This is a genomic window from Roseovarius sp. TE539, assembly GCF_003298505.1.
GTDB lineage: Bacteria > Pseudomonadota > Alphaproteobacteria > Rhodobacterales > Rhodobacteraceae > Roseovarius.
Genome location: NZ_QNGB01000004.1, coordinates 112,471 through 160,000, shown reverse-complemented (window position 1 = coordinate 160,000; position 47,530 = coordinate 112,471). Strand labels below are relative to the sequence as shown.

The window sequence follows — 47,530 nt, the reverse complement described above, 5'->3', positions numbered from 1 at the left end:
CATTGCCCATCGTTCGACGCAGCGCAGGCGATAGATGCGCTCTTCCACGGTCATCTTCTTCATGATGTCCTCAAAGGCGTAATCGCCCGGGCGCTCGACCATCCCGTCGATTTTCACCGTCCAGGGGCTCGTGGTCAGCATGTGTGCGTACCGGGCAGGGTCGCCCTTGTCGGTGCCGAACTCGTAGTAATTGTTGTAGGTCGTGATCTCTTCCCAGGTGTTGGGCTCAAGCGCTTCAGCCCACGCAGGGCGCCCTGTTGCGGCGGTCAGCGCCATGCCCGCCGCGGCCCCCGCCACGACCTGTCGCCTGTCCAGAAAGACCGGCTCGGGGGTTATGTCGCTTTCCCTCAGATCGTTTCTCCACCTCAAGGCCATGTCCACACTCCGATTGTCGTCATCCTGTCTGCGGATGGTAACCTAGAGTGCGGGCAGCGCCGGAACAGAACAACCCGCCTCGCGCCCGCCTCACGAAGGTGTGGCCGGGTTGTAACTCGGCCTGATCTTGTTCATCGGCACGGATGTTCCGTCACCCTGCACGATCCGGACATGCCGCCGGCGCATCAGGCGCGGTTCGGCCACACCCACGGAATGGGCGATCGTCTCCACCTCCCTGATCACCGACCTGGCATAATGGGCGACCTTTTCGAACTTGTCCTCGACCACCAAGCCCGCCTGAAGGCGCGGATCGTGGGTGGTCACGCCGGTGGGGCAGGTGTTCCGGTTGCACTTGAGTGCCTGTATGCACCCAAGAGAAAACATGAAGCCCCGTGCCGACGTTACGAAATCCGCTCCGGCGCATATCGCCCACGCCACGTCACCGGGATTGACCAGCTTGCCGCTTGCAACGATCCGGATACGCTCCTTGAGGCCATGACGGTCGCGCATGTCCACCATCCTTGGCAGCGCCTCGCGCAGGGGCAGCCCCACAAGATCCATCAGGGGCATGGGCGCAGCGCCGGTGCCACCGTCCCCACCGTCGATGGTGATGAAATCCGGGGCGCTCTCTTCGCCGCGTTCGCGGATCAACTCGAAGAATTCAGCCCAGGCATCCGACGATCCGATCACTGTCTTGAAGCCGGTGGGCTTGCCGGTCACCTCCCGGATATGTGCCATGAAGTCCAGCAATTCACCGTAATCGTTCACTTCCCTGTGGCGGTTGGGCGAGATACTGTCGCAACCACGGGGGATGCCGCGAATCCGCGCCACTTCATCGTCCACCTTGGCGCCGGGCAGGATTCCGCCCTTGCCGGGTTTCGCGCCCTGTGCAAGCTTCAGTTCGAACATCCTGACATGGGGGTTCGCGGCCATCTCCCGCAGCTTTTCATCATCGAGCCTGCCTTCGGCGTCACGGACCCCGTATTTCGCCGTTCCTATCTGGTAGACGATGTCGCATCCCCCCTTGAGGTGATAAGGGCTCAGCCCCCCCTCGCCGGTATTGAGCCATATACCCGCCTTGGCCGCGCCTCGGCTCAGCGCCTCTACGGCAGGCCGCGAAATCGCGCCATAGCTCATGCCCGACACATTGAAGATCGACTTCGCCTTGTATGGTATCGCCGCATGCGGGCCGATCTGCATCGGCGCAGTGGCAGCAAACTGGTCGTCAAGCGGAGGAAAGGCCGCCGGCACGAATATCGGCGTGCCCGGAACGCCCAGATTGCGCGTGGATCCAAAGGCGATCGTATTGCCCTTGCCGCGCGCCGCATGCGCCACCCAGTCACGCTGAGCGCGGTTGAACGGCATCTCCTCGCGGTCCATGGCAAAGAAATACTGCCGGAAGAATTCACCCAGCTTGGTGAAAAGGCCGCGGAATCGCCCGATCACCGGATAATTGCGCCGGATCGCGTCCGCGGACTGCGACTTGTCCAGGACAAAGAGCGCCAGTGCCGCAACCGCCGCCAGCCCAAGGACCAGGACAAAAGCCAGCGCAAGGATCTGCAGGGCGTTCATGGCGTAACTCATCAGACACTCCTTGATAGTGGCCGGACAGGCCTTCAAGGCACAGACTGCCCCCTCCAGACGACCGCCGCAAGCCGACGACGCCCGGGGATGAGGCCGCCTCCGGGTTCACATCATCGTGACTGGAAATGTGCCACCGGCCGGGCTTAGCCCCACGCCCTTTTTCGTCAAATCCTTTTTTCGCCTGCGCCTACTGAACCGGCACGAGCCCCACGGCGTAACCCGAGACACATGCCCAGAAGGGCATTTCGACACTGAAAAGAGTCAATATCCTAGAAACGGAGATTCAAAATGTTTCGCAGAACTTACCTGGGCCTTGCTGCCGCCACGCTGATGACCGGCCTGTCCGGCCCGGCAGCAGCCGACAACCATGACATGGACATCGTGGATATCGCAGCGGGCAACGAAAATTTCTCCACCCTCGTGGCCGCTGTCAAGGCCGCGGACCTCGTGGAAACACTCAAGAGCGACGGACCGTTCACGGTATTCGCCCCCACCGACGATGCATTCGCGGCGTTGCCCAAAGGAACGGTTGCCTCGTTGCTCGAACCGGCGAACAAGGATCAGCTGACGTCGATTCTCACCTATCACGTCGTGCCCGGCAAGGTCATGTCCGGGGATCTCTCCGACGGGATGATGGCGGAAACCGTGCAGGGCGGGTCCGTTACCATCGGCACGATGGCCGGCGTGACGGTCGATGGCGCGAACGTGGTACAGGCCGACATCGAGGCATCCAACGGTGTGATCCACGTGATCGACGCCGTGATCATGCCCGAGTGAGGGCACAGGGATCATCCGCAAAAGGGCCGGGGCGTTCACGCCCCGGCCCGTCTCATTTGTAGACGTGGCGAAGAAACACTTCAGTGAACGACCGCGTCCTCCGGCGGCTGCCGGTTTGAACTGCCCACCCGGTCACCGATGATAAGCCCGTCCGCACCGGCACTCACAGGCACGGTCGCACCGTCCATCAGATCACCCGAAAGAAGCATTTCGGCCAGCGGATCCTGAAGACTGCGCTGGATCACGCGCTTGAGCGGCCTTGCCCCGAACACCGGGTCATAGCCTTCGTCGGCCAGCCACTTGCGCGCCGCCTCGTCAAGTTCCAGCGTGATCTTGCGGCTTGCCAGGCGCTTCGACAAACGCCTGAGCTGGATATCAACGATCCCTGTCATGTCCTCGCGCTGGAGACGGTCGAAGATGATCGTCTCGTCAAGACGGTTGAGGAACTCGGGCCGGAAATGCGACCGCACCGCATCCATCACGTCGCGCTTGGCCTCGCTGGCATCGGCGCCCTCGGGCAACTGGCTCAGCGCCTGGCTGCCGAGGTTGGAGGTAAGCACGATAAGCGTCTGTTTGAAATCCACAGTGCGCCCGTGCCCATCGGTCAAAACACCGTCGTCAAGCACCTGCAACAGCACGTTGAAGACCTCCGGATGCGCCTTTTCGACCTCGTCGAACAGGACCACCTGATAGGGCCGGCGCCGCACCGCCTCCGTCAGGACACCGCCCTCGTCGTAGCCGACGTAACCCGGCGGCGCCCCGATCAGCCGCGCGACCGAGTGTTTCTCCATGAATTCGCTCATGTCGATCCGCACCATCGCGCTGTCATCATCGAACAGGAATTCGGCCACTGCCTTGGTCAACTCGGTCTTGCCCACGCCGGTGGGGCCGAGAAACAGGAACGACCCCAGCGGGCGATTCTCGTCGTTGAGCCCCGCACGCGCCCGACGCACGGCATTGGCCACCGCGGTGACGGCCTTGTGCTGCCCGATGACCCGGCGGTGCAGGTTATCCTCCATGCCCAACAGCTTTTCGCGCTCGCCTTCCAGCATCTTCGCGGTGGGAATACCGGTCCAGCGCTCCACGACCTGAGCGATCTGCTCGGGGCGCACGGCCTCCTCGACCATCACGCCGCCTTCCTCCTCGGCCACCTCGGCCTCGGAAAGCTGTTTCTCGAGCTGCGGAATCACACCGTAGGAAAGCTCCCCGGCGCGGGCCAGGTCACCCTCGCGCTTGGCGTGGTCAAGCTCGATCCGCGCCCGGTCCAGCTGCTCCTTGAGATCGCGGGCCGACGCCAGCTTGTCCCGCTCGGCCTGCCATTGCGCGGTCATCTCGGCGCTGCGCTCCTGCAACTCGGAAAGCTCCTTCTCGAGCTTCTCAAGCCGGTCCTTGGAAGCCGCGTCATCCTCCTTGCGCAGGGCTTCGGCCTCGATCTGCTTCTGGAGGATATCACGGTCCAGCGCGTCCAGTTCCTCGGGCTTGCTGTCCACTTCCATGCGCAGGCGCGATGCCGCCTCGTCCATCAGGTCGATGGCCTTGTCGGGCAGGAAGCGGTCAGTGATGTAACGGTGGCTGAGTGTCGCCGCCGTGACCAGCGCAGAGTCGGAAATGCGCACCCCGTGGTGAAGCTCGTATTTCTCCTTGATACCGCGCAGGATACTCACGGTGTCCTCGACCGTCGGTTCCTCGATCGTGAGCGGCTGGAAACGGCGGGCAAGCGCCGCGTCCTTCTCGACATGCTTGCGATACTCGTCCAGCGTCGTCGCACCGATACAATGCAATTCGCCGCGCGCCAGCGCCGGCTTGATCAGGTTGGCGGCATCCATCGCGCCATCGGTCTTGCCCGCGCCCACCAGCACGTGCATCTCGTCGATGAAGAGGATGATCTCGCCGGCGGCGGCGGTAACCTCGTTGAGAACACCCTTGAGCCGCTCCTCGAACTCGCCGCGGTACTTCGCCCCGGCAATGAGCGCGCCCATGTCGAGTGCCAAGAGCCGCTTGTCGGCCAGGCTCTCGGGCACATCACCATTGACGATGCGCAGGGCCAGGCCCTCCGCAATCGCGGTCTTGCCGACACCGGGTTCACCGATCAGGACGGGGTTGTTCTTGGTCCGGCGGGAAAGCACCTGCATGGCGCGGCGGATCTCGTCGTCGCGCCCGATGATCGGGTCGATCTTGCCTTCCTCGGCCGCCTTGGTCAGGTCATGGGCGTATTTCTCCAGGGCCTCGTAACTATCTTCTGCCGAGGCGCTGTCGGCGGTGCGGCCCTTGCGCAGGTCGTTGATCGCCTCGTTGAGCGACTGCGCCGACACGTTGCCGGCCTCCAGCGCCTCGCGCGCGGGGCTTTTCACCATTGCCAACGCGGTCAGGATGCGTTCCACGGGCACGAAGCTGTCACCGGCCTTCTTGGCCAGCTTCTCCGCCTCGGACAAGACCTTTCCTGTCTGCTGATCCATGTAGGTCTGTCCGGCATCCCCCGAAACCTTGGGGATCTTGCCAAGGCTAAGGTCCAGCGCCTGCACGACGCGCTCGGGCGTGCCACCTGCCTTGCGGATCAGGTTTGCGGCCAGTCCCTCGCCATCGTCCATCAATGCTTTCAGAATGTGTTCGGGTGCCAGTTTCTGATGGCTCTCCCGCATGGCGATCGTCTGTGCCGACTGTATGAAACCGCGCGACCGCTCGGTGAACTTCTCGAAGTCCATCCCGTATCTCCTTTTTTTCAAGCGTTACCCCGCTGGCGCACCCTGCTCAGGCATGCCCCGGTCGGGAACCTCAAGTGACAAATGGGCAACACCCGACTGCCGTTCAAGGCCCGCCAGAGAAATTTCGGCGGCCACCCGAACGCGGCACCCGATTCAACGCCCGCAAACAGCTTGACGGGCAAAGGGTCAACCGCAACAAGAACGCGAAACCCGAAGGCAGGAGCCATACAAGATGTCCGATGACCGCCTTATTGTCGCCCTCGACCTGCCGAACGCACTGGAAGGGCTGCAGCTGACGGCAAGGCTGGGTGATGCCGTCTCGTTCTACAAGATCGGGCTGGGGATGCTCACCGGGGGGGGATTGGCGCTGGCCAACGAGCTCAAGCAAGAGCACGGAAAACGCGTATTTCTTGACATGAAGCTCTTCGACATATCCGCAACGGTGGAAGCGGCAGTGCGCGGGCTGGCCGGTTTCGATCTCGACTTTCTTACCGTGCATGGCGATCCACATGTGGTACGCGCCGCCCGCGAAGGTGCCTCGGGCAGCAATACCCGCATTCTCGCCGTCACCATCCTGACCTCCCTCGACCGCGCCGATCTGGATGCGGGGCTCATGCGCGAGGGGGACATCCCCGATCTGGTTGCCGAACGCGCCGCCCGTGCATTCGAAGCCGGGGCCGACGGTGTCATCGCCTCTCCACGGGAAGCAGCGATGATCCGCGCCCTTCCCGAGGCCGAAGGTCGCGTCATCGTCACCCCCGGCGTGCGGCCCGAGGGCAGCGACGCCGGCGATCAGAAACGGATCGCGACCCCGGCCCGGGCCCTCGCGTCAGGGGCCGATCATATCGTCGTCGGTCGCCCGGTCCGGGACGCCACGGATCCCGCCGCCGCCGCCCGCGCGATCCTTGCCGGGATCGTCTGAAAAGGGTGGAGTTGAAGATTCTTCGAAAGCCGTGGACACGATTGCACGGAGTGACCAAGACGGCTTGCGCCCGCGATCAGACCAGATTGCACCGCGGATAAGTCCACCCTAGACTGCCCGGATGGCGATTTCCGTTGAAACCTTCTTTCTTGCCCCGGGCGCCGAGGGCACACTACAATCGCAAATCCAGCAGATGATTGCCGAAGGCATCCTTTCGGGGAGGTTCCGCAAAGGCGAAAAACTTCCCTCGTCACGCCGGCTGGCCGCGCATCTGGGTGTGAGCCGCATCACCGTCACCCTCGCCTATACCGAGCTCCTGGCCAGTGATTACCTCGAATCCCGGAACAGGTCCGGATACTATGTCTCTGAAAACGCTCCGGAACCACCCGACTTTCCACCACGCCACCCGCGCCGGGACATGATCGACTGGTCTCGCGCCCTGGGACAGCGTTTTACCGGGGGGGCGACCCTCGACAAGCCGCAAGACTGGTATTCCTACCGCTATCCCTTCATCTACGGGCAAACCGATCCGCGCCTTTTCGATCATGCCAACTGGCGCCAATGCGCATTGCAGGCCCTGGGTCAGAAGGATTTTCAGGCGCTGACCACGGATTATCACGATCAGGACGACCCGCGGCTGGTGGAATTCATCCTGCGACACACCCTGCCGCGCCGCGGCATCCTTGCCGAACCCTCCGAAATTCTTGTCACGATGGGAGCGCAGAATGCGCTTTGGCTGACCGCCCAGGTTCTTTTGACCCAGCGGCGCACGGCCGCGATCGAGGATCCCTGCTTTCCCGCGCTGCGTGACATACTCACGCAATCGCGTTGCCACGTGGCCCCGGTGCCGGTGGACCGGGACGGCCTGCCGCCCGAGGCATTGCCCGCGCAGGCCGATGTGATCTTCACCACACCCAGCCACCAGTGCCCGACCAATGCGACCATGCCGCTCGCCCGCCGTCAGGCCCTGCTGACGCGCGCCCGCGAGATCGACGCATTGATTGTCGAGGATGATTACGAGTTCGAGATGGCCTTTCTCTCGACGCCGTCGCCAGCCCTGAAATCACTCGATCAGGACGGGCGTGTCATCTACGCCGGCAGCTTCTCCAAGTCTATCTTTCCCGGACTCAGGCTTGGATATCTCGTCGGTCCCAAACCATTCATCCGCGAGGCAAGGGCCTTGCGCGCCAGTGTTCTGCGTCACCCGCCCGGCCATGTACAGCGCACGGCCGCCTATTTCCTGAGTCTCGGCCACTACGACAGCCTGATCCGTCGCATGGGCACGGTCTTCGCGCGGCGCCGCAATGTGATGGAGATGGCGCTGGCCGCGCAAGGACTTACCGTTGCGGGGCGCGGGGCGCACGGCGGTTCATCCATCTGGATGCGCGCCCCCGAAGGCGTCGATACCAGGGCGCTGGAATCCGTTTTGCGTGCCAAAAGCGTGCTGATCGAACCCGGACACCCATTCTTTCATGGCGACGCGCCACCGAAGAGCTACTACCGCCTCGCCTACTCTTCGATCGCGAGCGCCCGCATTCCGGAAGGGGTGACGTTGATCGCCAGGTCAATTGCCGCACAGGGCAGTCTGGTACCATCCGGCCAGTGAAACTGGCCCTATCCCGGGCGCGCCCGCCCACGTAGTTTCCACCCGTCGGCCCGGCGCCTATCGCCCCGGCCTTTCCGCAGGAGCATTCCCATGAAGATGACCACCGAAGAAGCCTTTGTCAAAACCTTGCAAATGCATGGAATCCAACATGCTTTCGGAATCATAGGATCGGCCATGATGCCGATCTCGGACATCTTCGAACCCGCCGGCATCACTTTCTGGGACTGTGCGCATGAAGGATCCGGTGGAATGATGGCCGACGGGTTTACACGTGCCTCCGGCAAGATGTCGATGATGATCGCCCAGAACGGCCCCGGCATCACCAATTTCGTAACCGCGGTGAAGACCGCCTACTGGAATCACACGCCTCTGCTGCTGGTCACGCCGCAGGCCGCCAACAAGACCATCGGCCAGGGTGGATTCCAGGAAGTGGAACAAATGAAACTCTTCGAGGACATGGTCGCCTATCAGGAAGAGGTCCGCGATCCGACACGTATCGCCGAAGTTCTCAACCGCGTGATCCTTCAGGCACATCGAGCCTCCGCGCCCGCACAGATCAACATACCACGCGATTTCTGGACCCGGGTCATTGACATCGAGTTGCCGCAGATCGTCGCGTTCGAACGCCCGTCCGGCGGCGAGGAGGCTCTCGACCGCGCCGCCGATCTGTTGAGCAACGCAAAATTCCCGGTGATCCTGAATGGCGCCGGCGTGGTGCTTTCAGAGGGCATAGATGCCTCGCGCGCACTTGCCGAACGTCTCGATGCGCCCGTCTGCGTGGGATATCAGCACAATGACGCCTTTCCCGGCTCGCATCCGCTTTTCGCCGGCCCATTGGGCTATAACGGATCAAAGGCAGGGATGGAATTGATTGCGGACGCCGATGTGGTCCTGTGCCTGGGCACGCGGCTCAACCCGTTCTCGACCCTCCCGGGGTATGGCATGGACTATTGGCCAGCAGACGCAAAGATCATCCAGGTCGATATAAACGCCGATCGGATTGGCCTGACCAAGGCTGTCAGTGTCGGTATCGTTGGTGACGCTCGCAAAGTCGCGTCCGCGCTCCAGGAAAAGCTCTCGGACAATGCGGGCGATGAGGGCCGTGAAGCCCGAAAGGCCAGGATTGCACAGACGAAATCCGCCTGGGCCCAGGAGCTCTCTTCGATGGACCACGAAGAGGACGATCCCGGCACGACCTGGAACCAACGGGCGCGGGCAGCCAGGCCCGACTGGATGAGCCCCCGGATGGCATGGCGCGCGATTCAGAGCGCCCTGCCGAAAGAGGCGATCATTTCTTCCGACATCGGCAACAACTGCGCCATAGGCAACGCCTATCCTTCCTTCGAAGCGGGCCGCAAATATCTTGCCCCCGGTCTTTTCGGTCCTTGCGGTTACGGCCTGCCGGCTATCGTCGGGGCAAAGATCGGATGCCCGGACGTGCCGGTTGTCGGCTTCGCGGGCGACGGTGCCTTTGGCATCGCGGTCACCGAACTTACGGCGATCGGCCGGCCCGAATGGCCCGCTGTCACGCATATCGTTTTCCGCAACTACCAATGGGGCGCGGAAAAGCGTAACTCGACCCTCTGGTTCGATGACAATTTCGTCGGCACCGAACTGGCCGAGAGCGTGTCCTATGCCGGGATCGCGCGGGCCTGCGGCCTCCAGGGTGTCGTGGCGCGCACGATGGAAGATCTCACGGCAGCCCTCCGTCAGGCGATCACCGACCAGATGGAACACGGGAAAACCACGCTGATCGAGGCCATGATCAATCAGGAACTTGGCGAACCATTCCGCCGCGACGCCATGAAGAAACCGGTTCAGGTGGCCGGAATCAACTCTGCCGACATGCGTGCGCAACCCCTTTGAAAGGCGCGTGAACCCATCGCCGGCCGACAGGCGCTGCGGGGGGTGCGGGCAACCCTGCACCACAGCATGCGTGGCCATCAGGAATTCCAGTGCCGTAAGGGAAAAAACTCTGCGAATTCGGATTTTCCGGGACAATTGTTCGGCAAACCCGAAGCATTCAGAAAAGTGTCGCGAGGCCGGAAAATTCTGCCTAACGTGAGCGCCGAAAGCATGAAGGATCACGATGACTCGCCATCAGCCCGAACTCGACACGTCCCCGCAAGTCTCGGACGAGGTGCGCAAGACGACGTGCTACATGTGCGCCTGCCGCTGCGGCATAGACGTGCACATGAAGGAGGGCAAGGTCGCCTATATCGAGGGCAACCGCGACCATCCTGTGAATCGGGGCGTACTCTGCGCCAAGGGCTCGGCGGGAATCATGCAGCACAACGCACCGTCGCGCCTGCGCGCGCCGCTCAAGCGTGTGGGCCCCCGCGGATCAGGCGAGTTCCAGGAGATCGGCTGGGATGAGGCACTGGAGATCGCGACCGGCTGGCTCGCCCCGATCCGAAAGGAGGCCCCGGAGAAACTGGCCTTCTTTACCGGGAGGGACCAGTCCCAGAGCTTCACCAGCTTCTGGGCACAGAATTTCGGCACGCCGAATTACGCCGCTCATGGCGGTTTCTGTTCGGTCAACATGGCAGCGGCGGGCATCTACACGATCGGCGGGGCGTTCTGGGAGTTCGGACAACCCGACTGGGAACGCACGAAGCTGTTCATGATCTTCGGCGTCGCAGAGGACCACGACAGCAACCCGATCAAGATGGGGCTCGGCCGCCTCAAGGAACGCGGCGTGCCCGTGATCGGTGTCAACCCGATCCGCACCGGTTACAACGCGATCGCCGATGACTGGATCGGGATCACCCCCGGAACGGACGGGCTGTTCATCCTGTCGCTCGTCCATGAACTGTTGAGGGCGGGCCGGATCGATCTCGACTACCTCTCGCGTTATACCAACGCGCCGGTTCTGGTGAATGGCGACACGTCGTCGTCCGAACACGGGTTGCTGCTTCGGGACGAGCATGGAAAATCCCTGGTGATCGACCGTACCACCGGCAGGCCGACCCCCTTTGATCAGCCCGGGGTACGCCCCGACCTGCATGCCACCTATCGCCATGCAGGCGTGACACACAGGCCGGTGTTGCACCTGCTGGCCGAACGTTACCTTGATCCGCAATACGCGCCCGAGGCGGTCGCCGAAAAATGCGGCATAAAAGCAGACAAGATCCGCCGTATCGCCGCCGAACTGGCGCGTGTCGCTTTCGAAGAGGAAATCACGCTTGACCGTGAATGGACCGATTTCCGCGGCGAAACCCACAGCACCATGACGGGCCGCCCGGTCAGTTTCCATGCCATGCGCGGAATCTCCGCCCATTCCAACGGATTCCAGACCTGCAGGGCCCTGCACATGCTCCAGATCCTGCTCGGCTCGGTCGAGGTGCCCGGCGGCTTCCGCTTCAAGCCCCCTTATCCCAAACCGGTTCACGCTCATCCGACCCCCCATTGCCATTCCCGGCCCGACTGCCCCCTTGACGGCCCCCACCTGGGTTTTCCGCGCGGGCCGGAAGACCTCGCGCTCAAGGAAGACGGCAGTCCGGCACGCATCGACAAGGCGTTCACCTGGGAAAACCCGATGTCGGCGCACGGGCTGATGCACATGGTCATCTCCAATGCCCATGCGGGTGATCCCTACAAGATCGACACGCTTTTCATGTACATGGCCAACATGTCGTGGAATTCCTCCATGAACACGCGCGGCGTGATGGAGATGCTGACCGACACCGATGAGAATGGCGGGTATGTCATCCCGCGGATTATCTATTCGGATGCCTACAGTTCGGAAATGGTGGCCTATGCCGACCTGGTGCTGCCGGACACCACATACCTGGAACGGCATGACTGCATCTCGCTTCTGGATCGCCCGATTTCCGAGGCCGATGCGGCGGCAGACGCGATTCGCTGGCCTGTTGTGGAGCCGGAGCGCCCCGGTCACCACGGCGTGCGCGGATTTCAGTCGGTGCTTTGCGATCTGGGCGCCCGCCTGGGCTTGCCCGGCTTCGTCAACGAAGACGGCACTGCCACCTACGAAGATTACGCCGATTACATCACCAACCACCAACGCAAACCGGGCATCGGCCCGCTTGCCGGCTGGCGCACCGGAAAGGCTGGGCTTACACACGGGCGCGGCGCCCCCAACGCGGCACAGCTGAAAACCTACATCGAGAATGGCGGCTTCTTCGTCTCGCACATTCCCGAAAACGCGGCCTACATGAAACCCTGGAACATGGCCTATCAGGACTGGGCGGTGGGGCTCGGGCTGTTCGAGGCCCCTCAACCCTATATCTTCGATCTCTACGCCGAACCCTTGCGCCGTTTCCAGCTCGCCGCTGAAGGCCACGGCGCGCGCCAGCCGCCCGATCATCTGCGCGACCGGATAAAAACCTCGCTGGATCCGCTGCCGATCTGGTATCCGCCACTCGAGGACAACGCCACCGATACCGGGGAATATCCCGTCCACGCCCTGACCCAGCGACCGATGGCCATGTACCATTCCTGGGGCACGCAAAATGCCTGGCTGCGACAGATCCACGGGGCAAACCCGCTCTATCTGCCCACCAGGATCTGGGAGAAGCATGGTTTCGCCGAAGGGGATTGGGCCCGCGTGACCTCGCCACATGGCGAAATCACGGTGCCGGTCGCGCACATGGCGGCCCTGAATGAAAACACCGTCTGGACATGGAACGCCATTGGCAAGCGCAAGGGCGCCTGGGCTCTCGCCCGGGATGCGCCCGAAGCCACCAAGGGGTTCCTGCTCAACCACCTCATCCATGAACTGCTGCCCGAACGTGGCGACGGCCTTCGCTGGTCCAACTCGGACCCCGTCACCGGTCAGGCCGCCTGGTTCGACCTTCGGGTCAAGCTCGAGAAATCATCACCACCTGGCGAGGCAAGGCCCGGCTTCGCCCCGGTCACCTCGCCCGTCGGCACGGGCCCGGAACATCTTGCTTGGAAGGTAGGCGAATGACCCAGTTTCTTCTGGCCGAAAATATCCCGGGGGAGGCCCGGATGCAATCCGGGCCGGGGGCAGCGCCCCGTCCGGCACTGATCCCGGGGTGACGCCATGACCACGCTGCCCGAAACGACCGACCGCAAGCTCGGCCTTGTCATCGACCTCGACACCTGCGTCGGCTGCCATGCCTGTGTCGTTGCCTGCAAGGGCTGGAATACCGAAGCCTATGGTGCGCCGCTTTCCGATCAGGATCCGTATGGCGCCGAGCCCTCCGGCACCTTTCTCAACCGCGTGCACAGCTACGAGGTGCAACCCGAGGACGGCGCGGCGCAGCTTGTCCATTTCCCGAAGTCCTGCCTGCATTGCGAGGACGCCCCCTGCGTCACGGTATGCCCGACCGGAGCCAGCTACAAACGCGCCGAAGACGGCATCGTGCTGGTCGATGAAAGCGCCTGCATCGGCTGCGGCCTCTGTGCGTGGGCCTGTCCTTATGGCGCCCGCGAAATGGACGCCGCCGAGGGGGTGATGAAGAAATGTACCCTCTGCGTGGACAGGATCTACAACGAAAATCTCCCCGAACAGGACCGGGTGCCCGCCTGCGTGCGCACCTGCCCCGCGGGCGCGCGCCATTTCGGAGATCTGGGTGATCCCGAAAGCGATGTCAGCCGTCTCGTCGCGGCCCGCGGCGGCATGGATCTGATGCCTGAACAGGGCACCAGGCCGGTCAACAAGTACCTTCCACCGCGCCCCCGCGACAAGCTTGATCAGATGGAACAGTCCGCTCCCCGCCTCGATCCGGTGATCGAGGAGCCGGGCGGCTTTCTCGGCTGGCTTGACCGCGCGCTGGAGAAGCTCTGATGCATCCTGCACCTTCGGTCATCGCCTTCACCACGCTTTCGGGGATCGGTTTCGGCCTGCTCGCCTGGCTCGGGCTCGGCCTGCCTCCGGTCACCGGGGGCACCGCCTTCGCCTTCTTTACGATCGCCTACCTGCTCGCGGCCGGTGGATTGGTGGCCTCGACCTTCCATCTCGGTCATCCCGAGCGGGCGCTGCTGGCCTTCACGCAGTGGCGCACCAGCTGGCTCTCGCGTGAGGCCTGGGCCTCGGTCGCCGCTCTTCTCGTGATGGCCGTCTGCGGCGCCGGCGCGGTGTTTTTCGACACCCGCATTCCGGCCCTTGGCTGGATCGGTTCGGCGCTCTGCATGCTCACCGTCTGGGCCACCTCGATGATCTACGCGCAGCTTGCCACGGTACCGCGCTGGAACACGCCGCTCACACCGGTGCTGTTTCTGTCGCTGGCGGCGGCCGGCGGGGCGCTTCTGGCCGGTCAGCCGGATTTCGCGCTGGTGCTGTTGCCACTCTCGGGCGTGGTGCAGGTGGTCTGGTGGGTCCGCGGTGACCGGGCGCTGGCCGACAGCAGAACCGACATGGCCAGTGCCACCGGCCTGGGAGGAACCGGCCGAGTGCGCGCCTTCGAGCCGCCTCACACGAGTCCGAATTACCTGATGCGCGAAATGGTTTTCCGCATCGGGCGCAAGCACGCGCTGAAACTGCGTGCGCTTGCGCTGCTGCTTGGATACGTGCTGCCGTGTCTGCTTCTGCTCATCCCGTTCTCCCATGTCTTCGCGGCCCTTGCCGTGGGGTCGCATCTGGGCGGAGTCGCCGCGTCGCGCTGGCTTTTCTTTGCCGAGGCCGAACATGTGGTGGGCCTGTATTACGGCAAGAGCTGACGCCGCGCTCGTCCGGCCTGAGGGCGGGATCACCAGACGGGTACGAAATGGTATTCCCAACGCGACTCCGCGGCTTCACCCTCAGCCCCAGCCGTCGGTCCAGTCATCCACCGCCGGCTGGATTCGGTTCTCGCGAAACCGGATCCAGCGCACACGCACCGCCCAGTAGACCGCGGCAAGCAGCGTGAGAACAAGAATGTTGAACCACGGAATAATCCGTGCATCCGGCCCTTCCACCTGCCACAGGGACACGGCATTGGGATAGATCGAGATGAATTCGTTGCGCCAACCGTAGTGACGGATCATGACCCATTGCGCATTCGCAGCCGATTTTTTCGAGATCAGGTCCGACGCCTCGGCCTGAAGGTTCGAGGTGTCGAACTTGAAATAGGGTGGCCAGCCCCAGCCGGTATCCTCGTTGCGATAGATCATAGGCGCGCCATCTGCCTGGAATGTCTGAATGAAGAACACGTCGCGGTTGGGTTGGCCGGGATCATCTCCGGTCAAGGCATTCGACCAGAACAGCGCGTTCTCGCCCGGATCGACCCGCTTTTCATAGGTATCCGTTATGCGAACGACGTCGTGCTGCGGCAGTGTGTAATGCAGGAACGCCAGGACCAGAAGCCAGAAGAGACCCCGCAAAACCCATTTGACGTAAATCATGCCCGCCCCTTTCAGAGGAAATTCGAAATGTAGATGACGGCGACCATCACGGCCACCGGAATGACATAGACCAGCACGACCAGCCTGCGTCGCACCTGCCCGTCCTGCCGCTCCAGCCCTTGACGGACATATGTTTCCATATCGCCGATACCACCACTGTCGCGCCATTCCTTTCTCAGACGTCCGGCACGCACCGACCGGGACCAGAGAAAGGCAATGACATAAACAGCCGTCAGGAAGGCGAAACCGAAGATCACGATCCGAACAAATGCTGCCATCCGTATCTCCCTTGCCCATCATCCGCCAGGGATGGCATCAAGATGGCGGACACCTTGACGACCCTGCCCCGCCGCCGCGCCAATTGTCCAGTGCAGCGGTTGCCGCGGCTTGCAAAACTCGCACCGGCGGGTAACATCCAACATGTCCGAGATTACGGCCTCCGGGCATCATCCTGGCCGGTGCGGAATGTATGGCCGCCATTTTCAGCACCCGGGCACATCACGATCCGGCCTGCGAAACGGAGAAGCCTTCATGCGTACAATTTTCATCTTGCCGGCCCTGATTGCCGGGCTCGTCTTGCCAGCCGGCGCCGACGAGGTCACCGATACGCTGCAAAGCGCACTCGATGCCTACGAAGACGGCGACATGCAATACGCGATTGAGGAGCTGGATTATGCCAAGCAGCTCATGATGGCCATGAAGACCGACGCCCTGGTGGAATTCCTGCCCCCAGCCCCCGAAGGATGGTCACGCAGCGTCAACAGGGAAATGAACGCCGGGCTCGCGATGATGGGCGGCGGTGTCGGTGCCGAGGCCGAATACACCAAAGACGGCACCAGTTTCACCATTACCCTGATGGCCGACAACCCGATGGTCGGGGCGATGGCCGGCATGATCGGCAATGCCGCGATGCTGGGCGCCAAAGTCGAACGCGTGGGCCGCGAGAAATTCATGGTCAAGGATGGCGAGGTGACCGGCCTTGTCGACAATCGTATCATGGTCAAGGGTGCGGGCGACACTACCGACCTGATCCTCGAGGTCCTCGGCACCATGGATTTCCGCAAGCTGGGCCGTTTCGGAAGCTGACGCCCGGCCCTCGAATCCGGCAAGCACGGCCTTGGAAACCGCTCTTCCTCACTGCGTTGAGGCTTGCCGTACGCGGCATGGGCACGCAAAACGCCAAATGGAACGTGCCCGCGCCGCAAAGGCTTTCTTGCGCCGGCGCTTCACTTCACCCGACGATGTTGAAGTCCGGGCCATATGGATAACCGGTGATATTCTCGCTGCCGTCTTCCGTGATCAGCAGAATGTCGTGTTCGCGGTATCCGCCCGCTCCCGGCTGACCTTGGGGGATGGTCAGCATCGGCTCCATCGAGATCACCATGCCCGGTTGCAGTACGGTGTCGATATCCTCGCGCAGTTCCAGCCCCGCCTCACGGCCGTAATAGTGGCTTAGAATACCGAAGGAATGCCCATATCCGAATGTCCTGTATTGCAACAGATCCCGTTCGGCGAGGAAATCGTTGATGGCACATGTGACGCCCGCACAACTCGCCCCGGGTTTCAGCAGCGACATGCCGAATTCATGCGCACCGACGTTCGCGGTCCAGATGGATCGGCTGGCCTGATCCACGTCACCGACGAACATGGTGCGCTCAAGGGCCGTGTAATAGCCTGAGATCATCGGAAAGGTGTTGAGGCTCAGGATATCGCCACGGTGCAGCTTGCGGCTGGTGACGGGGTTGTGCGCGCCATCCGTGTTGAGCCCCGACTGGAACCAGACCCACGTATCGCGATATTCGGCCTCGGGAAAGCTGCGGGCGATCTCCAGTTCCATCGCATCGCGGCCGGTCATGGCCACGTCGATCTCGCGCGTGCCTTCCTTCACCGCATCGCGAATCGCGTAACCACCCACGTCGGCGATCCGCGCGCCTTCACGTATCAGGGCGATCTCGGCGGGGGATTTTTGCATGCGCTGCCGCATGGAGGCCGGCGCCATATCGACCATTGTCAACGGCTTGAGGAAATCCTCCATCCGGTCGCGGCCGGACAGGGTCAGGTGATCGCCTTCATAGCCCACGACCCTGTTCTCGCCCGTCACCGACCGGACTGCGCGCCAGAAGTTGTCGCGCCTCCAGTCTGTGTAGGTGATGTTGTCACCGTGACACCGGCGCCATGGTTGACCGGCGTCGATACCCGCTGAAATCGTCACGCATTCCGATGAGGTGACCACCAGCCCGTATTGGCGCCCGAATGCGCAATAAAGGAATCCGCTGTAATAGGCCACGGCATGCATCGACGTGAACACCACCGCCTCGGCACCGGCCTCGTCTAGGTGCCGGCGCAATTCTTTCAGGCGCGCCTCGTATTCGATTTCGGCAAAGGGCAGCCCGGCCTTTTCGCCATTGTGGAAACGGTACATGTCAGGACGTGCAGTCATCTTGACCCTCCTCTTCAAGGAAAGGTCCCGGCGTTCAGGACTGTTGGATATTCGCGGCCGTTTCCTGTCCGGAACCAGGGCGACGCCATCGCCCGCGGCCCCGCCTTTCCTTGCTGATCCTGAACGTTCTGGCAAGATGCAACCTGACTCACCGAAAGGATTGAAACCATGAATGCCCGGCCCGGCCCCTTGAACCTGATCACCGACGTACCGGGCCTGAGGGTCGGCAACGCGAGCGACGATCGTTTGAAATCGGGAACCACTGTCCTGATCGGCGACACCCCGTTCACGGCCGGAGTTCATGTGATGGGCGGTGCGCCCGGCAGTCGTGAAACCGATCTGCTGGCGCCAGACAAGACGGTGGGTGAAGTTGACGCGCTGGTTCTTTCCGGGGGATCCGCCTTCGGACTCGATGCTGCGTCATCCGTGGCCGACACGCTGAGAGGACAGGGGCGCGGATTTGTCGTCGGGGATCAGAATGTGCCCATCGTGCCGGGGGCGATTCTTTTCGATCTGGTCAATGGCGGAGACAAGGCGTGGCGCGAGAATCCGTACCGGAAGCTCGGCCATGCGGCACTTGATGCGGCATCCGGGAATTTCACCTTGGGTTCAGTCGGAGCAGGGACCGGCGCCACAACGGCGACCCACAAAGGGGGCCTCGGCTCCGCCTCGCTCGTTCTGCCTTCCGGTCATCGCGTCGGAGCGCTGGTTGCAGTCAATGCACTGGGTTCGGCAACGGTCGGAGCCGGCCCTCATTTCTGGGCTGCACCATTTGAAATGGAGGCCGAATTCGGTGGCTTGGGTCCTGCCCGCTCCTTTCCTGACATGGCGATGCCGCTGACAAAGCTCGCGGCCCATGCCAACACGACGATCGGTATCGTCGCCACCGACGCCACCCTGACCAAGCCGCAATGCACAAGGTTTGCAACCGCCGCCCACGACGGGCTTGCTCGCGCGCTGGTTCCAGCCCATACGCCAATGGACGGGGACCTGATCTTTGCCGCCGCGACAGGCCGCATGCCACTTGCAGAACCGCTCTTTGATACGATGGCTCTCGGTCATGCCGGAGCCGTCTGCATGGCCAGGGCGATCGCGCGGGCAGTGTTCGAGGCCGTTCCGGCACAGGGCGATACACGACCCTGCTGGGCAGATCAGCATGGCGGAAAGACTTGACGGGTCACACGGATCAACCGCAGAGCGTGGTGCAGAGTTCGCTTTGCGGTTCGGCCAGGGCGTCTATGACATCGAAATGGTGACGCCCTTCCGCAACCTTCAACCCGCAGCGCCAGGCCTGCGCCAGCCACTGCGCCTGATCCAGAAACACCGGTCGCTCTTCCCCGCCGACCCAGACTGTCACGGGGACATTTCTGGGCGCCATCAGGACCGGACTTTCGGCTTCAGCCATGCCGATATCCATGCGGAATTGATCGTTCATCGACGTCTTGAGCAATGGGCGCAGGTCTGCCACCGGGGAAATGGGGACAACCTGCTGCAAACGCGTGCCCACATCCTCGGGCAGCACACCGTCAACGCACATCCGCGCCACCAGATGCCCGCCTGCCGAATGTCCCGTCAGCACCAGCGGCCCGTTTACCCTTGCCGCCGCCGAAGTGACCGCCTGCGCGATCTGCCGCGTGATTTCGCAAATACGCACATCCGGGCACAGATCATAGGACGGCATCGCCACCGCCCATCCCCGCGCCAGCGCCCCGCCCGCAAGGTGGGACCAGTAGCTGCGATCGAACCGGAGCCAATAACCACCGTGGACGAATACGCACAATCCCTTTGCCGGACCTTCGGTCAGGAAGAGATCGAACACCTGCCGCGCACCCTTACCGTATGGAATCCCCGTTTCGGCGCGTCCCCGGGCCTCCAGTGCGGCCCGAAAGGCGGACGCGTCCGACATCCACCGCAACGGATACTCCGCCGCGCCGGGTATGTGGGCGGCGTTGGCATATGCGTCATCCAGTTCCATTGTACTTCCGGCCTGTCACTCCGCCTCAGCCTACCCTAGAATGCGGCGGCAACGCGAGATGAAAACCTGAGAGGTGCACAATGGCCACGACCGATCTGAAATCGCTGCTGAACGACCCGAGCCTTCTGGCCGAGCAGGCCTACGTGGCCGGCGAATGGACGGATGGAGACGAGGGCACTTTCGAGGTGACCAACCCCGCCCGCGGCGACGTGATCGCCAATGTCGCCGACTTGAGCCGTGGCCAGGTCGCCCGGGCCATCGCAGAGGCAGAAAAGGCACAGAAGGAATGGAGGCAATGGACCGGCAAGGAACGCGCGCAAGTGCTGCGCAAATGGTTCGACCTGATGATGGAAAATCAGGAAGACCTCGGCATCATCCTGACCGCCGAACAGGGCAAGCCACTGGCAGAGGCCAAGGGTGAAATCGCCTACGGTGCCAGTTTCGTGGAATTTTTCGCCGAGGAGGCCAAACGCGTCTACGGCGAAACCATCCCCGGCCATCAGCGTGACAAGCGGATCACCGTGATAAAGCAGCCGATCGGTGTTGCGGCCTCGATCACGCCCTGGAACTTTCCCAATGCGATGATCACCCGCAAGGCCGGCCCGGCCCTTGCCGCTGGCTGCGCCTTTGTGGGGCGCCCTGCTGCGGAAACGCCACTGTCTGCCACGGTTCTTGGCGTGCTGGCCGAACGCGCGGGCATACCCCGTGGCGTGTTCAGCGTCGTCACGTCCTCCCGGGCCTCCGAGATCGGCAAGGAATTCTGCGAAAATCCGGCGGTGCGCAAGCTTACCTTCACCGGCAGCACCGAAGTCGGCCGCATCCTTCTTAGACAAGCTGCCGACAGCGTCATGAAATGTTCCATGGAACTTGGCGGGAATGCGCCGTTCATCGTCTTCGACGACGCCGATCTGGACGCGGCGGTGGACGGCGCGATCATGTGCAAGTTTCGCAACAACGGTCAGACCTGCGTGTGTGCCAACCGCATTTACGTGCAGGACGGAGTGTACGACGACTTCGCGGCGAGACTCAAAGAGGCGGTGACCAAGCTGAAAATGGGAGACGGGCTTGAGGAGGGCGTGGCCCTCGGCCCGCTTATCAACGCCGACGCGATCGAGAAAGTGCGCGAGCACGTGGCCGATGCCACCGCCAAGGGCGCCAAGGTCATCATGGGCGATGGCGAATCCGTCGAGGGGCCGGGGTATTTCCTTCCGCCGACAATCGTCACCGAGGCCACGCAGGAGATGGCTTTTGCCACCGACGAAACCTTCGGTCCGCTGGCCCCGCTCTTTCGCTTCAAGGACGAGGATGACGTGATCGAGATGGCAAACGACACGATATTCGGCCTTGCCTCTTACTTCTACGCCAAGGATCTCAGCCGCGTCACCAAGGTAGCCGAGGCACTCGAATACGGGATCGTCGGCGTGAACACCGGGATCATCTCGACAGAGGTCGCCCCGTTCGGCGGCGTGAAGCAATCAGGTCTGGGGCGCGAAGGCAGCCATCACGGCATCGACGAGTTTCTGGAGATGAAATACATCTGCACAAGCGTCTGATTCCACCCTGCCCCCGGACAGGGCAAAGCTGCAGACCACTCCGCCGGCTTCGTCGGCGGAGTGCCGAGTGCCGAGTGCCGAGTGTCGAAACAGATTGCGGCATGTCGCAGTGCGGCACAGGCCCTTTGACGATGAAACCGGCCGGGGCTGCGCCGGCCGGGAAAGGGGTGCTTGGCGGATGTCGCCTGCCGGTCACGGACTTCGAAAGCCCGTGACCCTATTTTCAGCCGTTGCGCGGTTCAGTTCACGGCCTTGGCATCGACTACATCCTTGTCGGTGCTCGTGCCTCCGCTGCTGATCTCGATCTGGCGGGGCTTCAGGGCTTCGGGCACTTCGCGCACCAGTTCTATGTGCAGCATACCATCAGCATGGGTCGCCCCGGTCACGCGTACATGATCGGCAAGCTGGAACTTGCGTTCGAAGGCCCGCGTCGCGATACCGCGATGCAGGTAGGTCCGCTGATCATCGTCTTCGGCCTTGCGGGCGGAAACGATCAGGGCGCCTTCCTTGACCTCGACGGACAGGTCATTTTCCGAGAAGCCGGCAACCGCGATCGAAATGCGGTAGGAGTCATCGTCCGTCTTCTCGATGTTGTAGGGTGGATAGGTCGGCTGGCTGACATCGCTGGACAGAACGCGATCCATCATTTCAGCGATCTGGTCAAAACCGACGGTTGCCCGATAGAGCGGAGCAAGATCAAAGTTTCGCATGGGTTATCCTCCTTTGAGCGATACCTGTGAAGTTGCCTTCCCTTTGCGGGACAGGCACGAACGGCAAGGCCCCGGTCCGGGCGCCCTGCGCGGGTAATATGGGAAATCGCGAAAGTCTTTTCAATACTGCCGGTTTTTCCGGATCCGGCCCGCCGCCGCCCGGTCACGGCTTGGCGAATTTGGCACCTATATCACGACGCTCACCCACGCCCGACGTTTTCGGCGGCGGCGCCTGGAACACCCCCTGCCCCGAGGCGAGCTGTGCCTTGAGAATCTGCAACGGCTTTTCCAGTTGCGTACCGAGGGATACCTTGCGCCCGTCCACCTCGGCCATCCCGGACACCACGGATACAACCCGCGGACGGCCTGTCTCGAATGTGAAGATCGGCGCGCCGGAGGAGCCGAAATCAACATCGCAGGACATCACCAGAACACCGCGATGCTGTGTCATCACATCACACATCTCCTCCAGCGACGGGGCTTCGTACCGGCCTTTGCCGTAGCTGACGATACCGATCCTCTGCCCCTCGCGCGGGCGCTGGTCGGTCGGGAAAGGCCGCACGCGTGTGTTCCTGATCGGGTGATGAAGTTCAAGTAGCGCCACATCGTTGCGTACCCGATCCGCGATGATGTTGTGGCTGAATTCATAGTCCGGATGCACGACGGCACGGCGGATCCAGCGATAAGCCGAGGCCCGTCCGTTTCGCCAACCCGCAAGAAACTCGATGCGCGCGGGATCCACACGCTGCTTCGTGGTCCTGTCGAACAGGCAATGCGCGGCTGTAAGTACAAGATCGGGCTCGATAAGCGCGCCGGTACACAGCTCCCTGCCATCCAGGTCCAGCCTGCCAACCGCCTCCCAGCCACGATTCTCATCACCCGTGTTCAGCCGCCGAAGGCCGGAGCCATCCGCCGCCACCGGCGAAGCAACGGTCAGGACCGCGACAAGAAACAGGAAAACACGCCGCATAGGGGACCCCGCATGCAAGAAACTCTGTCCGTTTCGGTAACCCCACTATGAGGCAGAATTTGGGCATGCGGGCCGCAGAGCGAAGGAAGAGGTTTTCAAGCCGCATGAACCGCTGCCAGGGCTGGTGGGCGCGGGCCTCCGGTTGCCCAATCCAGCAGTTCGACCGTGTGCACGACCGGCACTCTTGTGCCCCCGCCGATCTGCATCATGCAGCCGATATTGCCGGCGGCGATGACATCGGGTGTCCTGGCCTCCAGGCTGCGCACCTTCCGGTCCTTGAGTTGCTTCGAGATCGTGGGCTGCATCAGGTTGTAGGTGCCGGCAGAACCGCAGCAAAGGTGGCTGTCCGCGGGCTCCACAACAGTGAAACCGGCACGCTTCAACAAGTCCTTCGGAAAGGTCTTGATTTGTTGACCATGCTGCAGCGAACAAGCCGCGTGATAGGCCACGGTCATGTCCCGGGGGGCGCCTTCGGGCAGATTGAGGCTGACGAGCAACTCGCTGACATCCATGGCGATATCCGATACGCGCGCGGCATCGTTTGCCAGCGTTTCGTGTCGGAACATGTGCCCGTAATCCTTCACGGTCGTGCCGCAGCCCGAGGTGTTGATCACCACCGCATCGAGGCCCGCGCCATCCATCTCGGCGGCCCATGCACGGATGTTCCTTGCCGCTGTGGCGTGGCTTTCGGCGGTCTTGCCCATGTGGTGCGTCAGCGCGCCGCAGCATCCCGCCCCATCGGCGACGACCACCTCGCAACCCAACCGCGTCAGCAGGCGGATTGTGGCATCGTTGATGTCGGTATTCAGTGCCCTCTGTGCGCAACCGGTCATCAACGCCACCCGCCGGCGCCTGTCGCCCTGTGCCGGAAACGTCTGCGGATCGTCATTGCGGCTGACTGGCGGAACCTGCTTCGGCGCCATTTCGAGCATGGCACGCAAACGCTCATCCGGCATCAGGAAGGCAAAGGGCCGGCCGATCCGTGCCCCCAGAAGCGCAAGCCTGAACCTGGTGGGATGGGGCAGGATACGTGCCAGGATCCAGCGCAAGGCACGATCCCCCACAGGCCGCCGGTAGCGTTTTTCAATGTATTCACGGGCATGATCGACCAGGTGCATGTAATGTACACCAGAGGGACATGTCGTCATGCAGGCGAGGCAGCTCAGGCAACGGTCAATGTGGCGGACGGTCTTTTCGTCCGGATCACGATCCTTTTCCAGCATGTCCTTCATCAGGTAGATGCGGCCGCGCGGACTGTCGAGTTCGTCGCCCAGAACCTGGTAGGTCGGACAGGTTGCGGTGCAAAAGCCACAGTGAACACAGGCTCGCAGGATTTCATTACTGCGCGCGGTGGCGGGATCCTGTAGCTGCTCTTCGGTGAAGTCGGTGCGCATCGTGTTATCCCATCAGCCCCGGATTGAGTATGCCGCGCGGATCGAATTGCGCGCGCAGGCCCGCCGAAAGCACGGCCAGCGGTTCTGGTTCGGGTTGAAACGCCCCACCCGTGCTATCCCCGCGCACAAGCGTTGCGTGCCCGCCCTTTTCGGATACCGCGAACCTGATCGCACCCGCGCCCGTGCCTTCCGGCACAAGAAGCCAGACAAGCCCGCCACCCCAATCATATACCGCTTCAGCGCCATCGACCTGTGCCACGATACCGGGCGCATCGCCGGGCTTGACCGACAGGCGCCAGACATCGCCGGCCCGGTCATGAAAAGGCCCTACATCCCGAATGTATGCCCATCCCGCACGCGCCAGTTCGGGATCTGTCTCGGCTGTGACCTGCGCGAACGCATCAATCCGTTTGCCGAGTTCGGAAAGGCGGTAAGCGACGGAGGTCTCGGAACCTTCCAGGCGAATCATCGTAACAGGGTGCCCGGTCATGCCTCTTTGCAGATGCGCGGCGCCCGTCACCTCGTAAGGTGAGCCGAGTGCCTGCGACAGTGCGCGAACGGCCGTAGCGTCGTCGAGCCCCTCCATCAGCAACACGCCTGTGCTCCTGGATGACGGCAGCACCTTGAGCGACAGTTCGGTAATGACGCCAAGTGTACCGTGGCTTCCGGCCATCAGCTTGACCAGATCATAGCCGGTAACGTTCTTCATCACCCGGCCGCCATTCGAGATCATGCGGCCCCGGCCATCGGAAAAACGCACCCCGAGCAGAAAATCACGCGCCGCGCCACATTGGATCCGGCGCGGACCGGATACGTTGGCGGCGAAGATACCGCCGATTGTCGGAGAGCCGGCGGTGCCCAGAAGCCCGCGGTGGTCCATCGGCTCGAATGCAAGGCGCTGGCCCTCGGTTTTCAGCGCCGCCTCGATATCGGCAACGGGTGTGCCCGCCTTGGCCACGAGGGTCAGCGCACCGGGTTCGTAGTGCACGATCCCGTTGAGCGCACTGGTGGAAAGCTCGTCGCCATCCACGGGCCTGCCGATGGGCCGGGTGCCGCCGCCCATGACATGCAGCGGGCCATCGGCATCACGGATGATCTCGGCAAGCTCTTCTTCGGTTCCGGGTTTCAAGCGTTTCACCATGCTGGACTCAGGAGGTAGGGTTTGTCCGCCACCCTGCTCACTCCGCGGCGATGCGGCGGCCCGCGCTGTCGTCAAGCGGGAATACCTTGGCCGGGTTCAACAGCCAATCGGGGTCGAACACGTCCTTGACGGCCATCTGCATTTCCAGATCATGCGGGGCGAACTGGCTGCGCATGAGGTCGCGCTTTTCCACCCCCACGCCATGCTCTCCGGTCAGGCATCCGCCGACCTCCACACAAAGCTTGAGGATTTCAGCACCAAACGCCTCGCACCGCTCAAGATCGCCGGGTTTGTTGGCGTCGAAGAGGATCAGCGGATGCATGTTCCCGTCTCCCGCATGGAAGACATTGGCAACGTCGAGGCCGAATTCATCCGACATCTCGGCGATGCGGCGCAGCACAAGGGGCAGTTGGCTGACCGGGATGGTGCCGTCCAGACACATGTAGTCATTGATCTGCCCCATCGCCCCGAATGCCGACTTGCGGCCCAGCCAGATACGGGCGCTTTCCTCCGCGGAGGCGCTTTGCCTGAGCTCCACGGGATCGTGGCGCCGGGCAATTTTCGAAATGATTTCAAGTTGTTCGTCGATCTCTTCGTCACTGCCTTCGACCTCGACGATCAACAGCGCTTCGCAATCGGGATAGCCGGCGCCGGCGAAATCCTCGGTCGCGCGGATGCAGGGGCGATCCATGAATTCGATCGCGACGGGCAGAACGCCGGCCCGGATGATGTCGGACACGCATTGTCCGGCTGTCTCATTGCTCTCGAAACCGATCAGCACGGGCCGCGCACCTTCGGGCTTGTGCAGGATGCGCAGGGTCGCTTCGGTGACGACCCCGAGTTGCCCTTCGGACCCACAGATCAACCCGAGAATATCAAGACCTTGCGCGTCCAGATGCGCCCCGCCGATCCGGGTAACCGTTCCATCCATCAGGACCATCGTGACGCCCATGAGGTTGTTGGTGGTTACCCCGTATTTCAGGCAATGGGCTCCACCGGAGTTCATCGCGATATTGCCGGCGATGGCACATGCGAGCTGACTGGACGGATCGGGCGCATAGAAGAAACCGGCCTCCTCCACGGCACCGGAAACCGACAGGTTCGTGCGCCCCGACTGCACCCGGATAAAGCGGTTTTCATAATCTGTTTCGATGACTTCGTTGAGTCTTGCCACCCCGAGAATCACGCTGTCTTCATTGGGCAAGGCGCCGCCGGCAAGTGAGGTTCCGGCCCCGCGTGGGACAACCGGCACACCCAGCTCGTGGCAGACGCGCAACGCCGCGGAAACCTCCTCGGTCGAGGCTGGCAGAACAACGGCAAGGGGCGGACACTTGTAGGCTGTGAGGGCATCGCATTCATAAGCGCGCGTTTCCACGGCGTCGGAAATGACCGCGTCCTTTGGCATAACCGCTTGCAACCGCCTTATTATTTCGTCCTTTCGGGCAAGGACGTCCGGATTTGGCCGGGGCATTTCCATGATGTGCCTCCTTTATTTGGTAAAAAAATATAACCAATTTTGAGTCCGGGCAAGAAAAACCCGCTGACGTGTCGCCGCAGGGGCAAACGTGGCATCCCGGCAACGCCAGGGCCGTTACACACAGACGTGACCAACACACGTCCGAATAATGGTTATCATCGCGCCATGAGATTGAGTCTCGCGATCCTTTTCTGTTTCGGCCTTGCAACACCTTCCTTTGCGGAAGGGCCCGAAATCGTTGATGTAAACGTCGAGAAGGCCAGCATGGGCTGGCGCTTCGAGGTAACTATCGAACATCCCGACACGGGCTGGGATCATTATGCCGACGGCTGGGAAGTGCTTGATTCGGAAGGTACCCAACTGGGCCTGCGCGTGTTGCATCATCCCCATGTGGACGAACAACCCTTCACCCGTTCGCTGAGCAGCGTGACCGTTCCCGACGGCACCCGCACTGTGTACGTGCGGGCGCGGTGTTCGATCGACGGCTGGAACGGGGAGCCTGTTGCGGTGCCCTTGCCCTTTTGACCATTCTGCCGGTTTTGAAAGGCGATCGTGACAAGGCATCCGAAGGCCAGCGCGGGTTTGCGTGCATGATCTTCCCGACACATCTTCAACTGCGACGCCCTTCACGCAACCACCCACCCAGAATCAGACCCGAGACAAGGATCAGGACCGCCCATTCCGGTAGCAGCGGTGTCTGCGACACACTGAGGGTGCGATAGGCGCCACGCGGCGTTATGCCGATCCAGCCGCGCCCCGCCGCCGGGCGCCCGGCACTGACCTCGCGGATGCGCGGCAAGCCGTCGTCCAGAGCCTTGACCCCGCCGCCAGTCCCGTCGATCACCGGGGCGAGGATATCTCCGGAGGCAATGGTGCGTTCAAATTCCACGGGGGCAGCGGGGCCAAGGCCGATCACCGCTGAACGGTCGCCGTTTTCCAGACGGTAAAGCCCGATTTCAGGTCCCTCATACAACGCTTCGAACCGGCCCGGCCCGGCCTTTTCCAGTTCGCGGGTGACAGTTTCGCCCGAGGGCGTCGTGATGGTCACGGACCCGGCCTCGTCACCGAGCGTCCGGCGAATGATTCGCATCCGTTGGCCGGTCGCCTCGGCGCGCAGGGCCTCTTCCTCGAGTTCGGGCTCCTTCATCATCCAGTGGGCCAGCCGGCGCAGCAGTTCAAGTTGCGGCCCGCCGCCCTCGTAACCACGATTCCACAGCCACGCGTGATCGGAGGCCAGCAGCGCCACGCGCCCTTCCCCGACCCGGTCGAGCACCAGAAGCGGGCGGTCGTCCGCCCCGGTCATCACCGTGTCACCGGCGGTGCCTTCCAGCTCGATCTGGCGTAGCCAGCGGCCCCATTCCCCCTCGTGCTGAGACGGAAGCCCGGCAGTCACGGGATGGCGGGCCCCAAGGTCCGTGACCGAAGGGCGATACCCTTCCTCAAGAACCCGGGCCGTCGGGCGCGCGGGCACGATCGCCTCCACCGGAGAGCGAAAGATACTGTCGGCACTGGCGAAATCGGGACCGGCGGCAAACAGGACCGCCCCGCCGGTTTCGACGTAATTGCGCACATTGTCCAGATAGATCCCGGGCAGGATGCCGCGACGCTTGTAACGGTCGAAGATGATCAGATCGAAATCGTTGATCTTTTCCAGGAACAGCTCTCGGGTGGGGAAAGCGATTAGGGAAAGTTCGCGCACCGGCACCCCATCCTGTTTCTCCGGTGGGCGCAGGATGGTGAAATGCACCAGATCCACGGAACTGTCGGATTTCAGAAGATTGCGCCATGTACGCGTGCCCGGATGCGGCTCGCCCGATACGAGAAGGACGCTGAGCCGGTCGCGTACACCGTTGATCTGAACCAGCGCAGTGTTGTTGCGATCGGTCAGTTCGCCCGGGGCCTCGGGGGTGGTGAACTGAAGCACGTTGCGCCCGCCATGCGGCAGGGTCAGGGGCAACTGCACCTCGCGGCCCACCGGAACGCTGAAGCGCTGCGGCGCGTCACCGTCGACCGAAATATCCAGCGGCACCTCGGTGGCGCCCTCGGGCGCGGCCCCGTCATCCGCAATCCTGAGCGTGAGCGTCACCTCCTCGCCCAGAATGGCAAAGGCCGGAGCGTTCTCGACGATCAACCGCCGGTCCCAATCCGTATCACGCCCGGTATGCAGCAGGTGCATCGGGGCCGGGACTCGTGGGGCACGGTCGATGTCGTGAATCTGCCCGTCGGACAGCAGGACGGCACCGGCAATGCGGCCGCGCGGTTCCTCGGCCAGTGCCTCGGACAGGGCCGTCATCAGGCGGGTACCGCCATTGTCAGGCGCATCGGGTACGGTTATACGGCGCAGCTCGGTATTTTCACGTTCTTCGATCCGGGCGGCCAACCTGTCAGCGTTGTCGGCGGTGGTGCGGGCCCGGCCGGCAAGCGACTGGCTGGCAGTTTCATCCTCGACCAAGAGAACGATATCGCTGAGTGCTTCACGATCCTCTCGCTGATAGGCGGGGCCGGCAAGCGCGGCCAGCACCACGAGCGCCGCAAGTCCGCGCAGGGCCCAACCGGAAAGCCCGCGCCAGAGCGCCACACCGATTCCCGCCGCCGAAAGCAGAGACAGCGCGGCAATCAGCCACCAGGGCAGCAGGGGATCGAAGACGACGGATGCGGTCATTGGCCAAGCCTGTCCAGAAGGGCGGGCACATGCACCTGATCGGACTTGTAGTTGCCGGTCAGCACATGCATCACGAGGTTGACGCCGAAACGGTAGGCCAGTTCGCGCTGCCGTTCCCCGGCAAACCCCCGGCCCACCGGAAAGAGCGGATTGCCGTTTTCGTCCATCGCCCAGGCCGATGCCCAATCATTCCCGCCGATCACAACCGGGGTCACGTTGTCATTGAGATCGCGGAAGGGCATCCCCTCGATCTTTTCGGCGTCAGGGGGCGCGGCTTCGACCCAGACCGGCCGCCCCGAGTGGCGGCCCGGAAAATCCTGAAGCAAATAGAATGTGCGGGTAAGGACATGGTCCTGCGGCACCGGTTCCAGCGGCGGAATGTCGAGCGGGCGCACGAGCCTCTGCAACCTTGCCCCGGTGGGCGAGGCGGTGCCGAAACCGGCAACGTCCGCGTCACGGGTGTCGAAAAGGATCATGCCGCCGGTGCGCAGGTATTCATTGAGCTTCGCGTAGGCGGGATCGGACGGGATCGGCTGATCCGGCGTCACCGGCCAGTAAAGCAGCGGGTAGAAAGCCAGCTCGTCGGTCTCCAGGTTCACGCCGATCGGGGCGGCGGGCTCCACCGAGGTGCGAAAGAACAGGGTTTCGGAGAGTCCGACGAGGCCGGCACGCGCGGTCTCGTCAAGCTGCTCGTCACCGGTTAGGACATGCGCCAGCACCACCTCCGAGGTAGCGCGGATCGCACGTTGGGCGGCCTCCCCGGATTGTGTGTGACCGGTGTGGGGCGTCAGCGTCAGGGCCATCGCCAGGACGAGCGCCGCACGCGCCGGCCAGAGCCGTCCGGACAGGGCCAGGGAGGCAAGGATGTCGGCCGTCAACAACCCGAGAGCCAGGCCAAGAAGCCAACCGCCGAGCGGTGTTTCAGCCGGTCGGGAAAGGCTTGTCACGTCCACGCGCGGCGGCCATGCGGCCGGGGCAAGGGCCGGATCGGAGCCGATAACGTTGCGCGCCAGCCATCGGTCCGGACCTTGGTAAACCCCCGGGCGCAGATCGGCACCGAGCGGCGCCGAGACAAGCCGCGCGCCGTCCACACCCGGCAGCGTGCCGGCCTCGTCCAGACGGCCGAGACCGTCGAGTACCTGAACCGGGCGCCATGTGGTGCCTTCAAGATCCTCCGGCGCGGGACGGGCAACAGACGCCGATACCGCCAGCCGTTCAAGCATCTGCACGAAGAGCCCGGACAACGGAAGCGAGGACCATTCGGCGTTCGCAGTGACATGAAACAGCACCACCTGTCCGGCGCCGACTCCCTTGCGCGTCACCAGCGGCGTGCCGTCCGAAAGCTGCGCGATCACCCGGTCGGCCAGCGTCGGATCGGGCTGCGCCATCACCTGCGCCGTCACCCGAACGTCATCGGGGATGTCCAGGCCTGCAAACGGGCTGTCCTCGGGGAAGGGAGCAAGGGATTTCGGCTCTCCCCAGCTCATGGCACCGCCCACGGTGCGGCCGCCGGCGCGCAGACGCACAGGCATCAATGGTGCCTCCTCGCGGCGCGACACATCGCTTGCGGCCAGCCGCGGCCCGGCGAACCGCAGCAGCATGCCGCCATTCTCGGTCCACTCCATAAGGGCGTCCCGTTCAGCCTGAGAGAGAGTGGCGACATCGGCCAGCACGATCACGTCCGGTTTGGCGGGCAGCATGTCCATCAGGGCGCCGTCCAGCATGTCGGCGGCCGGGGCGAGGGCCTGTTCAAGGTAATGAAGCGGTGACAGAAGCTCAAGCCCCTCACGGTCCTCGCGGCCGGCGATCAGAGCCACTTCGCGACGGCGCAGACTGTCATCGGTGAGCGTGACCGCGCCGGCATGGGCCTGACCTGCGATCTCGAACCGTGTCAGGCGGGCGCGCAGCTCGGACGGCAGGTTCAGCCCCCCTTCGGCGACGGTTTCACCGGCGGCGAAATCCAGCGGCAGTGTCGCCAGAATGCGCGGCACGCCCGATGGGTCGCGGCCATGCGCCTCGACGGTGACAGTCCGGTCGGGGCCGGCGCGCAGGCGGTGCGCGGACAGTTCGACGGACCCTCCCGACAGCACTGCGGGCGCCAATGCGATGACCGGCCGGGGGCTTTGCATGACGGTGACGGAGCCTCGGGATTCAAGCGCGGCAAGCAGAGCCGCCCGCCCGTCACGCCGCAGCCCATCCGACAGCCAGCGGCTTTCAAACGACCGCTCTCCGAGGGAAGCGGCCGCCTCCTCCATCATCGCCGTGGTCGGTACCCAGGGCTCCGGCGCCAGGCCGGCCAGACGGCTGCGCCACTCCTCGGCGGTGCGAAACACCGGCGCCTCCGGGTCGGTGAGCCGGAGGACGGAAACCGGACGCCCGTTGCGTCCCGCCTCGGCCAGCATGGTGTCCATCAAGGCCCGCTGCGCGGGCCAGTCCCGCGCCGATGCCCAACTTGCATCCATCACCAGAAGCAGCGGGCCGTCCCGCTTGGCCGTCGAAGGATCGCGCGGGTCGAGCACCGGCCCGGCCAGCCCGATGATCACCGCGGCTACCGCCAGCATCCGCAGAAGCAGGAGCCACCATGGCGTCCGGTCGGTCACTCTGTCGTCATCGGACAGCCCCAAAAGAAGTGCGACGCCGGGAAACCGGCGCCGGATCGGCGCCGGCGGCACAGCGCGCAGGATCAGCCAGAGGATCGGCAGCGCGGCGAGAGCCACGAGAAGCCAGGGCGCGGCAAAACCGACGGGACCAATGGTCATGTACCGGACCCTCCGGCAACGGAGCCGCGGTCGAACGCGCGGTAAAGCCACAAAAGCGCCGATTGCGGGCTTTCGGAGGTGTGATGGCAGTGATACTGCCAGCCGGTCGCCGAGGCGAGAGCCGCCAGCTCGTCCTTGCGGGCGGCAAGCCGCGCCACATACCGCGCGCGCAGGTCGCTGGCCTTGAGGGTTTCATGCGCCATCGTCCCGCCAACAGATTCGAAGATAGTGCGGCCACGATACGGAAATGCCTCTTCCGCCGGATCGAGTGTCTGCAGAATCAGGCCTTGCACGCCACGATCCGCCGCCTCGGTGAGGGCCCGGCGCACGGGATCGAAATCACCCAGGAAATCCGAAACGAAGAGCGCCCGGCCATAGGGCGGCAGGCCTCGCGTGTCGGGACTGGCATAGTCGCTTGCACCATCCTCGAGGACCAGAGCCGCGGCCAGGCGGGCGATCTGTGCTTCGCCCCGGCGCGGCGGCAGCGCCGCCCCGGTGAGGCCGACGCGTTCCCCGCCACGGTTGAGCAGCACCGCCACGGCAAGCGAAAGTAGGCGCGCGCGATCGGCCTTCTCCGGCAGTGTCTTGTCGGAGGTGAAGCGCATGGATGCCCCACCGTCCACCCAGAGCATGACGCTCTGGGCAATCTGCCATTCACGTTCACGCACGAATTGCGCGTCGCTCCGCGCGGACCTGCGCCAATCGATCATACGGCGCGAGTCGCCGGGCTGCACCGGCCGGTACTGCCAGAAATCATCTCCAAGCCCGGCGCGGCGCCGGCCGTGTTCACCAAGCAGTACGGCCCCGGCCAGATGCTCGGCCCGGGCCAGCAGTGGCGGAAGGCGCCCGGCCTCGGCCTCGGAGCGGGCGCGGAGGGGGGTGTCCTGTGATGTCAAGCGGCGGCCTCGGCACGGGTGACATGGTTAACGGTCGCGGCGATGAGATCGGGCAGGCTTTCGCCGCGGGCGCGAGCCGCGAAATTGAGCGCCATACGGTGAATCAGGACCGGTTGGGCCATCGCCGCCACGTCCTCGGCATCGGGGGCAAGACGGCCGTGCAGCATCGCACGGGCCCGCACCGTGAGCATCAGTGCCTGGGCGGCGCGCGGGCCCGGACCCCAGGCGACGCTGTCGCGCACCCGCTGCCCGGCGGAGTCGTCATCGGGGCGGAACGCGCGCACCAGATCAAGGATCTGTTCCAGTACCGCCTCGCCCACGGGCATGCGGCGCAGCAGTTCTTGTGCCTCGATCAATTCCTCTGCAGCGAAAATACGGTGTGACTCCGCGTCCTCCGACCCGGTGGTGGCCAGCAGGATGTCACGCTCGGTACCGCGGTCCGGATAATCCACGTCGATCTGTACCAGGAACCTGTCGAGCTGTGCTTCGGGCAAGGGATAGGTGCCTTCCTGCTCGATCGGATTCTGCGTGGCCAGAACATGAAAGGGCGGGGTCAGGGCGCGATCCTCGCCAGCCACTGTGACCTGACGTTCCTGCATGGCCTGCAGAAGGGCGGACTGGGTGCGGGGACTGGCGCGATTGATCTCGTCGGCCATCAGAAGCTGGCAGAAGACCGGGCCGGGAATGAACTTGAAGGCGCGTGCGCCGTCGTGTCCGGTTTCCAGCACCTCGGAGCCAAGGATGTCGGCCGGCATCAGATCGGGCGTAAACTGTATCCGGTTTGAGGCCAGCCCCATCACGGTGGCGACGGTTTCGACCAGCCGCGTCTTGCCAAGGCCGGGCAGACCGACCAAGAGACCGTGACCGCCGCAAAGAACCGCCGACAATGTCAGGTCCACGACCCGTTCCTGCCCGATGAAACGGCGCGTGATCGACGCCCGAGCTTCGGCGAGCCGGTCCTCCAGCGCCTCGATCCCGGCCAGCAGATCGGATTGATCGGTCATGGCAAAACTCCTGTCTGAGCCCTATGTACCCTTGAGTGTATCGCGCATGAAGGAAATGGCAAAAGCAATGAGCGGAGAAAATCTCACAACCCCGTCAGCCGAAAGCCTGGCAGAGGCAGCGCGCGCCGCTCAGGACAAGGGCCTCCCACCCGTCCACGAGTGGACGCCGGACTTCAGCGGCGACATGGATATGCGGATCGCGCGGGACGGCCGGTGGTTCTATCTTGGCAGCCCGATCGAACGGCCGGGTCTGGTGCGGCTGTTCTCGACCATCCTGAGGCGGGACGGAGAGGATTATTTCCTCGTCACCCCGGTCGAGAAGGTCGGGATAACGGTGGACGACGCCCCTTTCGTAGCTGTGGATTTCGAGGCGGAAGGCAGCGGAGACGCCCAAGAGCTGATCTTCGAGACCAATGTCGGCGACCGTATGGTTGCCGGACCCGACCATCCGATTCGGGTCGAACGTGACGGCGATACCGGCGAACCTTCGCCCTACGTTCTGGTCCGCGACCGGCTGGAGGCGCTCATTGACCGCAAGAGTTTCTACCGCCTGGTGGAAATCGGGGGCCATCGCGATGGCTGGTTCGGACTGTGGTCGGGCGGAGAGTTCTTCCGTGTCATCCCGTCAGAGGAGATGGACGTTGACTGAGGCTGCGAAAGGTCACGCGGTGATCGTCGGTGTCGGGGACGGCCTGTCGGCGGCGCTGGCGCGGCGCTTCGCGGCGGCGGAATATGCCCTGACGCTGGCGGCGCGGGACATTGCAAAGCTGGAGGCACTGGCGGTTGAAACCGGCGCGGCGCGCAAGTCGCTCGACGCCGCCGATGCAACTTCCGTCTCGGCGTTTTTCGCAGGACTCGCGGAGGCGCCGCGCGTGGTGATCTACAACCCGTCGGCGCGGGTGCGCGGGGCGCTTGTCGAACTTGATCCGGACGCCGTGCGCCGGGCCCTGGAGGTCACGGCAATTGGCGCATTCCATGTCGGACAGGCAGCGGCGGCGCACATGCTGGCCACCGACCCGAGGGACGGGACGCGCGGCACCATAATGATGACCGGCGCCTCGGCGGGAGTGAAGGGATTTCCCCGCTCAGCGCCCTTCGCGATGGGCAAGTTCGCGCAACGCGGCCTTGCGCAGTCGATGGCGCGGGAGCTGCATCCGCAGGGCATTCACGTCGTATGGATCAACATCGACGGCGCCATTCGAAATCCGGGCCGGACAGAGCCCTCGGACAACCCCGACAGCATGCTAGACCCCGACGCCATCGCCGCGGCCTATCTTCAGCTTGCCGAACAGGACCGCTCGGCGTGGTCGGATGAGTTGACCCTCAGGCCGTGGGTGGAGCGGTTCTGAACCGCCGGGCCTGTCTCACACCGTGCCGAGAGCCTGCGTCACATCCGCGATAATATCGGCAGTATCCTCGATCCCGACGGACAGTCGAACCAACCCCGGCGTGATCCCGAGCGCGGCACGACGCTCCTCGGACAGGCGTTGATGGGTGGTGGTTGACGGATGGGTGGCGATGGATTTCGCATCACCCAGATTGTTCGAGATCAGGACCAGCCCCAACGCGTCGAGAAACGCGAAGGCCGCCCGGCGCCCGCCGGCAAGGTCAAGCGAAACGACCGTACCGCCATTGCCGCCCATCTGTCGGGTGACAAGGGCGTGCTGCGCATGTCCGTGATGACCGGGATAGATCACCCTTGAAAGCGCGCTGTGCCCCTCAAGCGCATCGGCCAACGCCCGCGCCGAGGACGCCTGCGCACGCACACGCAGATCCATCGTTTCCAAACCCTTGAGCATGATCCACGCGGTAAAGGGCGACATGGAGCCGCCGGTATGCTTCATGTAGGGTTCAACCGTGCCGCGGATGAAATCGCGGGATCCGAGAATAACCCCGCCAAGGGCCCGCCCCTGCCCGTCGATATGCTTCGTGGCGGAATAGATCACCACATCGGCGCCCTGCGCGATGGCATCCGAGAAGATCGGCGTGGCGAAAACGTTGTCGACGATCACAGTGGCGCCGGCATCGTGGGCGATCTGCGCGACCGCGGCGATGTCGATCACCTCCAGCGTGGGGTTGGCGATGGTTTCGAAGAATACCGCGCGTGTGCCGGGGCGCATGGCCGCGCGCCATTGTGCAAGATCGGTTCCGTCCACGAAGCTGACCTCGACGCCAAAGCGGGTCAGGATCTCCTCCAGAACATAGAGGCATGACCCGAAGAGCGCCCGCGAGGCGACGACATGATCGCCTGCCCGCAGCATCGCGGTCAGCGCGCCGGAGACAGCGGCCATGCCCGACGCAGTGGCGAACGCATCCTCGGCCCCTTCGATGGCGGCTATCCGATCCTCGAACATGGCAACGGTGGGGTTGCCGTAACGGGCATAGATAAATTCATCATCACCGGCGCCAACGAAACGGGCCTCGGCCTGGGCCGCGCTGTCATACACGAAACCCTGAGTCAGGAAGATCGCCTCGCTCACCTCGTTATAGGCGCTGCGCCGCGTGCCACCATGGACCAGTTTCGTGCGGTCCTGCCAACTTTCGTCGATGTCCTTCTTCATGTCCGTCCTCCAGGGCCGTGGCCCGACAAAAAAACCCCTGTCGCGGTCAAGCGAAAGGGGCTCCTTCATCCTGACCTCTTTAGCGGTGTTGTTTAACGTGGCCCGCAATCCGGTTAACAAATCGCCACATGGAAATTCTTAGCCTCGGGGGTGTTGCGCGTCAACACCGTCACCAGCCTTTAACCATAGCTTCACAAGAGCTTCGTATGGTTCGCCTAAGCGCTCTACACAAGATGTGGTGGGAGAGCAGGGCGATGCCTCTTTTACAGGTCAACGCGGGACGGGACGGGCCGGAGCCGGGCGCAAATCACGCACCACTGAATCCCGCTCTGGTCCGGGCACTTGATACCGATCCTTCCGGACCGATCATCGTCATGGTTCACGGGTTCAAGTTTTGTCCCGGCAGCGCAGCGACCTGCCCGCATCGGCACATATTGTCACTGAGCCCTCGGGCAGGCTGCTGGAAGGCGCTTAGCTGGCCGCGAGGCTTGGGGTTTGGCGCCGGCGCACCGGACGAGGGGCTGGGTATCGCATTCGGCTGGCCGGCCCGCGGCTCGATCTGGCGGGCCTATGACCGGGCCGAGCAGGCTGGCGACGCGCTGGCGCGGGTTATCGCCGCCATCCGCCGGATCGCGCCCGCCCGCCCGATTCATGCCCTTGCGCATTCGCTGGGCGCGCGTGTTGTACTGACTGCGTTGCGCCGACTGAACGCGGGTGACGTGGACCGCGTCATCCTGCTGGCAGGAGCCGAATACGGCGCCACGGCAAGCGACGCACTTTCGTGCGGGGCCGGTCGCACAGCCGACGTGATCAACATCACAAGCCGCGAGAACGATCTGTTCGATTTCATGATGGAGCGGTTGATCGCAGCCCCGGAACCCGGTGACAGGATGATGAGCCATACACTGCCGCGCCGGCCCAACACCCTGACAGTGCAGATGGATCATCACGGCACGCTGGAGGCACTGGACCGGGCCGGATACGTGATCGCGCCGCCATCGGCGCGGATCTGCCACTGGTCTTCGTATCTGCGGCCCGGCGTGTTCGATTTCTACCGGGCACTGCTGCGCCAGAGCCGGCAGATGCCGCTGGCACGGTTGCGTGCCGTGCTGCCGGAGCGCCCGGATCCGCGATGGTCGCGGATCTTGCCCGCGCCGACACTGCCAAGGAACCTGCCGTTGGGTCGAAATGCCGCCTCCTGACCGGGCCGTTGACGTTCAGGTGTCGTTTCCGGCCCCGTCATCATCCGTGCCAAGACCATGATCGCGAAAGAGCCGCCCTTGCAGCACGAAGAAAAGGAAGATCGCCGCGGTCAGACCGAAGGTCTTGAAATAGACCCAGGCCTCCTCGGTCATGGTGCGCCATATCACCTCGTTGAGAAGCGCAAGACCAAGAAAGAAAGCCATCAGCCGACGGGTGAGGATCATCCAGCCCTCGCGTGTCAGGGGCATCAGGCCCTCCATCACGTATTGCAGCCAGGATTGCCCGCGCAGCAGCCCCAGGCCCAGCAGCCCACCGAACAGCAGGTAGATGATCGTCGGCTTCATCTTGAAAAACCGCGGATCGTTGAACCAGACGGACAAACCGCCGAACACCACGATCAGGAGCGCGGTAACAACCTGCATCCGCGACAGATGTCCGGTCAGCCTCCACAGCAGGCCCATCGACAGCAGGAAGACCGGAATGAAGCCCGCGGTGACGACGATGAACCCGTCATATTCGACCCCCGAGATAGTGAAAATGCGGTCCTTCAGCCACAGATAGGCCACGAAGAACGCGAGGATCGGACCGAATTCCAACCCCGCCTTCAGGGTGCCGTTGACTTGCCTTTCGGTCATGTACCTGCCTCCGTCATGCGCCTGGCGGCGCCGGTTATCCACCCATCTCAACTATCACAGCACCCGCCGCGATCAATGTCATTAGCGCGATACGGCGCGGGCCCACCGTCTCGCGCAGCACAAGCCAGCCGGTCAGCGCCGCGAAGACGGTCGAGGTCTCCCGCAGAACTGCCGCCTCCCCGACCTTGTCGAGGCGGGTGGCCAGCATCACGGAGCCAAAACTGCCAAACGCGACGAACGCGCCGGCAAGCCCGCGCAACGCCAGTGGACGCAAGGCAATGCCCGACAGTCGCCGGCGCAGGGGCGTGAATGCGAAAAGCATGGGAAAATCGAACGCCGACAGAAAGAAGAACCACACCAGGAACGTGAAGGGATCGACGGCGGACCGGATTCCGAAGGCGTCATAAGTGGTATAAAGAGCCACGAAAAGACCGGTACCCAAAGCAAGACCGAGCGCCGGAACCAGTGTTTCCCTGTCCGTGACCAGAAACATCAGGTTATAGACCGCAAGCCCGAAGATGCCCGACAGCAGAACCCCCAGACCCAGCCACTGGACCGATGTGAAAACCTCGCCGAAAAGGAACCACGCCCCGATGACGGCGAAAAGCGGCCCGGTGCCGCGCACCACCGGGTAGACGACCGTGAAGGCGCCACGGCTGTACGCCATCGCCTGCAAGACCTTGTACAAGAAATGAATGATGACGACGCCCACGAAGATCGGCCACATGTGCGGCTCCGGCCACGGCACGAGAAAGAGCAACGGAAACGACACCCCCACGAGGCACGCGTCGATCGCCCCGCGGCTCAACCACGGGTCATGGCGCGCCTTCTGCAAGGATCCGAAGACCGCATGCAGGAAAGCCGCCAGCAGGGCCAGTATCATGGCAAGCCGTTGACCGGACCCGGTGCCTTCAAGGGAAATCAGCCACTCGCTCATCGCCGCCGGCACGCTGGCCCGAGCCCGCGGCGTGCCAGGCGCCCGACAGTGCCGGGCCAGCTGCCGCGGGACAAAGACGCCCAGGGCAGACTCATTCGGCATCGAGTCCGGTCAGGGCCGCGGCGAATTCCTCGGGATCGAAGGGCGCCAGATCGTCGATCTGTTCACCAACGCCGATGGCGTGTATCGGCAGACCGAACCTATCGGCCAACGCCACCAGAACGCCGCCCCGCGCGGTACCGTCCAGCTTGGTCATGACAAGGCCCGAAACATCGGCCAGTTTGCGGAAAATCTCGACCTGGCTGAGGGCGTTCTGCCCGGTGGTGGCATCAAGGACAAGCAGCGTGTTGTGGGGCGCATCCGGATCTTTCTTGCGGATGACGCGGACAATCTTGGCCAGCTCCTCCATCAGGTCGGCGCGGTTCTGCAACCTCCCGGCCGTGTCGATCATCAGAAGATCGGCCCCCTCCGCCTCTGCCTTTTCCATAGCATCGAAGGCAAGGCTGGCCGGGTCGGATCCTTCGGGCGCGGTGAGCACCGGAACACCGGCCCTTTCGCCCCAGATCTGAAGCTGTTCGACAGCCGCGGCCCGGAACGTGTCGCCGGCCGCGATCACCACCTGTTTGCCGGCGGCCCGGAACTGGCTGGCGAGCTTGCCTATGGTGGTGGTCTTGCCCGATCCGTTCACCCCAACCACAAGCACCACTTGCGGGTTCCTGGGGTAGATCGGCATCGGCCTCGCCACCGGCTCCATGATGCGGGCGATCTCCTGCGCGAGGATACCCTTGACCTCGCGGGAAGAAAGGCGCCGGCCCATGCGCCCCTCGGCCATGTTGGCGGTCACACGCAACGCCGTTTCGACGCCCATGTCAGTGGTGATCAGGAGTTCCTCGATCTCTTCTAGCATCCCGTCGTCGAGCACCCGGCGCGGTGCACCGGCGGCATCCGCGCGCCCCAGGAGACGGCCAAGCAGCCCCGTGCGGGCAGGACTTTCGGCATCGGCTGACATTTCGGGATCGGGTGGCGGCGCCTCTGCGGATGCCGGCTCCGCCGCGCTGTCCTCTATTATGGCCTCGAGCCCCTCGTCGATCTTCGAGGAGGATTTGAAAAGCCGTTCCTTGAGCTTGCTGAAAAACGCCATGCCTACAAAGCCTCGTCTGGTTCCGACCTGCACCTAATGCGGATCGCGCCGGGATGGAAGCCTCGGGCCGGCCGAGGGTTTCGCTTCGGCCGGCACGCGATCCGCGATAGGGTCGTCGCGGAAACCATGGGGAACCACGTCATGACAGACCCCGCCACCCCCTCGGTCACAAGGGTCGTGATCGCCTTCATCCTGGACCTTCTGATCAGTTTCTTCGTGATCGGCTACGCGATCAGGCTGCTGACCGGCGCGACAACCGGCTCCGGATTCACCCTGACCGGCCTGCCCGCTATCGTCGCACTGGCCTTGTGGATCACCTACATGGTGGCGATGCCCCGCCATGGCGGAAGGCTCTTCCAGCGACTGCTGGATGCGCGCCCGGGAAGGGATCGGCTCGGATAAGGCCCTGATGCAGGTCCGTGCGGCAGGATCCCGCAGGCCACGTCACCCGCCGCGGCCATGTCCCCGGCAGTTTCTTCCGCCCGCCTGCACGGCCCGGCACATGCCCCGCCCGCTTTGGGGCCACGCCGCCGCAAACGGGATGCCCCCCGAAATGCAGCAGGACAGAATAATGAGAACGACGGTCTTCATCTTTCTCCAAATACTCCCGCCGGAGGCTCCCGAGACGAAGGCCAGGGGCCGGAGGCGAGACAGGACAGCGCGCCTGAAAGGCGCTCGTTACGGCAAGGGCAGGGGCACGGCGTCCGGGCCGGGGATCTCAGATCTCGTCCGGGAAGTGCTGCATCGTCAGGCGGATCGGGTTGGGCGCCGCCTGCCCCAACCCGCAGATAGAGGCATCGGCCATGGCGGTACAAAGCTCATCCAGAAGACCCTGATCCCAGCAGTCTTCCTGCATCAGCTTCACGGCCTTCTCGCAGCCCACCCGGCACGGCGTGCATTGCCCGCAGCTTTCATCCTCGAAAAAGCGCAGCATGTTGAGCGCCGCGGCGCGGGCGCTGTCATGATCGGACAGCACCACCACGGCGGCGGAGCCGATGAAGGATCCGTGCGGTTGCAACGTGTCGAAATCCAGGGGCACATCGTCCAGGGATGCCGGCAACAGACCCGATGACGGCCCCCCGGGCTGGTAGGCCTTGAAGGCATGGCCGTCCAGCATTCCACCGGCGGCCTCGATCACGTCGAGGATGGTGGAGCCGGCGGGCAGAAGGTGGACGCCCGGAGACTTCACCCGGCCCGAAACCGAGTAGGAGCGCAGACCGTGGCGCCCGTTCTTCTCGACCCCCGAAAGAACCTCCCCGCCCTCGCGCAGCACGCGGGTGACCCAGTGCAGGGTTTCGACGTTGTTGACCAGTGTCGGGCGCCCGAAAATGCCGACATTGGCCACGAAGGGCGGCCGGTGGCGCGGCAGGCCGCGCTTGCCCTCGATGGATTCGATCATCGCGCTTTCTTCGCCGCAGATATAGGCACCGGCACCACGCCGAAGGTCGATATGCCCGGGTGCCACGATCCCGGCCTCTTCGAGCGCGTCGATCTCGCGGCGCAGTATCTCAAGCACCGCAGGATATTCGTCCCGCATGTAGATGAAGCAGGTTTCCGCCTCCACCGCCCAGGCCGCGATCAGCATCCCCTCGAGGAAGACATGCGGTTCGCGTTCGAGGTAATATCGGTCCTTGAAGGTTCCCGGTTCACCCTCGTCACCGTTGACCGCCACGTAGCGCGGTGCCTTTTCGGCGCGGACAAAGCCCCATTTCCGGCCCGACGGGAAGCCGGCGCCACCCAGCCCGCGCAGGCCCGAATCAAGCAGCGTCTGCTGAACGGTCTCGAAATCGCCGTCCTTGCGCAGAGTTTCCAGCGTCTGATACCCGCCGGCGGCGCGATAGGATTCGAATCCCTGATAATCGGGCAGACGGGCGTGGGTGTCGCCGACCGCAATGGCCTCCTGCACCTTTTCGGGAGTCGCGTGGTCGATATGGTTATGGCCCAGTTCAAGCACCGGCGCGGTATCGCAACGCCCCATGCAGGGCGCCCGGACGACCCGGACCTCGGCCGGGTCCGTTCCCGCCTCCAGCGCCTGTTTGAGTTCCTGCGCGCCGGCCAGCTCGCACGAAAGCGAATCGCACACCCGGATGGTCAGGGCTGGCGGCGGCGCCTCCCCTTCCTTCACCACGTCGAAATGCGCATAGAAGGTGGCGACCTCGTAGACCTCGGCCTGGGCGATGCGCATTTCCTCGGCAAGAGCGCGCAGATGCGCGGCTGACAGGTGTCCGTATTCATCCTGGATCAGGTGCAGGTACTCGATCAGCAGGTCACGGCGGCGCGGGCCATCCCCGAGCAAAGCGCGGACCTCATCCCAGGGCTGATCCTCGAGCTGGCGGCCCTTGGGGGTATGGCGCCCCTTGCCCTTGCCCGATTTCCAGACGCCCTTGCGTTCATCCAGTGCCATTCCAAGCCCCTTTTTCACTCAGGCACAGGCATACCGGGCTGCCCGCCCTGACGCGAGGCCAAAAGCGACAAATCCCCTGCCGGAAACGTTGGGCCTGCCGCAAAAAACCCTTCGTCCTGCCGGACCGGTGCCCGATTTTTACTCCTATCCTCGCGGCGACGTATTGCCCCGGAGCCGGACCCGAGATGTCATTTTTCGCCCTGGCAACACTTCTGCCATTTGCACTGACTGTGATGGCGGCATTGCATGGCGGCGCCTGGGGCTGGCTTGCGCTCGGTGCAATGACGGTGCTTATCGTCGTGCTGGACCGGCTGACTGCCCGTCACACACGCAACGCCGATCCGGCAGCCGAATTCCCGGCCGCAACGCCACTTCTGATCGTGCTGGGAATCATGCATCTGCTGCTTCTTGCGCTGATCGTCCGGAGTTCGGGCAGCAATACCGGGCTGGACACATCCGAAAAGCTGCTGACCGGCATCGCGGCCGGCATGATTTTCGGCCAGATCTCGCATCCAGTCGCGCATGAGTTGATTCACCGTCCGGCCCGGGGTCTGCGCCTGCTGGGGCGGGTGATGTACACCTCTCTGCTGGTCGGTCACCACGCCAGCGCCCATCTGCGCGTGCATCACGTCCATGTGGGAACGGAAAAAGACCCCAGCAGCGCAAGGCTGGGCGAGGGATTTTACCGCTTCGCACTGCGTGCCGCCCCGGGCGCCTTCATGGCCGGGCTGCGGGCAGAAAGCCGCCTGCGTGCGAAGGGCGAGGCCGCGCGGCGACGCCCGCATCCTTATGTCTTTCATGTAGTAGGGGCCATTCTCACGGTGATCGCGGCCCTGCTCCTAGGTGGCCTTGTCGGGGCGGGTTTTCTTGTGGCGGTGAGCCTCTATGCACAGATCCAGATGCTGTTGTCGGACTATGTACAGCACTACGGGCTGCGGCGGCGAGCCCGGCCCGACGGCACGCCTGAACCGGTCGGCCCGCAACATTCCTGGAACGCACCGTTCCGTTATTCCTCTGCGTTGACGCTGAACGCACCGCGGCATTCGGACCATCACGTGGCCCCGTCGCGGCCTTACCCGGCATTGCGCTTCGACGCTGAAATGCCGGTTCTTCCGGCCTCGGTTCCGGTCATGGCAGTGGTCGCATTGGTGCCGCCCCTGTGGCGGCGGATCATGGACCCGCGTTGCGAGCGGCTGAGTGGCGCGCGAAACTTCGCGACACGGGGGCGTGGAATGAAAAACCGTCTGGCCTGACGGTCGCGGCTCTGCCAAGGTCGGGCCATGCGACCATCGGCTCTCATCTCCTGTTGTCTCCTGTTTGCCGTGACCGCCGCAGCCGCGGCACAGGACCGGATGAGCGCCGAGGAGTTCGATTCCTACACGCGCGGCAAGACCTTCTACTACGGCAGTGACGGGCAGGCCTACGGAGCCGAGGAATACCTTGGAAACCGGCGGGTCCGGTGGTCCTTTCTGGATGGCAAGTGCCGCGCCGGATATTGGTACGAGCAAGACGGCGAGATCTGCTTCGTGTACGAGGACCGGCCCGAACCGCAATGCTGGAGCTTCCGCCGGACAGCCGGGGGGCTGGTTGCCCGTTTCGAGAACGACCCGGAGCACCGCGAACTCTACGAGGTGGAACAGAGCGAGGAACCTCTGATGTGCCTCGGTCCCGAAGTCGGGGTCTGACCAGAGGCATTCCCGGTCCGGTCGCGCAGATGTGTGCGGATGCGCGCGGGCGTGGGGTTTGGGGGCCACGCACCAAGCTGTTACGATGGAACCCGAACAGCCGGAACAGGAGCACACGATGACCGCAGCCCCGAGAACCGCAATCCTCGCAGCCGCCCTGGCCGTGTCGGGCATGGCACTGGCCGGCGAGACAGCCGCGCCGGAAGGCGCGAAGGCGTATTTCGTCAACCTCCGGGACGGGGCGGCGGTTTCTTCCCCGGTCCGGGTCGTTTTCGGGCTGCGCGGCATGGGCGTGGCCCCGGCGGGCACGCAACGCGCCAACACCGGCCATCACCACCTGCTCATCGACCGTCCGCCACTTGGCGAGGGCGCAGAGGGCGAGCTGAACGCACCGCTTCCGGCGGACGATCACCACCGGCATTTCGGCGGTGGACAGACCGAGACGGTTCTTGATCTGCCGCCCGGTGAACACAGCCTGCAACTGGTTCTGGGCGACAAGTCCCATGTGCCCCACGAGCCGCCCGTCGCCTCCCGGGTAATCACCATCACGGTGGAGTGACAGGCCGCTCCCGCGCCCTTTTCGTGGCGGTGGCGCAAGGCGGGCCCGGTTCAGAGGTCGGCAGCCAGTCTCGTGCCCTGATCTATGGCGCGCTTGGCATCAAGTTCGGCGGCCACGTCCGCCCCGCCGATCACATGCGCCGGCACGCCCCGCGCGGCCAGGTCGTCGGCCAGCGACCGCTGGCTCAACTGCCCCGCACAGAGCACGATCGTGTCAGCGGCGATCAGGCGAGGGTTGTCACCCGCCTCGCCATCGCTGACATGAAGGCCTTCGGCGTCAATGCGATCGTAATTGACGCCGCTGACCATTTCGACATTCTTCATCCTGAGCGCCACCCGGTGGATCCATCCGGTTGTCTTCCCCAGCCGCTTGCCGGGTCTTTCGGCTTTGCGCTGCAACAGCGTCACCTGCCGCGCGGGCGGCGCCGGCTGCGGGCCGCCGGACGCCAGGCCGCCGCGGGTGGCGGCCGGATCGCCCACCCCCCATTCACGCCGCCACGCCGACAGGTTCTCGGTCGGGCTTTCGCCTTCGTGAACGAGGAACTCCGCCACGTCGAAGCCGATGCCACCCGCACCCACGATCGCCACACGCCGGCCCACCGGGGCCTTGCCGCGCAGCACGTCGATGTAACTCAGAACGTTCGGCCCGTCCTCGCCCGGAATTCCGGGATCGCGTGGAACAACTCCGGTTGCGACGATCACCTCATCGAACCCTGCAAGATCCTCCGCAGTCGCAGCGGCGCCCAGGCGCAGGGTCACGTCCAGCCGGTCGAGCATCGTCTCGTACCACGCCACCAGACCATGAAACTCTTCCTTGCCCGGGATTTCGCGGGCCATGTTGAGTTGCCCGCCAACCCGTGATTCACGCTCGAACAGGGTCACCCGATGGCCCCGTTCAGCCGCGGTCATCGCCGCCGACAACCCTGCCGGCCCGGCCCCAACCACCGCGATTCTCCGCGACTCCGGTGCCGGCGCAATCCGCAGTTCAGTTTCGTGGCAGGCGCGTGGATTCACCAGACAGGTAGAGATCCGTCCGCTGAACGTATGATCAAGGCAGGCCTGGTTGCAGGCAATGCAAGGGGCGATGGTATCGGCCGCCCCGGCCTCGGCCTTGGTGACGAAATCGGCGTCGGCCAGGAAAGGGCGCGCCATCGACACCATATCGGCGCAGCCTTCAGCAAGAACCTTCTCGGCCACCTCCGGCGTGTTGATCCGGTTCGAGGTTATCAGAGGGATGCCGACCCGGCCCATCAGCTTCTTCGTGACCCACGCGAAACCCGCCCGCGGCACCGAGGTGGCGATGGTGGGGATGCGCGCCTCGTGCCAGCCGATACCGGTATTGATGATCGTTGCGCCGGCCGCCTCGACCGCCTGCGCAAGCTGCACGACCTCGTCGAAGGTGGAGCCGTCGGGCACCAGGTCGATCATGGAAAGGCGGTAGATCAGGATGAACTCCGGGCCCACGGCGGCGCGGGCGCGGCGCACCACCTCCACGGGCAGGCGCATGCGGTTCTCGTAGGAGCCGCCCCAATGATCGGTGCGCTTGTTGGTATGGGTGACCAGGAACTGGTTCAGGAAATAGCCCTCGGAGCCCATGATCTCGGCCCCGTCATATCCGGCCTCCCGCGCGCGGGCGCACGCCGTGACAATATCAGCGACCTGCTTCTCGATCCCCGCCTCGTCGAGTTCCGTCGGCTGGAAGGGCGAAATCGGAGACTTGATCGGAGACGGCGCCACACATTCGGGTCCATAAGCGTAGCGGCCGGCGTGCAACACCTGCATGGCGATCAGACCGCCTTCGGCATGAACCCGGTCCGTCACGCTGCGGTGATTTTCGATATCCTGCGGAGTGAACAGGCCCGCCGCGCCGGGAAAGACCCCGCCCTCGCGGTTGGGCGCCATGCCCCCCGTCACCATCAGGGCGGCGCCGCCCCGGGCACGGGCGGCATAGAACTCTGCCACCCGGGTCCAGTCCTTCGTTTCCTCAAGCCCGGTATGCATCGACCCCATGACCACGCGATTCCTGAGCGCGACATGGCCAAGGTCGAGCGGGGCAAGCATATGGCTGTAAGTCGGCATGCGCGTCCTCCCGTGTCATCGGCGACCATGCCGCGCCGGAGTCGGGATGTCACTCCCAACGCTGCGTTACCC

40 protein-coding genes and 1 riboswitch (1 of these 41 cut by a window edge) are annotated in these 47,530 nt (G+C 63.9%); of the genes, 18 read left to right on the top strand and 22 right to left on the bottom strand.

Annotated features, from left to right (window positions below; all coding sequences use genetic code 11):
* A protein-coding gene (msrP, locus tag DQW77_RS04275) for a protein-methionine-sulfoxide reductase catalytic subunit MsrP (protein WP_113256950.1) crosses the window boundary here: on the bottom strand, nt 1-375 show its 5' end (the start). 531 nt of this gene lie to the left of the window's left edge; only the first 375 of its 906 coding nucleotides appear in the window; it begins with the start codon at nt 373-375; its stop codon lies beyond the left edge, outside the window.
* Between the two features lie 90 nt (nt 376-465).
* A complete protein-coding gene (locus DQW77_RS04270; RefSeq protein ID WP_181711192.1) occupies nt 466-1,959 on the bottom strand; it encodes an FMN-binding glutamate synthase family protein in 1,494 nt (497 codons plus the stop codon).
* Nucleotides 1,960-2,247: 288 nt separating this feature from the next.
* On the opposite strand from DQW77_RS04270, the gene DQW77_RS04265 reads away from it, so the two are divergent.
* A complete protein-coding gene (locus DQW77_RS04265; RefSeq protein WP_113256949.1) occupies nt 2,248-2,736 on the top strand; it encodes a fasciclin domain-containing protein in 489 nt (162 codons plus the stop codon).
* Nucleotides 2,737-2,816: 80 nt separating this feature from the next.
* On the opposite strand, the gene clpB is transcribed toward DQW77_RS04265, so the two are convergent.
* Entirely contained in the window at nt 2,817-5,438 is a 2,622-nt protein-coding gene (gene clpB, locus DQW77_RS04260; protein ID WP_113256948.1) for an ATP-dependent chaperone ClpB, read from the bottom strand.
* Nucleotides 5,439-5,670: 232 nt separating this feature from the next.
* On the opposite strand from clpB, the gene pyrF reads away from it, so the two are divergent.
* The 6 genes from pyrF (at nt 5,671) to DQW77_RS04230 (ending at nt 14,611) form a co-directional block, all read left to right on the top strand.
* Complete coding sequence (pyrF, locus tag DQW77_RS04255; RefSeq protein ID WP_113256947.1) at nt 5,671-6,360, top strand: orotidine-5'-phosphate decarboxylase; 690 nt, start codon at nt 5,671-5,673, stop codon at nt 6,358-6,360.
* A gap of 121 nt (nt 6,361-6,481) precedes the next feature.
* Entirely contained in the window at nt 6,482-7,966 is a 1,485-nt protein-coding gene (locus tag DQW77_RS04250) for a PLP-dependent aminotransferase family protein (protein ID WP_113256946.1), read from the top strand.
* 90 nt (nt 7,967-8,056) lie between these two features.
* Nucleotides 8,057-9,832 carry a sulfoacetaldehyde acetyltransferase gene (gene xsc, locus DQW77_RS04245; RefSeq protein WP_113256945.1) on the top strand — a complete coding sequence of 592 codons (1,776 nt, stop codon included), beginning with the start codon at nt 8,057-8,059 and terminating at the stop codon, nt 9,830-9,832.
* 223 nt (nt 9,833-10,055) lie between these two features.
* Nucleotides 10,056-12,896, top strand: coding sequence for a molybdopterin oxidoreductase family protein (locus tag DQW77_RS04240; protein ID WP_113256944.1), 2,841 nt, complete (start codon nt 10,056-10,058; stop codon nt 12,894-12,896).
* Between the two features lie 96 nt (nt 12,897-12,992).
* Nucleotides 12,993-13,739: a 4Fe-4S dicluster domain-containing protein gene (locus DQW77_RS04235; protein ID WP_113256943.1), complete on the top strand. Its 747-nt coding sequence runs from the start codon at nt 12,993-12,995 to the stop codon at nt 13,737-13,739.
* Nucleotides 13,739-14,611 carry a DmsC/YnfH family molybdoenzyme membrane anchor subunit gene (locus DQW77_RS04230; protein WP_113256942.1) on the top strand — a complete coding sequence of 291 codons (873 nt, stop codon included), beginning with the start codon at nt 13,739-13,741 and terminating at the stop codon, nt 14,609-14,611. Before DQW77_RS04235 ends, DQW77_RS04230 begins: the two co-directional genes overlap by 1 nt.
* Nucleotides 14,612-14,692: 81 nt before the next feature.
* Here the strand turns inward: DQW77_RS04230 and DQW77_RS04225 are convergent, their stop codons facing one another.
* The gene (locus DQW77_RS04225) at nt 14,693-15,274 is read right to left on the bottom strand and encodes a DUF1523 family protein (RefSeq protein ID WP_113256941.1); all 582 of its coding nucleotides are present in this window, start codon (nt 15,272-15,274) and stop codon (nt 14,693-14,695) included.
* A gap of 11 nt (nt 15,275-15,285) precedes the next feature.
* On the bottom strand, nt 15,286-15,552 hold the full coding sequence (locus DQW77_RS04220; protein WP_113256940.1) for a hypothetical protein: 267 nt from the start codon (nt 15,550-15,552) through the stop codon (nt 15,286-15,288).
* Nucleotides 15,553-15,805: 253 nt separating this feature from the next.
* Between DQW77_RS04220 and DQW77_RS04215 the strand changes: the two genes are divergently transcribed.
* Nucleotides 15,806-16,360: a hypothetical protein gene (locus tag DQW77_RS04215; RefSeq protein WP_113257009.1), complete on the top strand. Its 555-nt coding sequence runs from the start codon at nt 15,806-15,808 to the stop codon at nt 16,358-16,360.
* A 145-nt stretch (nt 16,361-16,505) separates the two neighbouring features.
* Here the strand turns inward: DQW77_RS04215 and DQW77_RS04210 are convergent, their stop codons facing one another.
* On the bottom strand, nt 16,506-17,714 hold the full coding sequence (locus tag DQW77_RS04210; protein ID WP_113256939.1) for a M24 family metallopeptidase: 1,209 nt from the start codon (nt 17,712-17,714) through the stop codon (nt 16,506-16,508).
* A 168-nt stretch (nt 17,715-17,882) separates the two neighbouring features.
* Here DQW77_RS04210 and DQW77_RS04205 point away from each other — a divergent pair, with 168 nt between their 5' ends.
* Entirely contained in the window at nt 17,883-18,887 is a 1,005-nt protein-coding gene (locus tag DQW77_RS04205; RefSeq protein ID WP_113256938.1) for a P1 family peptidase, read from the top strand.
* Between the two features lie 13 nt (nt 18,888-18,900).
* Here DQW77_RS04205 and DQW77_RS04200 read toward each other — a convergent pair whose 3' ends face one another.
* On the bottom strand, nt 18,901-19,689 hold the full coding sequence (locus DQW77_RS04200) for an alpha/beta hydrolase (RefSeq protein ID WP_113256937.1): 789 nt from the start codon (nt 19,687-19,689) through the stop codon (nt 18,901-18,903).
* A gap of 80 nt (nt 19,690-19,769) precedes the next feature.
* On the opposite strand from DQW77_RS04200, the gene DQW77_RS04195 reads away from it, so the two are divergent.
* A complete protein-coding gene (locus tag DQW77_RS04195; protein ID WP_113256936.1) occupies nt 19,770-21,242 on the top strand; it encodes an NAD-dependent succinate-semialdehyde dehydrogenase in 1,473 nt (490 codons plus the stop codon).
* Between the two features lie 239 nt (nt 21,243-21,481).
* Here the strand turns inward: DQW77_RS04195 and DQW77_RS04190 are convergent, their stop codons facing one another.
* From DQW77_RS04190 to DQW77_RS04170, 5 genes are all read right to left on the bottom strand, one after another.
* On the bottom strand, nt 21,482-21,952 hold the full coding sequence (locus DQW77_RS04190) for an Hsp20 family protein (protein ID WP_113256935.1): 471 nt from the start codon (nt 21,950-21,952) through the stop codon (nt 21,482-21,484).
* Between the two features lie 163 nt (nt 21,953-22,115).
* Nucleotides 22,116-22,922 (bottom strand): serine protease, encoded by an 807-nt coding sequence (locus DQW77_RS04185; protein ID WP_113256934.1) that lies wholly within the window; start codon nt 22,920-22,922, stop codon nt 22,116-22,118.
* Between the two features lie 95 nt (nt 22,923-23,017).
* Nucleotides 23,018-24,316, bottom strand: coding sequence for a glycolate oxidase subunit GlcF (glcF, locus tag DQW77_RS04180; protein WP_113256933.1), 1,299 nt, complete (start codon nt 24,314-24,316; stop codon nt 23,018-23,020).
* A gap of 4 nt (nt 24,317-24,320) precedes the next feature.
* On the bottom strand, nt 24,321-25,445 hold the full coding sequence (locus DQW77_RS04175) for an FAD-binding protein (protein ID WP_113257008.1): 1,125 nt from the start codon (nt 25,443-25,445) through the stop codon (nt 24,321-24,323).
* Nucleotides 25,446-25,494: 49 nt separating this feature from the next.
* Nucleotides 25,495-26,934, bottom strand: a complete 1,440-nt coding sequence (locus tag DQW77_RS04170) for an FAD-linked oxidase C-terminal domain-containing protein (protein ID WP_113256932.1) — start codon at nt 26,932-26,934, stop codon at nt 25,495-25,497.
* A 165-nt stretch (nt 26,935-27,099) separates the two neighbouring features.
* On the opposite strand from DQW77_RS04170, the gene DQW77_RS04165 reads away from it, so the two are divergent.
* On the top strand, nt 27,100-27,459 hold the full coding sequence (locus DQW77_RS04165; protein WP_113256931.1) for a hypothetical protein: 360 nt from the start codon (nt 27,100-27,102) through the stop codon (nt 27,457-27,459).
* A gap of 85 nt (nt 27,460-27,544) precedes the next feature.
* Here DQW77_RS04165 and DQW77_RS04160 read toward each other — a convergent pair whose 3' ends face one another.
* From DQW77_RS04160 to DQW77_RS04145, 4 genes are read right to left on the bottom strand one after another with little or no spacing between them, the layout of a single operon-like run.
* The gene (locus DQW77_RS04160) at nt 27,545-29,596 is read right to left on the bottom strand and encodes a hypothetical protein (protein WP_113256930.1); all 2,052 of its coding nucleotides are present in this window, start codon (nt 29,594-29,596) and stop codon (nt 27,545-27,547) included.
* The gene (locus DQW77_RS04155) at nt 29,593-32,355 is read right to left on the bottom strand and encodes a DUF4159 domain-containing protein (RefSeq protein WP_113256929.1); all 2,763 of its coding nucleotides are present in this window, start codon (nt 32,353-32,355) and stop codon (nt 29,593-29,595) included. Before DQW77_RS04155 ends, DQW77_RS04160 begins: the two co-directional genes overlap by 4 nt.
* Nucleotides 32,352-33,251 carry a DUF58 domain-containing protein gene (locus tag DQW77_RS04150; protein WP_113256928.1) on the bottom strand — a complete coding sequence of 300 codons (900 nt, stop codon included), beginning with the start codon at nt 33,249-33,251 and terminating at the stop codon, nt 32,352-32,354. The genes DQW77_RS04155 and DQW77_RS04150 overlap by 4 nt, the downstream gene beginning before the upstream one ends.
* On the bottom strand, nt 33,248-34,255 hold the full coding sequence (locus DQW77_RS04145) for a MoxR family ATPase (protein ID WP_113256927.1): 1,008 nt from the start codon (nt 34,253-34,255) through the stop codon (nt 33,248-33,250). Before DQW77_RS04145 ends, DQW77_RS04150 begins: the two co-directional genes overlap by 4 nt.
* A 67-nt stretch (nt 34,256-34,322) precedes the next feature.
* Here DQW77_RS04145 and DQW77_RS04140 point away from each other — a divergent pair, with 67 nt between their 5' ends.
* Both DQW77_RS04140 and DQW77_RS04135 read left to right on the top strand, forming a co-directional pair.
* Nucleotides 34,323-34,904 (top strand): DUF1285 domain-containing protein, encoded by a 582-nt coding sequence (locus DQW77_RS04140; protein WP_113257007.1) that lies wholly within the window; start codon nt 34,323-34,325, stop codon nt 34,902-34,904.
* Nucleotides 34,897-35,604: an SDR family NAD(P)-dependent oxidoreductase gene (locus tag DQW77_RS04135; RefSeq protein WP_258523664.1), complete on the top strand. Its 708-nt coding sequence runs from the start codon at nt 34,897-34,899 to the stop codon at nt 35,602-35,604. Before DQW77_RS04140 ends, DQW77_RS04135 begins: the two co-directional genes overlap by 8 nt.
* 15 nt (nt 35,605-35,619) lie before the next feature.
* Here the strand turns inward: DQW77_RS04135 and metZ are convergent, their stop codons facing one another.
* Entirely contained in the window at nt 35,620-36,816 is a 1,197-nt protein-coding gene (metZ, locus tag DQW77_RS04130; protein WP_404947923.1) for an O-succinylhomoserine sulfhydrylase, read from the bottom strand.
* A gap of 58 nt (nt 36,817-36,874) precedes the next feature.
* A riboswitch (SAM riboswitch) is annotated at nt 36,875-36,954 on the bottom strand.
* Nucleotides 36,955-37,070: 116 nt separating this feature from the next.
* Between metZ and DQW77_RS04125 the strand changes: the two genes are divergently transcribed.
* Nucleotides 37,071-38,018, top strand: a complete 948-nt coding sequence (locus tag DQW77_RS04125) for a DUF726 domain-containing protein (protein WP_113256925.1) — start codon at nt 37,071-37,073, stop codon at nt 38,016-38,018.
* A gap of 15 nt (nt 38,019-38,033) precedes the next feature.
* On the opposite strand, the gene DQW77_RS04120 is transcribed toward DQW77_RS04125, so the two are convergent.
* The 3 genes from DQW77_RS04120 to ftsY form a co-directional block, all read right to left on the bottom strand.
* Nucleotides 38,034-38,654 (bottom strand): inner membrane-spanning protein YciB, encoded by a 621-nt coding sequence (locus tag DQW77_RS04120; RefSeq protein ID WP_113256924.1) that lies wholly within the window; start codon nt 38,652-38,654, stop codon nt 38,034-38,036.
* Between the two features lie 34 nt (nt 38,655-38,688).
* Nucleotides 38,689-39,591 carry an EamA family transporter gene (locus DQW77_RS04115; RefSeq protein ID WP_113257005.1) on the bottom strand — a complete coding sequence of 301 codons (903 nt, stop codon included), beginning with the start codon at nt 39,589-39,591 and terminating at the stop codon, nt 38,689-38,691.
* Nucleotides 39,592-39,682: 91 nt separating this feature from the next.
* Entirely contained in the window at nt 39,683-40,732 is a 1,050-nt protein-coding gene (ftsY, locus tag DQW77_RS04110; protein WP_113256923.1) for a signal recognition particle-docking protein FtsY, read from the bottom strand.
* 141 nt (nt 40,733-40,873) lie between these two features.
* On the opposite strand from ftsY, the gene DQW77_RS04105 reads away from it, so the two are divergent.
* Nucleotides 40,874-41,134 (top strand): hypothetical protein, encoded by a 261-nt coding sequence (locus DQW77_RS04105; protein ID WP_147094924.1) that lies wholly within the window; start codon nt 40,874-40,876, stop codon nt 41,132-41,134.
* A 316-nt stretch (nt 41,135-41,450) separates the two neighbouring features.
* On the opposite strand, the gene DQW77_RS04100 is transcribed toward DQW77_RS04105, so the two are convergent.
* Nucleotides 41,451-43,136: an NAD(P)H-dependent oxidoreductase subunit E gene (locus DQW77_RS04100; protein ID WP_113256921.1), complete on the bottom strand. Its 1,686-nt coding sequence runs from the start codon at nt 43,134-43,136 to the stop codon at nt 41,451-41,453.
* Between the two features lie 185 nt (nt 43,137-43,321).
* Here DQW77_RS04100 and DQW77_RS04095 point away from each other — a divergent pair, with 185 nt between their 5' ends.
* From DQW77_RS04095 to DQW77_RS04085, 3 genes are all read left to right on the top strand, one after another.
* Nucleotides 43,322-44,389 carry an alkane 1-monooxygenase gene (locus DQW77_RS04095; RefSeq protein ID WP_113256920.1) on the top strand — a complete coding sequence of 356 codons (1,068 nt, stop codon included), beginning with the start codon at nt 43,322-43,324 and terminating at the stop codon, nt 44,387-44,389.
* A 27-nt stretch (nt 44,390-44,416) separates the two neighbouring features.
* Nucleotides 44,417-44,821 (top strand): hypothetical protein, encoded by a 405-nt coding sequence (locus DQW77_RS04090; protein WP_113256919.1) that lies wholly within the window; start codon nt 44,417-44,419, stop codon nt 44,819-44,821.
* Between the two features lie 118 nt (nt 44,822-44,939).
* Nucleotides 44,940-45,380: a DUF4399 domain-containing protein gene (locus DQW77_RS04085; RefSeq protein ID WP_113257004.1), complete on the top strand. Its 441-nt coding sequence runs from the start codon at nt 44,940-44,942 to the stop codon at nt 45,378-45,380.
* 50 nt (nt 45,381-45,430) lie between these two features.
* On the opposite strand, the gene DQW77_RS04080 is transcribed toward DQW77_RS04085, so the two are convergent.
* Nucleotides 45,431-47,458 (bottom strand): NADPH-dependent 2,4-dienoyl-CoA reductase, encoded by a 2,028-nt coding sequence (locus tag DQW77_RS04080; RefSeq protein WP_113256918.1) that lies wholly within the window; start codon nt 47,456-47,458, stop codon nt 45,431-45,433.
* Between the last annotated feature and the right edge of the window lie 72 nt (nt 47,459-47,530).

Coding starts and splice junctions, on each gene's coding strand:
- DQW77_RS04270 (WP_181711192.1), bottom strand. CDS start 1,959: ATGAGTTACGCCATGAACGCCCTGCAGATCCTTGCGCTGGCTTTTGTC.
- DQW77_RS04265 (WP_113256949.1), top strand. CDS start 2,248: ATGTTTCGCAGAACTTACCTGGGCCTTGCTGCCGCCACGCTGATGACC.
- clpB (WP_113256948.1), bottom strand. CDS start 5,438: ATGGACTTCGAGAAGTTCACCGAGCGGTCGCGCGGTTTCATACAGTCG.
- pyrF (WP_113256947.1), top strand. CDS start 5,671: ATGTCCGATGACCGCCTTATTGTCGCCCTCGACCTGCCGAACGCACTG.
- DQW77_RS04250 (WP_113256946.1), top strand. CDS start 6,482: ATGGCGATTTCCGTTGAAACCTTCTTTCTTGCCCCGGGCGCCGAGGGC.
- xsc (WP_113256945.1), top strand. CDS start 8,057: ATGAAGATGACCACCGAAGAAGCCTTTGTCAAAACCTTGCAAATGCAT.
- DQW77_RS04240 (WP_113256944.1), top strand. CDS start 10,056: ATGACTCGCCATCAGCCCGAACTCGACACGTCCCCGCAAGTCTCGGAC.
- DQW77_RS04235 (WP_113256943.1), top strand. CDS start 12,993: ATGACCACGCTGCCCGAAACGACCGACCGCAAGCTCGGCCTTGTCATC.
- DQW77_RS04230 (WP_113256942.1), top strand. CDS start 13,739: ATGCATCCTGCACCTTCGGTCATCGCCTTCACCACGCTTTCGGGGATC.
- DQW77_RS04225 (WP_113256941.1), bottom strand. CDS start 15,274: ATGATTTACGTCAAATGGGTTTTGCGGGGTCTCTTCTGGCTTCTGGTC.
- DQW77_RS04220 (WP_113256940.1), bottom strand. CDS start 15,552: ATGGCAGCATTTGTTCGGATCGTGATCTTCGGTTTCGCCTTCCTGACG.
- DQW77_RS04215 (WP_113257009.1), top strand. CDS start 15,806: ATGCGTACAATTTTCATCTTGCCGGCCCTGATTGCCGGGCTCGTCTTG.
- DQW77_RS04210 (WP_113256939.1), bottom strand. CDS start 17,714: ATGACTGCACGTCCTGACATGTACCGTTTCCACAATGGCGAAAAGGCC.
- DQW77_RS04205 (WP_113256938.1), top strand. CDS start 17,883: ATGAATGCCCGGCCCGGCCCCTTGAACCTGATCACCGACGTACCGGGC.
- DQW77_RS04200 (WP_113256937.1), bottom strand. CDS start 19,689: ATGGAACTGGATGACGCATATGCCAACGCCGCCCACATACCCGGCGCG.
- DQW77_RS04195 (WP_113256936.1), top strand. CDS start 19,770: ATGGCCACGACCGATCTGAAATCGCTGCTGAACGACCCGAGCCTTCTG.
- DQW77_RS04190 (WP_113256935.1), bottom strand. CDS start 21,952: ATGCGAAACTTTGATCTTGCTCCGCTCTATCGGGCAACCGTCGGTTTT.
- DQW77_RS04185 (WP_113256934.1), bottom strand. CDS start 22,922: ATGCGGCGTGTTTTCCTGTTTCTTGTCGCGGTCCTGACCGTTGCTTCG.
- glcF (WP_113256933.1), bottom strand. CDS start 24,316: ATGCGCACCGACTTCACCGAAGAGCAGCTACAGGATCCCGCCACCGCG.
- DQW77_RS04170 (WP_113256932.1), bottom strand. CDS start 26,934: ATGGAAATGCCCCGGCCAAATCCGGACGTCCTTGCCCGAAAGGACGAA.
- DQW77_RS04165 (WP_113256931.1), top strand. CDS start 27,100: ATGAGATTGAGTCTCGCGATCCTTTTCTGTTTCGGCCTTGCAACACCT.
- DQW77_RS04160 (WP_113256930.1), bottom strand. CDS start 29,596: ATGACCGCATCCGTCGTCTTCGATCCCCTGCTGCCCTGGTGGCTGATT.
- DQW77_RS04155 (WP_113256929.1), bottom strand. CDS start 32,355: ATGACCATTGGTCCCGTCGGTTTTGCCGCGCCCTGGCTTCTCGTGGCT.
- DQW77_RS04145 (WP_113256927.1), bottom strand. CDS start 34,255: ATGACCGATCAATCCGATCTGCTGGCCGGGATCGAGGCGCTGGAGGAC.
- DQW77_RS04140 (WP_113257007.1), top strand. CDS start 34,323: ATGAGCGGAGAAAATCTCACAACCCCGTCAGCCGAAAGCCTGGCAGAG.
- metZ (WP_404947923.1), bottom strand. CDS start 36,816: ATGAAGAAGGACATCGACGAAAGTTGGCAGGACCGCACGAAACTGGTC.
- DQW77_RS04125 (WP_113256925.1), top strand. CDS start 37,071: ATGCCTCTTTTACAGGTCAACGCGGGACGGGACGGGCCGGAGCCGGGC.
- DQW77_RS04120 (WP_113256924.1), bottom strand. CDS start 38,654: ATGACCGAAAGGCAAGTCAACGGCACCCTGAAGGCGGGGTTGGAATTC.
- DQW77_RS04115 (WP_113257005.1), bottom strand. CDS start 39,591: ATGAGCGAGTGGCTGATTTCCCTTGAAGGCACCGGGTCCGGTCAACGG.
- ftsY (WP_113256923.1), bottom strand. CDS start 40,732: ATGGCGTTTTTCAGCAAGCTCAAGGAACGGCTTTTCAAATCCTCCTCG.
- DQW77_RS04105 (WP_147094924.1), top strand. CDS start 40,874: ATGACAGACCCCGCCACCCCCTCGGTCACAAGGGTCGTGATCGCCTTC.
- DQW77_RS04100 (WP_113256921.1), bottom strand. CDS start 43,136: ATGGCACTGGATGAACGCAAGGGCGTCTGGAAATCGGGCAAGGGCAAG.
- DQW77_RS04095 (WP_113256920.1), top strand. CDS start 43,322: ATGTCATTTTTCGCCCTGGCAACACTTCTGCCATTTGCACTGACTGTG.
- DQW77_RS04090 (WP_113256919.1), top strand. CDS start 44,417: ATGCGACCATCGGCTCTCATCTCCTGTTGTCTCCTGTTTGCCGTGACC.
- DQW77_RS04085 (WP_113257004.1), top strand. CDS start 44,940: ATGACCGCAGCCCCGAGAACCGCAATCCTCGCAGCCGCCCTGGCCGTG.
- DQW77_RS04080 (WP_113256918.1), bottom strand. CDS start 47,458: ATGCCGACTTACAGCCATATGCTTGCCCCGCTCGACCTTGGCCATGTC.